At 35.3% G+C, this 57,671-nt stretch carries 57 protein-coding genes, 1 tRNA gene, 1 other RNA gene and 1 pseudogene (2 of these 60 only partly in view); 11 read left to right on the plus strand and 49 right to left on the minus strand.

Annotation, left to right across the window (positions count from 1 at the left end):
* The 9 genes from DM447_RS13940 to DM447_RS18710 form a co-directional block, all read right to left on the minus strand.
* Positions 1-346: the beginning of a FecCD family ABC transporter permease gene (locus DM447_RS13940; RefSeq protein WP_112181796.1), read on the minus strand. It extends 650 nt beyond the left edge of the window; 346 of the gene's 996 nt are visible here — the first part of the coding sequence; its start codon is at positions 344-346; its stop codon lies beyond the left edge, outside the window.
* A 5-nt stretch (positions 347-351) separates the two neighbouring features.
* Positions 352-1,290 carry an ABC transporter substrate-binding protein gene (locus DM447_RS13945; RefSeq protein ID WP_232824118.1) on the minus strand — a complete coding sequence of 313 codons (939 nt, stop codon included), beginning with the start codon at positions 1,288-1,290 and terminating at the stop codon, positions 352-354.
* Positions 1,287-2,060: a class B sortase gene (gene srtB, locus DM447_RS13950; RefSeq protein ID WP_112181797.1), complete on the minus strand. Its 774-nt coding sequence runs from the start codon at positions 2,058-2,060 to the stop codon at positions 1,287-1,289. Before srtB ends, DM447_RS13945 begins: the two co-directional genes overlap by 4 nt.
* A gap of 22 nt (positions 2,061-2,082) precedes the next feature.
* A complete protein-coding gene (locus DM447_RS13955; RefSeq protein WP_112181798.1) occupies positions 2,083-2,853 on the minus strand; it encodes an ABC transporter ATP-binding protein in 771 nt (256 codons plus the stop codon).
* Positions 2,843-3,826, minus strand: a complete 984-nt coding sequence (locus tag DM447_RS13960; protein WP_112181799.1) for a FecCD family ABC transporter permease — start codon at positions 3,824-3,826, stop codon at positions 2,843-2,845. Before DM447_RS13960 ends, DM447_RS13955 begins: the two co-directional genes overlap by 11 nt.
* Before the next feature lie 27 nt (positions 3,827-3,853).
* Positions 3,854-4,786, minus strand: a complete 933-nt coding sequence (gene isdE / locus DM447_RS13965; protein ID WP_232824119.1) for a heme ABC transporter substrate-binding protein IsdE — start codon at positions 4,784-4,786, stop codon at positions 3,854-3,856.
* A 111-nt stretch (positions 4,787-4,897) separates the two neighbouring features.
* A complete protein-coding gene (locus DM447_RS13970) occupies positions 4,898-7,591 on the minus strand; it encodes an NEAT domain-containing protein (RefSeq protein ID WP_112181800.1) in 2,694 nt (897 codons plus the stop codon).
* A 13-nt stretch (positions 7,592-7,604) separates the two neighbouring features.
* A complete protein-coding gene (gene isdC, locus DM447_RS13975; RefSeq protein WP_112181801.1) occupies positions 7,605-8,258 on the minus strand; it encodes a heme uptake protein IsdC in 654 nt (217 codons plus the stop codon).
* 489 nt (positions 8,259-8,747) lie between these two features.
* Positions 8,748-8,870 (minus strand): hypothetical protein, encoded by a 123-nt coding sequence (locus tag DM447_RS18710; RefSeq protein WP_269813820.1) that lies wholly within the window; start codon positions 8,868-8,870, stop codon positions 8,748-8,750.
* A gap of 5 nt (positions 8,871-8,875) precedes the next feature.
* On the opposite strand from DM447_RS18710, the gene DM447_RS13980 reads away from it, so the two are divergent.
* Both DM447_RS13980 and DM447_RS13985 read left to right on the plus strand, forming a co-directional pair.
* The gene (locus tag DM447_RS13980) at positions 8,876-9,079 is read left to right on the plus strand and encodes a MerR family transcriptional regulator (protein WP_112181802.1); all 204 of its coding nucleotides are present in this window, start codon (positions 8,876-8,878) and stop codon (positions 9,077-9,079) included.
* 44 nt (positions 9,080-9,123) lie between these two features.
* Complete coding sequence (locus tag DM447_RS13985; protein ID WP_112181803.1) at positions 9,124-9,531, plus strand: LAGLIDADG family homing endonuclease; 408 nt, start codon at positions 9,124-9,126, stop codon at positions 9,529-9,531.
* A 343-nt stretch (positions 9,532-9,874) separates the two neighbouring features.
* On the opposite strand, the gene ssrA is transcribed toward DM447_RS13985, so the two are convergent.
* Together ssrA and smpB are read right to left on the minus strand one after the other, a co-directional pair.
* Positions 9,875-10,212, minus strand: a transfer-messenger RNA (tmRNA) gene (gene ssrA / locus DM447_RS13990).
* 137 nt (positions 10,213-10,349) lie between these two features.
* On the minus strand, positions 10,350-10,817 hold the full coding sequence (smpB, locus tag DM447_RS13995; protein WP_112181804.1) for an SsrA-binding protein SmpB: 468 nt from the start codon (positions 10,815-10,817) through the stop codon (positions 10,350-10,352).
* Between the two features lie 136 nt (positions 10,818-10,953).
* Here smpB and DM447_RS14000 point away from each other — a divergent pair, with 136 nt between their 5' ends.
* Positions 10,954-11,829, plus strand: coding sequence for a GNAT family protein (locus DM447_RS14000; RefSeq protein WP_112181805.1), 876 nt, complete (start codon positions 10,954-10,956; stop codon positions 11,827-11,829).
* Between the two features lie 51 nt (positions 11,830-11,880).
* Here the strand turns inward: DM447_RS14000 and rnr are convergent, their stop codons facing one another.
* From rnr to secG, 3 genes are all read right to left on the minus strand, one after another.
* On the minus strand, positions 11,881-14,178 hold the full coding sequence (rnr, locus tag DM447_RS14005) for a ribonuclease R (RefSeq protein ID WP_112181806.1): 2,298 nt from the start codon (positions 14,176-14,178) through the stop codon (positions 11,881-11,883).
* A 44-nt stretch (positions 14,179-14,222) separates the two neighbouring features.
* Positions 14,223-14,966, minus strand: coding sequence for an alpha/beta hydrolase (locus DM447_RS14010; RefSeq protein WP_112181807.1), 744 nt, complete (start codon positions 14,964-14,966; stop codon positions 14,223-14,225).
* A gap of 162 nt (positions 14,967-15,128) precedes the next feature.
* The gene (gene secG, locus DM447_RS14015; RefSeq protein WP_112181808.1) at positions 15,129-15,359 is read right to left on the minus strand and encodes a preprotein translocase subunit SecG; all 231 of its coding nucleotides are present in this window, start codon (positions 15,357-15,359) and stop codon (positions 15,129-15,131) included.
* A gap of 167 nt (positions 15,360-15,526) precedes the next feature.
* Here secG and DM447_RS14020 point away from each other — a divergent pair, with 167 nt between their 5' ends.
* The 5 genes from DM447_RS14020 (at position 15,527) to ptsP (ending at position 20,436) form a co-directional block, all read left to right on the plus strand.
* A complete protein-coding gene (locus DM447_RS14020) occupies positions 15,527-16,447 on the plus strand; it encodes an alpha/beta hydrolase (RefSeq protein ID WP_112181809.1) in 921 nt (306 codons plus the stop codon).
* Between the two features lie 109 nt (positions 16,448-16,556).
* Positions 16,557-17,312: a DeoR/GlpR family DNA-binding transcription regulator gene (locus DM447_RS14025; RefSeq protein ID WP_112181810.1), complete on the plus strand. Its 756-nt coding sequence runs from the start codon at positions 16,557-16,559 to the stop codon at positions 17,310-17,312.
* Positions 17,309-18,220 carry a 1-phosphofructokinase gene (gene pfkB, locus DM447_RS14030; RefSeq protein ID WP_112181811.1) on the plus strand — a complete coding sequence of 304 codons (912 nt, stop codon included), beginning with the start codon at positions 17,309-17,311 and terminating at the stop codon, positions 18,218-18,220. Before DM447_RS14025 ends, pfkB begins: the two co-directional genes overlap by 4 nt.
* A gap of 224 nt (positions 18,221-18,444) precedes the next feature.
* A complete protein-coding gene (locus tag DM447_RS14035) occupies positions 18,445-18,714 on the plus strand; it encodes a phosphocarrier protein HPr (protein ID WP_112181812.1) in 270 nt (89 codons plus the stop codon).
* 6 nt (positions 18,715-18,720) lie between these two features.
* On the plus strand, positions 18,721-20,436 hold the full coding sequence (ptsP, locus tag DM447_RS14040) for a phosphoenolpyruvate--protein phosphotransferase (protein WP_112181813.1): 1,716 nt from the start codon (positions 18,721-18,723) through the stop codon (positions 20,434-20,436).
* A gap of 1,196 nt (positions 20,437-21,632) precedes the next feature.
* On the opposite strand, the gene eno is transcribed toward ptsP, so the two are convergent.
* The 12 genes from eno to DM447_RS14095 form a co-directional block, all read right to left on the minus strand.
* Entirely contained in the window at positions 21,633-22,925 is a 1,293-nt protein-coding gene (gene eno / locus DM447_RS14045; RefSeq protein ID WP_112181814.1) for a phosphopyruvate hydratase, read from the minus strand.
* A 28-nt stretch (positions 22,926-22,953) separates the two neighbouring features.
* A complete protein-coding gene (gpmI, locus tag DM447_RS14050; protein ID WP_112181815.1) occupies positions 22,954-24,492 on the minus strand; it encodes a 2,3-bisphosphoglycerate-independent phosphoglycerate mutase in 1,539 nt (512 codons plus the stop codon).
* Positions 24,489-25,247, minus strand: a complete 759-nt coding sequence (gene tpiA / locus DM447_RS14055) for a triose-phosphate isomerase (RefSeq protein ID WP_112181816.1) — start codon at positions 25,245-25,247, stop codon at positions 24,489-24,491. The genes gpmI and tpiA overlap by 4 nt, the downstream gene beginning before the upstream one ends.
* A gap of 42 nt (positions 25,248-25,289) precedes the next feature.
* Positions 25,290-26,480: a phosphoglycerate kinase gene (locus tag DM447_RS14060; RefSeq protein ID WP_112181817.1), complete on the minus strand. Its 1,191-nt coding sequence runs from the start codon at positions 26,478-26,480 to the stop codon at positions 25,290-25,292.
* A gap of 189 nt (positions 26,481-26,669) precedes the next feature.
* Positions 26,670-27,671, minus strand: a complete 1,002-nt coding sequence (gap, locus tag DM447_RS14065; protein ID WP_112181818.1) for a type I glyceraldehyde-3-phosphate dehydrogenase — start codon at positions 27,669-27,671, stop codon at positions 26,670-26,672.
* A 31-nt stretch (positions 27,672-27,702) separates the two neighbouring features.
* Positions 27,703-28,731 carry a sugar-binding transcriptional regulator gene (locus tag DM447_RS14070; RefSeq protein ID WP_112181819.1) on the minus strand — a complete coding sequence of 343 codons (1,029 nt, stop codon included), beginning with the start codon at positions 28,729-28,731 and terminating at the stop codon, positions 27,703-27,705.
* A 153-nt stretch (positions 28,732-28,884) separates the two neighbouring features.
* Complete coding sequence (gene rpoN / locus DM447_RS14075; protein ID WP_112181820.1) at positions 28,885-30,177, minus strand: RNA polymerase factor sigma-54; 1,293 nt, start codon at positions 30,175-30,177, stop codon at positions 28,885-28,887.
* A gap of 72 nt (positions 30,178-30,249) precedes the next feature.
* Positions 30,250-31,206, minus strand: a complete 957-nt coding sequence (locus DM447_RS14080; protein ID WP_112181821.1) for an L-lactate dehydrogenase — start codon at positions 31,204-31,206, stop codon at positions 30,250-30,252.
* A 149-nt stretch (positions 31,207-31,355) separates the two neighbouring features.
* Positions 31,356-31,544 carry a hypothetical protein gene (locus DM447_RS14085; RefSeq protein ID WP_112181822.1) on the minus strand — a complete coding sequence of 63 codons (189 nt, stop codon included), beginning with the start codon at positions 31,542-31,544 and terminating at the stop codon, positions 31,356-31,358.
* A 133-nt stretch (positions 31,545-31,677) separates the two neighbouring features.
* Positions 31,678-31,845 carry a hypothetical protein gene (locus tag DM447_RS18385; RefSeq protein ID WP_157967325.1) on the minus strand — a complete coding sequence of 56 codons (168 nt, stop codon included), beginning with the start codon at positions 31,843-31,845 and terminating at the stop codon, positions 31,678-31,680.
* Between the two features lie 363 nt (positions 31,846-32,208).
* The gene (gene sspO, locus DM447_RS14090) at positions 32,209-32,358 is read right to left on the minus strand and encodes a small acid-soluble spore protein SspO (protein ID WP_112181823.1); all 150 of its coding nucleotides are present in this window, start codon (positions 32,356-32,358) and stop codon (positions 32,209-32,211) included.
* Between the two features lie 72 nt (positions 32,359-32,430).
* The gene (locus tag DM447_RS14095) at positions 32,431-32,943 is read right to left on the minus strand and encodes a YehS family protein (RefSeq protein ID WP_112181824.1); all 513 of its coding nucleotides are present in this window, start codon (positions 32,941-32,943) and stop codon (positions 32,431-32,433) included.
* Positions 32,944-33,218: 275 nt separating this feature from the next.
* Here DM447_RS14095 and DM447_RS14100 point away from each other — a divergent pair, with 275 nt between their 5' ends.
* Positions 33,219-34,118, plus strand: a complete 900-nt coding sequence (locus DM447_RS14100; protein WP_112181825.1) for a 3-hydroxyacyl-CoA dehydrogenase — start codon at positions 33,219-33,221, stop codon at positions 34,116-34,118.
* A gap of 68 nt (positions 34,119-34,186) precedes the next feature.
* On the opposite strand, the gene DM447_RS18390 is transcribed toward DM447_RS14100, so the two are convergent.
* Together DM447_RS18390 and DM447_RS14105 are read right to left on the minus strand one after the other, a co-directional pair.
* Positions 34,187-34,360 carry a hypothetical protein gene (locus tag DM447_RS18390; RefSeq protein ID WP_157967326.1) on the minus strand — a complete coding sequence of 58 codons (174 nt, stop codon included), beginning with the start codon at positions 34,358-34,360 and terminating at the stop codon, positions 34,187-34,189.
* A 224-nt stretch (positions 34,361-34,584) separates the two neighbouring features.
* On the minus strand, positions 34,585-35,736 hold the full coding sequence (locus DM447_RS14105) for an SH3 domain-containing protein (RefSeq protein ID WP_162632656.1): 1,152 nt from the start codon (positions 35,734-35,736) through the stop codon (positions 34,585-34,587).
* On the opposite strand from DM447_RS14105, the pseudogene DM447_RS18860 reads away from it, so the two are divergent.
* Positions 35,725-35,844 (plus strand): annotated as a pseudogene (locus DM447_RS18860) (S8 family serine peptidase); the annotation flags it as partial. The gene DM447_RS14105 and the pseudogene DM447_RS18860 overlap by 12 nt on opposite strands.
* 296 nt (positions 35,845-36,140) lie before the next feature.
* On the opposite strand, the gene DM447_RS14115 reads toward DM447_RS18860, so the two are convergent.
* Positions 36,141-36,213, minus strand: a tRNA-Arg gene (locus DM447_RS14115).
* Positions 36,214-36,573: 360 nt separating this feature from the next.
* Here DM447_RS14115 and clpP point away from each other — a divergent pair.
* Positions 36,574-37,164: an ATP-dependent Clp endopeptidase proteolytic subunit ClpP gene (gene clpP, locus DM447_RS14120; protein ID WP_112181827.1), complete on the plus strand. Its 591-nt coding sequence runs from the start codon at positions 36,574-36,576 to the stop codon at positions 37,162-37,164.
* A gap of 63 nt (positions 37,165-37,227) precedes the next feature.
* Here clpP and DM447_RS14125 read toward each other — a convergent pair whose 3' ends face one another.
* The 20 genes from DM447_RS14125 to uvrB form a co-directional block, all read right to left on the minus strand.
* Positions 37,228-37,500, minus strand: a complete 273-nt coding sequence (locus DM447_RS14125; RefSeq protein ID WP_112181828.1) for an HPr family phosphocarrier protein — start codon at positions 37,498-37,500, stop codon at positions 37,228-37,230.
* Between the two features lie 212 nt (positions 37,501-37,712).
* On the minus strand, positions 37,713-38,657 hold the full coding sequence (gene whiA, locus DM447_RS14130) for a DNA-binding protein WhiA (RefSeq protein WP_112181829.1): 945 nt from the start codon (positions 38,655-38,657) through the stop codon (positions 37,713-37,715).
* A gap of 28 nt (positions 38,658-38,685) precedes the next feature.
* Positions 38,686-39,639 carry a gluconeogenesis factor YvcK family protein gene (locus tag DM447_RS14135; RefSeq protein WP_112181830.1) on the minus strand — a complete coding sequence of 318 codons (954 nt, stop codon included), beginning with the start codon at positions 39,637-39,639 and terminating at the stop codon, positions 38,686-38,688.
* Positions 39,640-39,642: 3 nt separating this feature from the next.
* Positions 39,643-40,524 carry an RNase adapter RapZ gene (gene rapZ, locus DM447_RS14140; protein ID WP_112181831.1) on the minus strand — a complete coding sequence of 294 codons (882 nt, stop codon included), beginning with the start codon at positions 40,522-40,524 and terminating at the stop codon, positions 39,643-39,645.
* Positions 40,525-40,711: 187 nt separating this feature from the next.
* Positions 40,712-41,164, minus strand: a complete 453-nt coding sequence (locus tag DM447_RS14145) for an 8-oxo-dGTP diphosphatase (RefSeq protein WP_112181832.1) — start codon at positions 41,162-41,164, stop codon at positions 40,712-40,714.
* Positions 41,165-41,400: 236 nt separating this feature from the next.
* On the minus strand, positions 41,401-42,351 hold the full coding sequence (gene trxB, locus DM447_RS14150; protein ID WP_112181833.1) for a thioredoxin-disulfide reductase: 951 nt from the start codon (positions 42,349-42,351) through the stop codon (positions 41,401-41,403).
* 114 nt (positions 42,352-42,465) lie between these two features.
* A complete protein-coding gene (locus tag DM447_RS14155; RefSeq protein WP_112181834.1) occupies positions 42,466-43,479 on the minus strand; it encodes a tetratricopeptide repeat protein in 1,014 nt (337 codons plus the stop codon).
* 166 nt (positions 43,480-43,645) lie between these two features.
* The gene (locus tag DM447_RS14160) at positions 43,646-45,304 is read right to left on the minus strand and encodes a glycerol-3-phosphate dehydrogenase/oxidase (protein WP_112181835.1); all 1,659 of its coding nucleotides are present in this window, start codon (positions 45,302-45,304) and stop codon (positions 43,646-43,648) included.
* Between the two features lie 85 nt (positions 45,305-45,389).
* Positions 45,390-45,923, minus strand: a complete 534-nt coding sequence (locus DM447_RS14165) for an acyltransferase (protein WP_112181836.1) — start codon at positions 45,921-45,923, stop codon at positions 45,390-45,392.
* A 3-nt stretch (positions 45,924-45,926) separates the two neighbouring features.
* Entirely contained in the window at positions 45,927-46,565 is a 639-nt protein-coding gene (gene ppaX / locus DM447_RS14170; protein ID WP_112181837.1) for a pyrophosphatase PpaX, read from the minus strand.
* Positions 46,540-47,502, minus strand: a complete 963-nt coding sequence (locus tag DM447_RS14175; RefSeq protein ID WP_112181838.1) for a nucleoside recognition domain-containing protein — start codon at positions 47,500-47,502, stop codon at positions 46,540-46,542. Before DM447_RS14175 ends, ppaX begins: the two co-directional genes overlap by 26 nt.
* An 11-nt stretch (positions 47,503-47,513) precedes the next feature.
* Positions 47,514-48,344, minus strand: a complete 831-nt coding sequence (gene lgt, locus DM447_RS14180; RefSeq protein WP_112181839.1) for a prolipoprotein diacylglyceryl transferase — start codon at positions 48,342-48,344, stop codon at positions 47,514-47,516.
* Between the two features lie 23 nt (positions 48,345-48,367).
* On the minus strand, positions 48,368-49,321 hold the full coding sequence (gene hprK / locus DM447_RS14185) for an HPr(Ser) kinase/phosphatase (protein ID WP_112181840.1): 954 nt from the start codon (positions 49,319-49,321) through the stop codon (positions 48,368-48,370).
* A 110-nt stretch (positions 49,322-49,431) separates the two neighbouring features.
* Entirely contained in the window at positions 49,432-51,144 is a 1,713-nt protein-coding gene (gene pabB / locus DM447_RS14190; RefSeq protein WP_241964530.1) for an aminodeoxychorismate synthase component I, read from the minus strand.
* 762 nt (positions 51,145-51,906) lie between these two features.
* On the minus strand, positions 51,907-52,269 hold the full coding sequence (locus DM447_RS14195; RefSeq protein WP_112181842.1) for a phage holin family protein: 363 nt from the start codon (positions 52,267-52,269) through the stop codon (positions 51,907-51,909).
* A gap of 1 nt (position 52,270) precedes the next feature.
* Entirely contained in the window at positions 52,271-52,468 is a 198-nt protein-coding gene (locus DM447_RS14200; protein ID WP_112181843.1) for a PspC domain-containing protein, read from the minus strand.
* 170 nt (positions 52,469-52,638) lie between these two features.
* Entirely contained in the window at positions 52,639-53,301 is a 663-nt protein-coding gene (gene bshB2, locus DM447_RS14205) for a bacillithiol biosynthesis deacetylase BshB2 (RefSeq protein WP_112181844.1), read from the minus strand.
* Between the two features lie 40 nt (positions 53,302-53,341).
* Positions 53,342-53,695 carry a YojF family protein gene (locus DM447_RS14210; RefSeq protein WP_112181845.1) on the minus strand — a complete coding sequence of 118 codons (354 nt, stop codon included), beginning with the start codon at positions 53,693-53,695 and terminating at the stop codon, positions 53,342-53,344.
* 184 nt (positions 53,696-53,879) lie between these two features.
* Positions 53,880-56,756, minus strand: a complete 2,877-nt coding sequence (gene uvrA / locus DM447_RS14215; protein WP_112181846.1) for an excinuclease ABC subunit UvrA — start codon at positions 56,754-56,756, stop codon at positions 53,880-53,882.
* A 6-nt stretch (positions 56,757-56,762) separates the two neighbouring features.
* Positions 56,763-57,671 carry the final stretch of an excinuclease ABC subunit UvrB gene (uvrB, locus tag DM447_RS14220; RefSeq protein ID WP_112181847.1) on the minus strand. 1,074 nt of this gene lie beyond the right edge of the window, so the window shows 909 of its 1,983 coding nt (coding positions 1,075-1,983); its start codon lies beyond the right edge, outside the window — the gene reads right to left on this strand; it ends in the stop codon at positions 56,763-56,765.

The following is a 57,671-nucleotide window of genomic DNA, read 5'->3' on the forward strand; positions in this document are numbered from 1 at the left end:
ATTGCGGAAATATCAACATCGTAATAATCGCCATTAATCCACCACCTGCTGACACTCCAATAATTCCTGGATCAGCTAAGGGGTTTTTCATTACACCTTGTAATAGAGCACCAGATGTTGCCAAACATGCCCCCACCAACAAACCAATAATAATTCGAGGCAATCTTAAATCAATAATAATACTTTCATATCTATCATCAGCTTTAGCAACTAGTACCTGCCATATATCTTGCAAACTGATAGGTACCGCTCCAAAAGTTAAACCGAGATACACAGTGAAAATCAGTAAACAAAAGGTAACTAAAAATATATACTTCTTTTTCACTTTTCTTCCTATCAAACTCATACCATTCACTCCAGATCATTCAATATATCAACCATATAAGAAACAGCTTCAACTACCCTTGTTCCTGGATTTGTACCAAACAAATCTGAAGGTAAAACATTAATATTTCCTTGTTCCACTGCAGAAATATTGTTCCATGCTGCATTTTGTTCCATTTCCTTTATAAATCCTTTTTTTACTTCTTCCGTGTTTCCATGGGTGATTAATAAAACTAAATCAGGATCCGAGTCTACTACATGTTCTGTATTTATTTGTGCATACTGTGGAAACTCTTTAAGAGCAGGGTATTCAGAAGCAATATTCATTCCCCCTGCCGCTTTAAGAATGTCACCACTTAAAGAATTATCGAGTGCAGCCATGTAGGTACCTGGAGCACCATAAACTAACAGAACTCTCGGACTATTATCACTTTCTTGAAGACTTTCTAGCTCATTATCTAGCTTAGCATTGAGCTCAACTGCCTTATCTTTCTGATCTAATAGATCGCCATATAAAGTTATTTGATTCTTAATATCTTTAATTGAGTTAGCATGGGTTAAAATAACTTTTGTACCAATTGCCTCAATTGTTGGGACATCTTTATCATTCAATCCGCTGTTAGCAAGAACGACATCTGGTGCTAGCAAAGCTATTTTCTCATAATTAATCTCATGTGTGGTTCCTACTTCTTCAGCATCAATAGCTTCAGCTGATCCATCCGTTCCATTTGGTCTTCCTATAACTGCACCATCTAATGCATAAATTATGTCAATATCGCCATTTCCAAGTGCGACAATTTTTTCAGGTGTTTCAGAGAAGGTTATTGAGCGATCCGTAAAATCTGTAACTGTAACAGAACCTTCTTTATTAACAGCTTCTGTAACATTATTTGTTTGACCGCAGGCACTTATAGTGAGTAAAAAAATTGCTCCTATAGCATATTTCACTAATTTTAAATTCATCATTCACTCGCCTCTCTTTGCACTAACTTAGCATGAACAACTAACCTTCCGTTGTTATTATCCAAACTATAATCACAGGTTGATAACGTAACAATTGTATCTTCATCTGAAATAGATACATTGGATTGATAGAGTGACTTATCTCTTAATCCTTCAATAAATGTCATAAAATCATTTTCCTCATTGAAGTCTGTTTGTATGTAGTAAAAATCACTCGTTGTTTGATAGACTGAAAATACTTCCAAACTAAATCCTTCATATAAAGTATCAAGATACACTTTATTGCCACTTTCAAAAAATTCTTCACTTAAATATTTTTTTAATTGTCCAAACATAGATCCATCTTTCATTCTGTGGCCATAGAGGATAATATTTTTGTTTGTCTCTGAATTAATATCATTTCGATAATCCATAAAGATACTTCCAGCTCGAGATTCTTCTTTTTTATAGTTCCGATTCAAATAATAGTCATTGTTCTCTTCTTGAAGAATTGGGTAATCTATCTGTGTTTCTTCAATAGTTATCCAACCAATGATATCTGAATTAATTTCTCTTAGAGAATCAAATTGGTCGCGAATCTGACCGGTGCTCTCAATTGTTTCTGTACGAGTTACTTCGGAATGATAGATTTCATGTGCTTCGGCTAGCACCTGTCTATTCTCATAGTAACCATAAAGAATAATCGAGAGTGTATAACCAGAATATAAAAACACGCCAATTGCTATTATCGTTAGAATTCTTTGCAAATTTTTAATTATGTTTTCTCGATTCATAGATATCTTCCTCATTTAATGCTTATATTCCGATAGGAACAAGATACAGCCCTGCTAACTTGCTGTTGTATACAGCAACATCTACACCGTAGATTTCTTTCATCATTACATCGTTCACAATTTTATCTGGAGCACCATTTGCGTAAATTTCGCCATTCTTCATCACAATAAGTGAATCACTGTATCGAATTGCTTGATTAATATCATGAAGTACCATAACAATTGTTAATCCATATTTCTTGTTTAACGAGCGCACTAACTCAAGTATTTCCATTTGGTAATAGATGTCCAAAAATGTAGTAGGTTCATCTAAAAATAAAAATTCTGTTTTTTGAGCTAAAGATAATGCAATCCACACGCGTTGACTTTCACCACCAGATAATTGATCCAATGTTTTATGCCGCTTTTCTTCTAAACGTGTGGAAGAAATAGCCCAATCTATGACCTCTTGATCTTCCTTTAATTTCGGATGAAATAAATTTTTATATGGTACTCTTCCAAATGCAATTAATTGTTCAACAGTCAAATCTTGTGGTGCGTCATTTTGTTGATAAACCATTGCAATTGTTCTTGCTAACTCCTTTGGTTTATAGTTATTAATATCTTGATCATTTATTACAATTTGACCTGATAAAGGTTTGTTATCTTTTGAGAGTACTGATAATAATGTTGATTTACCACAACCATTTGGACCAATGATGGTTGTAACTTTACCTTTTTCTATAAGTCCTGAAATAGAATTTAACTGGTTGCTTTTTTGATTATATGAAAAAGAAATAGATTTAAATTCCATTTATTCGCTCACTCTTTCTCAATAAGTAGATTAAGAACGGTCCACCAATTACGGCCATTAAAGTAGATGCCGGAATCTCTAATGGAGAAATAATCGTTCTTCCTATTGTATCAGCTGTTAAAATCAGTAAAGCACCTGCTATTGCTGAAAAAGGAATTAAGATTCGATGATCGGTTCCTACAAGTTGACGGGCTATACTTGGAATAAGGAGACCAACAAATAGTATGACCCCAGCAACTGAAGTGGCTACTGCCGCTAATAGTACTGCAACCGCTGAAATCAATAATCGTGCAGCGGTCACGTTTAAACCTAGATTTTTTGCTTTCTTATCTTGCAGAGAAAGTAAATTACACCAGGAACTTGCAAAGAATGCTAGGACTAATCCGATCAGTCCATAAACGATAATAATATGAACATCATCCCATGTTTTCATTAATAAATTTGAAGTGTTTGATGCGCCCACCGAAATATTAAAATAACTACAAATCATCAACATAGCTTCTCTAAATCCAGTAAACATAGCACTGATTGCTATACCAGTGAGAATAAGTCGTAATGGGTGTAAGCCTGATTTCCATGAAAGCCAGTAAACCAAGAAACATGCCAAGGCCCCACCTATAAATGCAAATAGAGGACTACTAATATACAATGTAGGTAGAAAAAGGATGCCAAATAACGTAAAGAAGCTCGCACCTGAGGATATTCCTATTACACCAGCATCAGCTAGCGGATTTCTCATGACTGACTGAAGCAAAACCCCAGAGACAGACAAAGCAGCTCCTGCAAACATAGATACAAAAATTCTTGGAAAACGTAAATCTTTTATTACTTCTACTTCTTCGACACCACCATGTATAAGGCCATCTATTAATTGATTAAATGAAATAGAAATACTTCCAGAAATTGCTGAGTAGCAAAACATAATAATTATCAATAAACTGACCACTGAAAAACTTATTACTTTTTTATTCATACTAATCTTCCTTTATTTATAAATGACTTATTCATATAAGATCGTAACGAGTTCATCTAATGCCTCTATTACTTGGATATTTGCTGTGGTAGCAAATACTGGTTCCTTCAAGTCATACACGCGGTCTTGTTTAACAGCATTAAAGTGTTTCCAAATATCATTCGTATCAAATTCTTTATTAAACATTTCAACCACTTCATCAGGCATTCCATGAGATAAACGTAAAATAACATCTGGATTACCCTGTTGAAGATACTCCATATTTGCTGATAAATATTCTTCACTATGGCCTGTGATAACATTTTCTCCGCCAGCAACACTTACTAAATCTCCAACATAGGAGTGCTCAGTTGCAACGAGATAACTACCAGGAACACCAAGCAAAATTAATACTTTAGGTGGATTTTCATTTTCTGTTTTTGTTTCAATTTCATTTATTTTATCTTCAATAGATCCAATTAACTTATTTGCTTGATCTAATCGATTATATTTTGTTCCTAATGAGAGAATCGCTTCGTTCATACCAGAGACACTTTGTAGATTTAAAAAACTAGTTTCAACTCCAGCTTGTTCAAACTGTGGTTCCAAGTCGTATTTTAAAGTTGTAACAGATAAAACATCTGTTGGTTTTAAAGAACTAATAAGCTCCATATCAGGTGACATTGGATTTCCAACCTCTGTAACCTCTTCATAACGTTCAGGTACAGAATAAGATGTTGTTGGGATACCAATTAAATCAAGTTCAAGCTTATCCATTATCTGTGTAATGGCAAAAGTTGTTGCTATAATTCTTACATTCTCATCTTGTTCAACTTCTGGATTTGTACTTTCTTGTTCCACATCCTGATTAGATTCTGCATTAACAGTTGTTGAATCTTTTTGGTCTTCAGCCGAATTTACTGAACATGCACTAACTAGTAACAGCAACAATATTCCGAAACAAATTTTTAAGTTTCTCAAATTCTACTCTCCTTCCGTTAGGAAATACTTGTATAGATTTGAATAGTAAGTTGCATTAATCTGCAACTTACTATTCCTTATTCTATATACCTATTAAAATGAAAATATGAATTATTTAGTAATTAGTCTAAATTTATTACTGCGGTACCTAACAACTAAATAACTTAGTGAGCCTAGTAAAAATAATAGGTACATGCCAATTTGTACTGCATCTCCAGTTTTCGCATTATTTTCCTCAGTTTCACTATCAGATGAAACAGATTCAGTAGCATTATCTGTATCAGCATCGCGATCAAATTCAGGACCATTTTCATTACTTTCTTCATTTATTGAATTTTCAACGTTATCTACTATATTATCTGTGTTATCAGTATTAGATGTTGGGTTTTCCTCATCATTCGAACCGGTTTCTCCCTCATCCACAACATCTATTTCTAATTCAGATAGATCAAAAACAAACCTTACAGGGTAAAGATGTGGTGCTCCAATTGCTTCAATTGTCGCTGTATAGCTCGATTGTATTTCATCGATATCAAGTGTTAACACTCTTGTTTCATCATCCTTGCTCTGTTCAACCAATGTGTGTTCCACTCCATTGATTTCAAATGTTATCGCACCTAATGCCGAAAGATTATAATCATTTTGAGTTATAACAATCGTGTACTTGCCATCGACTACTTTTAATATAGCTGTCTCAGTAAAGTACTTTTCAAAAGCTGAACTTGAATCTGAATCAACAGATAAGACGCTTAACGGAAGGTCATATTCTCCATCAGCTAATTCCTGATCTTCTGTGGTATCTTCTTCTGGCGTTTCTGGAGATTCTTCCACTATTTCAAAAACACCATAAATACTAAAGTGGTTTGTTTCAGCAGTTATTATTCCATCTTGATAATTACCACCAATCGATTCCCACTCTTTCGTGCTCTCATTGTAATAACGCACTTCTATATCTTTATTACCAACAGAATTCGGGTCAACATTAAACTGCAATGTCACAGGTTGTTCAAATGTATCTTTATTACTAATGTTGAAATCAAAGATCTTACTTAATGCTTGATCAGATCCTTCTACATCTTCAATTACATCCACATTGAATTTAAATTCTCCGTCTGGTAATTCACTAGCTAAAATAGAAACAGTAGTTTCTTTGTTAACAATAATTAATTTAACGTTTTTCGTTTTTAACTGTTGAACTTGTTCGCTAGAAAGAGATAATTCTATTGTTAATTCCTGATCAACATTAACAACTAATTCACCATCTTGTTTTACTTTGTCTACTGCGTCATCTTCAATTGTAGCCATTCCATTACTCACGACTGGTTTAGCAGTAACACTTTCTTCCTGCTCTGGTGTTTCAACCACTTCTGTTATAGATTCTTGATCATAGACTAGTTGGATTTCATGTGTCATACCATAGGACATTACCAACTTCACATTTGTTTCTGTCAAATCCTCCACTTCGAATTTTAATTGACGTGTTTGATTCTCTAAGTCTTCGCTTACAATTTCCGCTTTGGTATATTCACCTGCATATTCTGTTTCAAACGATACGATTACATCACTTCTAGATGTAGTAAAACTAACGTATTGCTTGCCATCTTCAACAGTTAATATTGCTGGAGTTGAAAAATAACTACCAAAACTTGTTTCTTCACCTTGATAGAAAACATCATAATCAATCGTATAGTCTCCATCTTCTATTTCATCGCCATCATTCTGGGCTGGTGTTTCTTCTTCCTCTGGAGTCTCTGATTCTATTGGTGTCTCTGTTTCCTCTGGAGTTTCTGTTTCTACCGGAGTTTCAATGACTTCTGTTATTGATTCTTGATCATAGACCAGTTGAATTTCATGTGACATACCATAGGACATTACAATCTTCACGTTTGTTTCCGTTAAATTCTCTACTTCAAATTTCACGACACGTGTATGATTTACTGTGTCTTCACTAACAACTTCCGCCTTACTAAACTCCCCTTCGAACTCTGTTTCCAATGAGACAATTACATCACCGCTAGATACTGTAAAGCTAATGTATTGATCGCCATCCTCAACAGTTAATTCTGCTGGAGTTGAGAAGTAACTGGCATACCGTGGTGCCTCTTCTCCTTGATAGAAAATATCATAATCAATCGTATAGTCTCCGTCTTCAATTTCAATATCCTCATTTTCGACGGGAGTTTCTGTTTCCCCTGGAGTCTCCGATTCTACCGGTGTTTCTGTTTCCTCTGGAGTCTCTGATTCTACTGGTGTTTCTGTTTCCTCTGGAGTCTCTGATTCTACTGGTGTTTCTGTTTCCTCTGGAGTCTCTGATTCTACTGGTGTTTCTGTTTCCTCTGGAGTCTCAGATGTTTCTAATTCTATTTCTGTTATCGATGCTTGATCATATTTCAATTGAATGTCATGTGTCATACCATAAGACATTACTAATTTAACATTTGTTTCTGTTAAATTCTCTACTTCAAATTTTATAACTCGTGTTTCATTAACTGTGTCTTCACTGACAACCTCAGCTTCACTATATTGACCCGCGAATTCTGTTTCGAATGATAGAATTATATTACTACTAGAAGCAGTAAAGCTAATGTACTTCTTCCCATTTTCAACAGTTAATTCAGCTGGTGTTGAGAAGTACTTACCAAATACTGTTTCTGCTCCTTGATAAAAGACATCGTAATCTATCGTATACGCTCCATCAGACAATTCTTGTTCTGCAGCAACAACACTCACAGCTGGCTGAACCTGAGGCAATACTGTGAATATTACAACAAACAAAGCAATTAATATTTTAAAAGATTTCTTCAATAGTGCTCTCCCCTTATCTATTAAACTTGATTTTTTTGGAAAATAAAAATACTATAGACGAAATAAGTAGCAACGATAATAGCGTTATTGACATAGTTTCACCTGTTTCAGGATTACTGACTTGTTCACTGCTTACATCGCTATCACTTGTTTCACTACTAACTTGCTCATCTGTAGAAGCAGTCGAATTCGATTCAGTTGATTCAGTTGTATTAGTCTCTTCTGTATTTGATTCAGCTAATTGAATAACCTCTAAAGAACTCTCATCAAAAGAAAATCTAATTGTGTACCAATGGTCATAAGACTCATTAGCTATTACATGAATTTCTGACATAATTGGATTAGAAATAGTACTAACTGGGAATTTAACTGTTCTAATTTCACCGCTAGAACTTACTTCCGTTACATCCTTTGATTCAACCTGTAATTCTTTAATCATGCTACTGGTTAGATCTATTTGTACTGTAATCTCACCACCATTAATCTCTAACTGTGCTGGTTTCGCAAAATAACCATCTGCCATTGACGCTGAATCATTGTCCGCATGTAAAACAGAGTAATTAATTTGATAGGTACCATCTTCTAGTGAAGTGGCAGCAAATGCATTTGGTAAAAGCAAAAATAAGAAAGCGAACAATACAATTCCCATTGTGAATATTTTCTTCAATTTAAAGTCAACTCCTTTTTAATTTTTGATAACGATAATCATTATCAATGAATAAGTAAAAAAATAATGAGTTAAGATAACTCATTTAATAAATTATTATTGTACCTTTTTCATTTCGCAAAAAATATTTACTATAATAATTTTCCTCCTTTATCAAAGACTTTGGAATTCCTGTTGACTTAATCTACTATCTCCATAGTCATTATGTAATTAATACCATACTAATCGATAATGATTATCAATGTCAATAACTTTTTTGGAATTATTTGTTTTAAAAGTATGGAAAATGATTATGAATTTCTGCGTTTTTAATGAAAAAATTCTGGACTAGGAAGATCTAATGAAGCAAGAAATAAGGTTTCAAGCTAACGCATGAAATAGTTCGAATGCGTGTAGCACAAAACGCAGTGCGGTATACTAACCGCACTGCGTTTTCTTATTAATTTGATTTAATTAATGAAAAAAAGATATTCTATTACCTACTTGTGCTTAATATGGCTCTGCATCATGTCCCTTTTCTTCTGCTTCTTTTACAGCATCAGATGCACCTGTGCTACCAATTGGTGAACCACCATGCTTTGGAAGCTTACCATTAGTAGGAGTCTTCACCATCTTTATTGACCCAACGATATGTGTTTACACCCGATCCTCCTTCGTTTAGGTATGAAAGAGATGAGACAATTTCTCAACAAAAACAAATTCTAGAAAGTCACAAACTTAAAATAATCGAGAAACAAAAAGAATTAGATCGAGCTTTTTATACAGTTAATGCGAAAATCGAATTATTTGGCCATTTGGAAATGGAATATAAGAAAAATTAATTTAACTCCTAGAAATGGTATCTTAAGAAAGTTGGTGTATAACTTTGAATAATTGTGAAGCTGCGTATCTTGCTGGAATAATTGATGGAGAGGGTTCAATTACATTAACGAGAATGCATGAGAAGGAAAATAGGAGGCCTTGCATAAGTGTAGCATCTACAGACAAGGAACTACTTGAATACATCAAAAGTATTGCTGGTGGTGTAATAAATAACAAAAAGAACTATAATCCCAATAAGCATAAGGATTCATACACGCTATATATTAAACGAAAACATGAAGTATTTTATTTCTTAGAGAAGATTTATCCATTCTTACGTATTGAAAAGAAAAAGAATAGAGCAAAGTTTATTTTAGATAATTACACTAATGTAACTCCTAGAAATGGCAAGTATAATCAGGAACAACTTTCACAGAAACAATTATTTGAAACAGATTTTTTTCTTATTTAATGATTTTTATTTAAAAAGGGTAAAATAAAAACCACCAATTATGTATTGGTGGAGACGGTGGGACGTGCTATTCCATGCTTTCGTCATGGCACTGACTATATCTTGAACCTTGTAGTAATCCAGAGGTTCTTCGGCGTATTATGCGAAATGTAGTTTTTACCTTTTAGGTAGAATTTCGCATCCTAGTACTACCAATCACTTGGCAGTCTATAAGTCGATACACGGCTGTTGGATTACTCCACATACCGCTCGGTATTGCCGTATCACACGTTATATGTGACTTAGGTTTCACCGATAAAGCCGAATTTTCACTCATGTGTTACCACATAAGGCGACTAATTACTAATCGAACCCACGTCCAGAGATATTGGCACTCAGGCATCTACGTGCATAGTTGATAAATTATATTTCGCTCGCTATTCAGCCTATCAACAGGCTTCCTAGAAGCTAATCTGATTAGTCTCTTCTGACCGTCCTCAGATAGTGGACATCAGCGTATCCCGCTTCATTTGAGACCCTTCGATCTACCACACGGGAGATGGTAGGAAGGATCCTTTAGTGCTACTTACGCAGCTGCTAAAGAGTAATTGTTTTCTTTGCCAGTTATATTGGCTTGTAACGTTTTACGAGCCGTAACCTCGACACGCAACCTGAGCTCAATCTACCCCTGTCGAATCCGTAACGTCCCCATGTAAGAGGAACAAAACGAAATGGCTAGAAAAAGCCTATATCATATTTTGTTTGTTTAATTAAGACAATTACTAGTATATCAAATAATTGCGAAATTACAAGCATATCTCCTTGGTAACTTCTAACACCTAATTAAAATTATCTTTCAATGCGCGATCCATATCACGTTTTGCTTGTTTCTGTTTAAGGTCTTCACGTTTATCAAATTTACGCTTACCTTTACCTAGACCAATCAATACTTTCGCTACACCATTTTTAATATACATTTTTAATGGCACAATCGCATAACCTGCTTGTTGTGATTCCCCAAATAACTTATCTATTTGTTTCCGGTGCAACAATAGTTTTCTTGTTCGTGTTGGCTCGTGATTATGAATATTTCCTTGTTCATAAGTAGAGATATGCATATTATACAATAATGCTTCTCCACGTTCTATTCTAGCAAAGCTATCTTTCATATTTACTCGACCTGCACGAATAGACTTGATTTCAGTCCCTTTTAGTACTAATCCAGCTTCAAACGTTTCTTCAATTAAAAAATCATGATTTGCTTTTTTGTTTTGGGCAATAACCTTGCCGCTAGTCCCTTTTGGCATGGCGGTTTTCCTCCTCTAACTACGTGACATATATTTTAACAGGTAAATGAAACCATGACAACGCTTATCAATGGACAAGGTTCGTTTTTTTGTGCGATTATGTAAAAAGATAATAAAATGAAAGGAGTCAAAAAACATGATAGAACAAGCAACACACATTCGAAAATTAACACTTCATGACCAAACGAGCGTTCAAAATCTACAAACAAATATAGAAGATGATTATGTAGTTCATATTTTCCCCGATCTTATTGAAAACCAAACACATGCTGTTTACGGTGTTTTTGAAAATGAGACATTGATTACTATAGCTGGGTATTCGTTATTTCCTGGTGGCTATGCAATGCTCGGTCGGTTACGTAGTGATATTCGTTATATGGCAAAAGGATATGCAACGAAAATTTTAACTTTTATTATAGAAGACTTAAAGAACGATCCAAGTATCAAATGGATTGGAGCCAATACAAATATACATAACCATGCTGCGAAGCGCGTATTAGCTAAATTAGAGTTAGAACAGATCACAACGTTACACGCTTTGCCAGTTCGAGAAGCTAAACTTCTTAATGGTGTGAAAGGCGATAGATGGTTAAAAGTCGTAAATCCAGAAGAAAAACGCGCTTTATTGAGTTCTTTTGCAGATAGTCAACCACTTGTTTTCCCATATGAATGTTATTATCTTTTTCCATATACTGAAGCACTTATAACGGATAAGCACCTAGCAGAATCAACCTTTTATCAAAACCAGACGAAAGATCGCTTTATGATTATACGAAATGATCAAAAACACGAATGGTTTGCACATGTAAAATATTTTTGGGATGACGCTTTTGAACAACCAGGTTTTTGGGAAACGGTTTATCATTATGTAGAGAAAGAATCCAAGACCCTACGACCTTGGTTAGATTTTTCACAAGAAGGATTTAACTCCATTCCAAATTTAGAAGCATTTGATGTAGAAGACGGTTGGGCTCTTTACGGCAATTGGATAAATCGAACAAATAGTAACTAATGAATCTTCACATGATAAGAGGCTGTTGACATTTTCAACAGCCTCTTATCATTATTTCTTTTTACCTTTTTTCTTTTTTGAAGCTTTTGGTGGTTTTATTTTACCTTTATCGTTTCCTTTGCTCTTTCCATTGCCATTTGATTTATCTTTTTTTCTGCGATCATTTCGATTAGATTGACTCCCAGTCCCACTAGATACGCGCAATTTTCTTGGCTTCATACCAACAACCTCAAAGTCTACAGCACGTTCATCTAAATTAACAGCTGCTACTTTAATGGTAATTTCGTCACCTATACGGAAGATAGTGCCTGTTCTTTCCCCAATCATGGCATATGCTCGTTCATCAAAATGGTAGTAGTCATCCGTTAGATAACTTACGTGAACAAGGCCTTCTACCGTGTTTTCTAATTCAACAAATAATCCAAAGTTTGTAACGGAACTTATCACACCATCGAATTCTTCACCGATTTTATCTTGCATAAATTCTGCTTTCTTTAAATCATCTGTCTCACGCTCTGCATCAACAGATGCACGTTCCTTCTCTGATGCATGTTTAGCAATCTCAGGCATCCTATCTTTCCAATGATGTTGCGTTTTAGAATCCAATTGTTTGTTAACTAAATATGTTCGAATTAAACGATGTACAATTAAATCTGGATAACGTCTAATTGGCGACGTGAAGTGCGTGTAGAATTCAGTTGCTAAGCCAAAATGACCAATACTTTGCGGATCATATTTCGCTTGTTTCATGGACCGCAACATTAATTTAGAAATAATCATTTCCTCTTGTTCGCCCTCTACTCTTTTCAGAACCTTTTGCAATGCTTGAGGGTGAATTTCATTAGCAGTACCTTTGACTGCATAACCTAATGTACCTACAAACTCAAAGAATTTTTGTAATTTAGATTCATCTGGATCTTCGTGAATACGATGAATAAATGGTACGTCCATCCAGTGAAAGTGTTCAGCAATTGTTTCATTCGCTGCTAACATGAATTCTTCAATTAGTCGTTCGGCAACAGAACGTTCACGAATTGCTACATCAATAGCCTTACCTTCAGTATCGACAATTACTTGTGCTTCTTTAAAATCAAAATCGATCGCTCCACGACCAAAACGTTTTCCGCGTAAAGTCTCAGCTAATTTTTCCATATCTTCAAACATCGGAACAAGCTCCCGGTAACGCTCACGAACATCTTCATCCTTATCTGTTAAAATCTTATTAACATCGGAGTAAGTCATTCTTTCATTTGTCCGTATAACACTTTGGAAAATGTCATGTTTGACTACTTCACCTTGATTATTAATTTCCATTTCACAGCCAAGGGTAAGTCGATCTACTTGTGGGTTCAGGGAACAAATTCCATTAGATAAACGATGGGGTATCATCGGGATAACGCGATCAACTAAATAAACACTTGTTGCTCGTTCAAATGCCTCTTGATCAATTGGTGAATTTTCTTCCACATAGTAAGAAACGTCCGCAATATAAACCCCTAACTTAAAGTTACCGTTATCTAATTTCTTAACCGTTACAGCATCATCTAAGTCTTTTGCATCTGCACCATCAATTGTAACAATCATCTCGTCACGTAGATCACGTCTATTTTTTATTTCTGATTCATCTATTTCATCTGGTATCTGACTTGCATGTTCCAATACCTCATCTGGAAAATCAACTGTAATGCCATGCTTGTAGATGATTGAAATAATGTCCATACCTGGATCATTCTTGTGTCCTAATATTTCAATTACTTCACCTTCAGCACTCATTCGCTCTTCTGGAAACTTAGTAATATTCACAATTACTTTATGGCCACTAACTGCACCGCCTGATGCACTTTTCGGGATAAAGATATCATTCGGAATTCGCTTATCGTCTGCAATGACAAAACCAAAGTTCCCGTTATCATCATATGTCCCGATTACACGTGTTGTAGCACGTTCAACTATTCGAATAACAACACCTTCAGGTCGTTTTCCAAACTCATCTCTACTATCAATTCGCACAAGTACGATATCATTATTCATCGCAGATTGTAGGTCTGCATGGTTAATATAAACATCATCTTGTCCTTCTTCTTCTGGGATTAGAAAGGCAAAACCCTTCGCATGCATTTGAATGCGCCCTTTAATTAAATTCATTTTTTCAGGTAATCCATAACGATTTTTTCTAGTTTTAACTAATTCACCCTTTTCTTCTAGATGATTTAGCATTTTTACTAACACTTTAAATTGATCAACATCTTGAAGCTCCAATACTTCTTCGATCTCTTTTACAGTTAAAGGTTTCGTTGCTTTTTCTTGAAAATAGTGCATGATTGATTCTTGCATTTTTTCTTGATTCATTCTTTCACCCTCTTTCTATTGAAACGGTCTATGCTTATTATGGTTTAAGACCAATCCAATGATTCTAAAAATTGATAAATATCTTCATGAACTTCCTCTTTTTTCTTTCCTAATGTGATAGCATGTCCTGCATCTTCATACCATTTAATATCTTTTTGGTCAGATTCCACATTGTTATAAATAAAGTTTGCACTATCAGTATTGATCATTTGATCATCTTTAGCTTGCACTACAAATGTCGGTGTGTAAATTGTATCTATATTATTTTTCACATCTGTTATTAAATCACCTAATTGATTAAATAATTCTGGCGATTCATCGACAAGTTCTTTCACTTCTTGTTTTATTGTTTCCTGATCTTTACCTTCTACTTCCTTATATTGTTTTGAAAAAATTTGAAAGCCTTTTGTCAACTGTGTTTCGTTATCAAAAAACATCGGTGTACACATTGGGATAATACCTCTAATTGCTTCTGAATATGCTAGCTTTAAACCAAGCACACCACCCAATGATAATCCTGCTACTGCAATTTTTTGATAGCCCATATCTTTCAGTTCGCGAAAGGCTATTTGAACATCTTCCCACCACTCTTTAGCACTTACACCAATGAGATCCTCAGGGGCTTTTCCATGTCCTCGATATATAGGAGCGTGTGTTGTATAGCCTTTCTTTTGTAAAAATCTTCCTAGCATACGAACATCTGCAGTATGACCTGTGAAGCCATGTAATAGTAATACCGCGCGTTCTCCTTCTTCAAACGTAAAAGGCTGAGGTTTTTTTATCTGCATTATTCTTCTCCCTTTCAAATTAATTTGTATCTATTATGTATGATGGGTTAATCTTACCAAAAAGAAACATAACTTTCACAGATACTGCTTATAATAGTATTTGTAGATTAAATCAAAACCCCCTCACTATCTAATTAGTAAGGGGGTTAACCATTGTTTCGCTTATAGAATGTAAGCAACTGCAAATGTTAATACAAATAATAAAACAGCCGCTACAACAGTAGCACGATGCAAGACAGCATCAATACCACGCGCTTTTTGTTTACCGAATAATTGCTCTGCACCACCAGAAATTGCTCCTGATAATCCAGCACTTTTTCCTGACTGAAGTAATACTAAAACGATAAGTGCTATGGCAACAATAATTAATAACGTAATCGCAACTCCTTGCATGGTTGCGTACACCTCCTAAGACACACTAATACATAAACTAAATGTAGCATAAATAGGAACTACTTCGCAAGTTAATTTTTACTAGAAAGCATGGTTTGTTCTGCCACTCTATTCCAATTTACTATATACTAGTGTAAAAGTTGTAAATAAAGCGAGGTAAATTTCTAATGAAACGAACAAATTGGATCACTACAAATGATAACTATTCTATCTACTATCAACAATGGGAAAACCCTTCTATTGAGCCTAAAGCAATCATGCAAATCGCACATGGCATGGCAGAACACATCGATCGTTATGATGAATTCGCAAATTTTTTAGTAGAACGCGGCATATTAGTTTATGGAAATGATCATCGTGGACATGGTCAAACGGGAAAAAAATACGGAACTGGTTATTTTGACCAAGCAAACGGATTTGACAAAGCAACAAATGACTTACTAACCTTGACTGAAATGATTAAAATGAGACACCCTACTCTACCAATATTTTTATTTGGACATAGTATGGGATCTTTTTTAGTTCGCAATTATTTATTAAAAGAATCGAATCAACTTGCAGGCGTGATACTTTCAGGAACTGGTTCTGAACCAAAACTCATTACTAAAATAGGGAAAATGATTGCAAAATCACAAATAACCTCCCATGGATGGAATGAACCTTCTAACTTTTTAAATAAAGTAGTATTTGGAAAGTACGCACGTTACTTTAAACAACGAGAAACTGCATTCGATTGGCTTAGTCGAGATCAGCGAAATGTAAAGGCTTATCTTGACGACCCAGATACTGGTTTTATACCTAGTGCTTCCTTTTTCTATGATCTCTTTAATGGGATTGAAGTCATCCAAGATCAAAAGAAAATAGCTACTATTGCAAAAGATCTCCCGTTTTTCTTTATTAGCGGAACCAATGATCCTGTTGGTAAGTTTACCAAAGGTGTTAACAAAACAATTAAACAGTACCAAAGCAAAGGCATTAATAAGATAGATTTTAAATTTTATCAAGATGCTAGACATGAGTTACTTCATGAGATAAATCGTCAAGAGGTAATGGAAGACATACACAAATGGCTCTTAGAAAATAGGTAAAAAGCACAAATATGCTTGATAATGATTTATTTTGGCAGTTTTTGATTGAAAATAAAGGTAGGTTGTTTTATTATAAAGATAAAGCCCTTACAATTAGGTGGGATTAAAAATGTTAACACCGAAAAGACACAAATTAATCAGTGAAGTTATTCAAAAACAACAATTAGTTACCATTCAAGAATTAGTAGCTTTAACAGGGGCATCTGAATCAACTATAAGACGAGATCTAAGTGAATTAGAAAAGCAACATTTACTTGTTCGAATACATGGTGGCGCTACGTTAAAGCAATCAAAAAGCCAAGAATTGAGTTATCCCGAGAAATCGAGACAACATATAGATAGTAAGAAAAGGATTGCTTATTATGCATCAGCGTTAATAGAGGAAAATGATTGTATCTATCTAGATGCCGGAACGACAACATATGAGATGATACCATTCTTAGTAGATCGGAATATAACGGTCGTTACAAACGGCTTAACCCATGTAGAATTGCTCAGTCAACTTAATATTAAAACGTATTTACTTGGCGGTTTTGTGAAAAATACAACAAGAGCACTAATAGGGCAAGGTGCACAAGCAAGTCTTCTGCAATATAGATTAGATAAATGTTTCCTTGGTGTGAATGGAATCCATAGTGATTATGCTTATACAACACCAGATCCAGAAGAAGCAATAATAAAAAAAACTGCTTTAAAAATAGCCCAGAATGGTTTCGTGGTAGCAGATGCTTCAAAACTAAACCAGATTTCTTTTGCTAAAATTGATGACCTACAAGCAGCGACAATTATCATAAACAAACCAACAGAAGCTTCACTTGATTTGTTTGAAAAGAAAACTAACGTAAAGGTTGTGACAGAAGAATGATATACACATGTACATTAAATCCATCAATTGACTACATTATTCATGTCTCAGAATTTCAATTTGGTGAATTAAACCGTGGCGAACAAACTTCATACTACCCTGGTGGTAAAGGGATTAATGTTTCACGTGTTTTAAAAAGGCTCGCTATCAATAATACAGCACTTGGATTTCTTGGTGACTTTACTGGTGATTTCATTAAGAATAAGTTGCAAGCAGAAACTGTGCAAACAGACTTCATACCTGTACAAGGAACTACTAGAATTAATATGAAGATGAAGTCTAATAAGGAAACAGAAATTAATGGTCCAGGTCCTTCGATTTCCACTGATCAGTTAGAGGAACTATATACGCAAATCAGAAATTTAAAAGCAGGAGATATTTTAGTTGCAGCTGGTAGTATCCCAAATACAGTTCCTTCTAATTTCTACGTAAAAGCAGCTGCAATTTGTGAAACTAATGGCGTACAAATGGTTGCTGATACATCTAGCCAAGGATTAAAAGAACTACTTGGAACGAAACTATTATTAGTTAAACCAAATCAACAAGAACTTGGTGAATTATTTGATGTCAACATAGAGACAATAGAAGATGCCGTAACATATGGCAAAAAACTACACGAACAAGGAGCTCAAAATGTTATTGTTTCCATGGGCGGAGATGGAGCAGTTTATATCTCAGAACAAGGAAGCTTTATTGCAAAGGCACCTAAAGGAACCGTTAAAAACACAGTCGGTGCAGGGGATTCTATGGTATCCGGCTTTCTAGCTGCATATACCACAGAAAAGTCTGCTGAAGATACATTTCGATATGCAGTAGCTACAGGAAGTGCAACTGCATTTAGCGCAGATTTATGTACAAAAAGTGATGTAGAGGCTCTATTAGATAAAGTAGAAATAAAAAGAGCTTAATCAACAAGATGGTTAAGCAATGTTATTGGACTTCACCCTCATATAATGGTATTGTAGTGTAGGTATAACATAGAAAGATTGGAATATTTAATTCCCTCTTTTTTAGGAATCTTACAATTATGCGACGTTTTTGAAGAAACCCTTGAAATCACAACTAAAAACAGAGTAAAATTGTAATGTAACATACCTATAAAAATTTATAAATAATTCAGGAGGTTTTTCTCATGTCAGCAGAAAAAACAGTTAAAATTACAGATTCAACAGGTGTACACGCACGTCCAGCAACAGTGCTTGTAAATAAAGCAGGAAGTTTCGCTTCAGACGTTACAGTAGAATATAACGGTAAGTCAGTAAACTTAAAATCTATTATGGGCGTTATGTCATTAGGAATTCCAAAAGACGCTGAAATTAAAATTGTTGCGGAAGGTTCTGATGAGCAAGAAGCAGTAGATGCAATTTTTGAAGTGATCAAAAAAGAAGGACTAGGGGAGTAATTATTAATGAGTAATATCAAAGGGATCGCAGCATCAAACGGAATTGCTATTGCTAAAGTTTATAAATTGGCTGCTCCGGATCTTTCTTTTGAAAAAAAGAAAGTTGACGATGTGGAAGCTGAAGTGGAACGCTTAAGTAAAGCACTTGAGATTTCCAAAACAGAATTAGAGAAAATAAAAGAAAATGCTCGCAAAACACTTGGCGATGAACATGCTGAGATTTTCTCTGCACACTTACTCGTACTAAGTGACCCAGAAATGATTAATCCGATTAAAGATAAAATCAAAACAGATCAGGTTAATGCTGAATTTGCTTTAGACGAAACAGCTACTATGTTTATTGACATGTTTAAAGCGATGGAAAACGAATACATGCGGGAACGTGCTGCCGACATTCAAGACGTAACAAAACGTGTAATGGCTCACCTACTAAATGTATCATTTCCAGATCCAGCATTAATTGATAAAGAAGTTATTGTTGTTGCAGAGGATCTTACTCCATCTGATACAGCACAACTAAACAAGAAGTTTGTTAAAGGGTTTACCACTAATATCGGTGGACGTACATCTCACTCAGCAATTATGGCTCGTTCATTAGAAATTCCTGCTGTTGTTGGAACAAAAACAATAACAACAGATGCAATTGAAGATGAAATTGCAATTGTGGATGGGATTGACGGTGAGGTTATTATCAACCCAACTAAGGAAGAAATAGCAAAGTATGAACAAAAACACGCAGATTTCGAAAAGCAAAAAGAAATCTGGGCGCAATTAAAAGATGAACCAACTGTTTCTTCTGATGGAGAACATGTTGAACTTGTCGCAAACATTGGTACACCAGAAGACGTTGCTGGTATTATTAATAATGGTGGAGAAGGCGTTGGTCTATATCGTACGGAGTTTCTTTATATGGGTAAATCCCAGCTTCCAACCGAAGATGAACAGTTTGAAGCCTATTCATCTGTTTTAGAACAAATGGGTGATAAACCAGTTGTAGTTCGTACACTAGATATAGGTGGAGATAAAGAGCTTAGCTACTTAGATTTACCTAAGGAAATGAATCCATTTCTAGGATTCCGCGCTATTCGTTTATGCTTAGAGCGTGATGATATTTTCCGTGTACAATTACGTGCACTTCTACGTGCTAGTACATATGGGAACCTAAAAATTATGTTTCCTATGATTGCAACTTTAGATGAGTTTAGACAAGCTAAAGCACTATTAGAAGAAGAGAAAACAAACTTATTAAACGAAGGTGTCAATGTTTCCGATAAGATCGAAGTCGGTATTATGGTCGAAATCCCTTCAACTGCTGTAATTGCTCGTCAATTCGCTAAAGAAGTTGATTTCTTCAGTATTGGAACAAATGATTTGATTCAATACACAATGGCTGCCGATCGTATGAATGAACATGTCTCTTATCTATACCAACCATACCACCCTGCTATCTTAAACCTTGTTAACAATGTTATTGAAGCAGCACATGCAGAAGGCAAATGGGCTGGAATGTGTGGGGAAATGGCTGGCGACTCAATTGCAATTCCAATTCTCTTAGGTCTTGGATTAGATGAGTATAGTATGAGTGCAACTTCAATTCTTGCAGCACGTACACAAATAAAAGGATTGTCCAAGAAAGAGCTCGCTACTTTCAAAGATGAATTACTTAGCATGGGTACTGCAGATGAAGTTGAAGCATTTATTCGTGAAAAAACAAATCAATAAAGTAAAAAAGCAATCTCCAAAAGGAGATTGCTTTTTATTTACTCAACTTTCTCACCAAAAATTAAAGCTAATCGTTGACTGTTATCAGTTTGGAGTGTGTTCATTATATAGCTTGGCAATATTTAAATAGGTTGTTTATTAGTAAATAAACATAGACTGCGCAATATCATCGCTTAGCTTAAGTCGGAATTATCATCAACTGTGACGTAACATTCTGGTCTTACTCGCTACGTCAGCAAAATAGTTTCGCTTTCCGTGGGCACGAACCTCAGCTATTTGCTTCCTGCGCTAGTTTGAAGAAAAACTTTAATGTAGTATATAAACAATTGATGAGCTTGTCTGTAGTTAAAATGTAATTGATTTTTATACTCGAGCATTATACAGTACGTTTAATGCAAGTTAGCGTAATATATGAAAATGACTCCATTTCCACAGGCTATTTTCTCATATAAATAAACATCTTTGCAATACATAGTAACGATAAAGAGCTTGTCCTTCTTTCATAGTTATAATTTTAGTTCATAAAAGAAGGCATCTGTACTAGCGATAGAAATATAGGTAGACTGCAGGACATGGAATGCCTCAACAGCGACACAATGCACGAAACGTCCAGGGCTAAGCTTCTTGTAATCAACAACTATTACGAAAATAACCTCACTATTATACGAAGATAATGTTATCAAAATGTTATTTGATTTTCGAGGATGTCATTAATTTTACTTGACATGCTAATTTCCATCTCCTATCACTAACAAAGAGTAAAATCTGTACATAGAAATGAGCGGATCTTAATCAAATTTGTTAGCTAAAAACTAGCATGTAAATTATTATTTCTATCCAGTTTAATTCATCGTTTGTAATTACAAACCAGCGGATCAAGCGAAATGGGTGAGACTCCCGTCGGAACAGCACGGGCTGAAGATCCACTTGGTAAAGTGTTCTTCTTTATCAAGTTAGCTGAAGTCGTGCCCACAGGAAAGCGAGTCCATTTCTTTTGAGTAGCGGGGAAGTAACTAAGTCGTACTTTATCTCAACTTTGATTGCGAGACTTCCGATTATGCCAAGACTTAAATGCCTGTTTCACGCTGCCAAAGTTTTTTATTAAATTAAATTTTTGGACATTGTCATCTAACTTTTATTCAAACAAAAAGCTTGCCTAATGAAAGGCAAGCTTTTTGTTTTCACTTTACTATTCCTTATTTGTTGTTGTTAAGGTTATAGAAAGCTTTTTTACCAGCATAAATTGCTGTTCCAACTAATTCATCTTCAATGCGAAGAAGTTGGTTATATTTAGCTACACGGTCTGTACGAGACGGTGCACCAGTTTTAATTTGACCAGCGTTTGTTGCAACAGCGATGTCAGCAATAGTAGCATCTTCTGTTTCACCAGAACGGTGTGAGATAACTGCTGTATAACCAGCACGTTTAGCCATTTCAATTGCTTCAAACGTTTCAGTAAGTGTTCCAATTTGGTTCACTTTTACAAGAATAGAGTTTCCTACTCCCTCTTCAATTCCTCTAGCAAGGCGAACTGTATTTGTAACAAATAAGTCATCACCTACTAATTGAACGCGGTCACCAATACGTTCTTGAAGCATTTTGTGACCTTCCCAGTCGTTTTCATCTAGACCATCTTCAATAGAGATGATTGGGTATTTGTTAACCATTTCTTCGTACCAGTCAGCCATTTCTTTAGAAGTACGAACAACACCTTCACCTTTGAGGTTATACTTACCATCTTCATAAAACTCAGAAGATGCTACGTCCATTGCAAGTTGTACTTCTTCTCCTGGCTTGTAACCAGCAGCTTCAATAGCTTCAATGATTGTAGAAAGTGCTTCTTCATTTGATTTAAGGTTAGGAGCGAATCCACCTTCATCACCAACACTTGTGTTGTAACCTTTAGAAGTTAATACTTTCTTCAAGTTATGGAAAATTTCTGCGCCCATACGTAGTGCTTCACGGAAAGTTGGAGCTCCTACTGGCATGATCATAAATTCTTGAATATCAACGTTATTATCAGCGTGTTCTCCACCGTTTAAAATGTTCATCATTGGTGTAGGAAGTGTTTTCGCATTGAATCCACCTAAGTAAGTGTAAAGCGGTACACCTAAGTGGTCAGCAGCAGCGTGTGCAACAGCCATTGATACACCTAGAATAGCGTTTGCTCCTAATTTACCTTTGTTTTCTGTACCATCAAGTTCAAGTAATAATGAATCAATCACAACTTGACGTGTAACATCTAAACCAAGTAGTTCTGGTGCAAGTACTTCATTTACATTTTGTACTGCTTTTAAAACACCTTTACCTAAATAACGGTCTTTGTCTCCGTCACGTAATTCTACTGCTTCGTGTTCTCCAGTAGAAGCACCACTTGGTACTAATGCAGAACCAAATGCTCCTGATTCTGTATAAATTTCTACCTCAACTGTTGGGTTACCGCGTGAATCTAAAACTTCGCGTGCATAAACATCTGTAATAAATGGCATAATTTTTTCTCCTTTTTCTTATAGCGTTTTATTTTTTAATTAATGAAGTACCTGTCATTTCTTTTGGTTTTTCAACCTGAAGTAAATCTAACAATGTCGGTGACAAGTCACCAAGGATACCACCATCACGTAACTCCACACCATCTTTCGTAACAATTACAGGTACTGGATTAGTAGTGTGAGCTGTCATTGGTGTTCCGTCCATTGAAACAACTTCATCTGAGTTACCATGGTCAGCTGTAATAATCGCTTGACCACCTTTTTCTATGATTTTATCAACTATTTTACCAAGACACTCATCAACGGTTTCAATCGCCTTAATTGTTGGCTCTAGCATACCTGAGTGACCAACCATATCTGGATTTGCAAAGTTTAAAATGATGGCATTTTGATTACCTTCATCAAGTTCTTTAAGTAATGCATCCGTTACCTCATATGCACTCATTTCTGGCTGAAGGTCATATGTAGCAACTTTCGGTGAATCAATAAGAATACGTTTTTCACCAGGAAATTCTTTTTCACGCCCACCACTCATAAAGAATGTAACGTGTGGAAATTTCTCTGTTTCAGCAATACGTAATTGATTTAAGTTATTTTGAGATAAAACTTCACCAACAGTATTATCTAAATTAACAGGTTCATATGCAACAAAACCATCAACTGTTTCACTAAAGTTTGTTAAACATACAAAGTGTACATTCTTTGGTGCTTTCTCTCCACGATCAAAATCTCGGAAGTCTTCATTCGCAAAAGTACGAGAAATTTGAATTGCACGGTCTGGACGGAAGTTATAAAAGATAATAGAATCATCATCTTGTATTTTTCCTTTAGCATTACCATTCTCATCTGTTATAACTGACGGTAAAACGAACTCGTCATAGATCTCATTTGCATAAGAATCTTCAACAACTTCTAATGCATTTGAATACGTAGGACCATCGCCATAAACCATTGCATCATATGATTTTTTCACACGGTCCCAACGCTTGTCGCGATCCATTGAATAGTAGCGACCAGAAATAGTCGCGAATTCACCTACACCAACTTCAGCCATTTTATCTTCAGCTGCTTGAATGTATTGTTTTGCGGATTTTTGACCGACATCACGTCCATCTAAGAATCCATGTACGAATACTTTCTTAACGCCTTTTTTAGCTGCAAGTTCAAGTACCGCATATAAGTGTTCAATATGACTGTGTACTCCGCCATCCGACAATAAACCAAATACATGTAATGGTTTGTCTGCAGCTTTCGCACGTTCAACTACTTTTACGAGCACTTTGTTTTCAAAGAAGTCACCTTCACGAATCGATAAGTTAACCCGCGTTAAACTTTGATATACAACACGACCGGCACCAATATTTAAGTGCCCGACTTCCGAGTTACCCATTTGACCAGCAGGGAGACCTACTTCTTCTCCACTAGCAATTAATTGACTGTGTGGGTACTTATTGTAAAAACGATCAAAGTTAGGTGTTTTTGCTTGTTTTACTGCATTCCCTTTTTCTTCATCACGGAGTCCATATCCGTCAAGAATAATGAGAGCTGCTAATTTATCTTGACTCATTTTGCACCAGCCTCCACTAATTGCAAGAAGGAATCCGCTTCTAAACTAGCTCCTCCAACTAATGCGCCATCAATATCAGATTGTGCTAATAACTCATCAACATTTGCTGGTTTAACACTACCACCATACTGAATACGAACAGCTTCTGCTGCATCAGTTGAGAATGTTTCTGCTACAACCTTGCGAATGTGTGTACATACTTCATTTGCTTGCTCAGAAGAAGCTGTTTTACCAGTTCCAATAGCCCAAATTGGCTCATAAGCAAGAATTGTCGATTTCACTTGATCATCTGAAAGTCCAGCTAAACCTTTTTTCACTTGATCAGAAACGACATCCATTGTTTGGTTACTTTCACGGTGTTCCAGCGTTTCCCCTACACAAACAATAGGTGTTAAACCGTGTTTGAAAGCAGCATGCGCTTTTTGATTAACAGTTTCATCCGTCTCTGCAAAAAGTTCACGACGTTCAGAGTGGCCTAATACAACATAAGTTACGCCGATATCTTTAAGCATAGATGGGCTAACTTCACCTGTGAACGCACCATTTTCTTCATAATGCATGTTCTGTGCAGCGATTTTCAAATCTGTTCCTTCACTTTGCTTAACTAGTGATTGTAGATAAGGAAAAGGTGCACATACAACTGATTCAACTTTATCTGTACTTGGTACTTTGTCTTTCGTATCAGCAACAAATTTCTCTGCTTCAGCTGCTACTTTATTCATTTTCCAGTTACCTGCGATTACATTTTTGCGCATAATATGCTCCCTCTCTGTCATTTAATCCAGATTAGATAAAAATTATTTATCGTTAATTGATGCTAATCCTGGTAATTCTTTTCCTTCAAGATACTCTAATGAAGCTCCGCCACCAGTAGAGATATGCGAGAACTTATCAGCATAACCTAAGTCCATTGCGGCAGCAGCTGAGTCTCCTCCACCAATAATTGTCGTAGCATCTTCTAAAGCTGCAATTGATTCACAAACACCAATTGTACCACCAGCGAATTTCGAAAGTTCAAACACACCCATAGGTCCATTCCAAACAACCGTTTTTGCACCATCTAATTCTTTTTTAAATAACTCGATTGTTTTTGGTCCAATATCTAAACCTTCTAATTCTGGAGGAATTCCACCTGATGCTGCTACTGAGATATTAGCATCATTTGAAAAGTCATCTGCAACTAAGTTATCTACTGGTAATACAATTTTACCGTTTGCACGTTCTAGTAAGTCTTTTGCTAAATCAACTTTATCTGCTTCTAATAATGATTTACCAATTTCTTTTCCTTGTGCTTTAAAGAATGTATAAGCCATTCCACCACCAATAAGAACTTTATCAGCTTTTGTTAGTAAGTTTTCAATTACACCAATTTTATCACTAACTTTTGCACCACCTAGGATAGCTACAAAAGGACGGACCGGATTATCAACAGCTTCACCAATAAACTTGATTTCTTTCTCCATTAAGAATCCAGCAGCTGTTTCAAGATTAGATGCAATTCCTACGTTAGACGCGTGTGTACGATGTGCTGTACCAAATGCATCATTGACAAATATGTCACCTAAACTAGCCCAATATTTGCCTAATTCAGGATCATTTTTACTCTCTTTTTTACCATCAATATCTTCAAAACGTGTGTTTTCAAAAACTAAAACATTGCCATCAGATAATGCATCAATAGCTTTTTCTAATTTTTCTCCACGTGTTTCAGGTACAAATGTTACATCATTACCTAACAATTCGCCTAAACGATTTGCAACAGGTTTTAATGATTTACCTTCTTTATCTGCTTCTTCAGCTACTTTACCTAAGTGAGAGAAGACAATTACTTTTGCGCCTTGTTCAACTAAGTATTTTATTGTCGGTAATGCTTCGACAATACGATTATCATTCGTAATATTATTATTTTTCATTGGTACATTAAAGTCAGCACGTACTAATACTTTTTTGCCTTTAACGTCTAAGTCAGTGACAATTTTTTTGACCATTTTATAATCCTCCATTTTTCAAAACCAAACAGTATAATGCTAAAGTCAATATACAAATGTTTGGGTCTATTTTATTTCTAGAAAGATTTCTCTTCATTACTTTTTAAAAAATAGAAAGCGGGAAGCGCGATGGCTTCCCGCTTTCTGACCTACATAATGATAATAGGATTCGAGCTAAACTTTTAAAAATTATAATTTTGCGAAGTATTCTAGTGTACGAACTAACTGTGAAGTATAAGACATTTCGTTGTCATACCAAGCAACAGTTTTCACTAGTTGTTTACCATCAATGTCCATAACTTTTGTTTGTGTAGCATCAAAGATAGAACCGAATGTGCTTCCAACAATATCAGAAGAAACGATCATGTCTTCATTGTAACCATATGATTCATTAGCTGCTTTTTTCATAGCTGCATTTACTTCATCAACAGTAACATTTTTGTTTAGAACTGCAGTTAACTCAGTTAGTGAACCAGTTGTAACAGGAACACGTTGAGCAGCACCGTCTAATTTACCTTGTAATTCAGGAATAACTAGGCCGATTGCTTTTGCAGCACCAGTTGTGTTTGGCACAATATTAGCAGCTGCTGCACGTGCACGACGGTAATCAGCTTTAGGATGTGGTGCATCTAATGTATTTTGATCACCAGTATAAGCGTGAATAGTAGTCATTAGACCTTGGTGAATGCCATATTCATCATTCAATACTTTAGCTAAAGGAGCTAAACAGTTAGTAGTACATGAAGCTGCTGAGATAACTGTTTCGTCACCTTTTAGAATATCGTGGTTTACATTATATACAACAGTTGGAACGTCATTACCACCTGGAGCAGAAATTACAACTTTCTTAGCTCCACCTTTAAGATGTAATTCAGCTTTTTCTTTAGTAGCAAAGAAGCCTGTACATTCTAATACGATTTCAACACCTAAATCTCCCCATGGTAATTCTTCTGGGTTACGATTTGAAAGGATTTTAACATCTTTACCATTAACAGTGAAGTGATCATCTTTTACAGTTACTTCACCTTTAAAAGGTCCTTGTGTAGTATCATATTTCAATAAATGTGCTAACATATCAACATCTGTTAAATCATTGATAGCCACCACTTCAATACCTTCTACTTCTTGCATACGACGAAATGCTAAACGGCCAATACGACCAAAACCATTAATACCAACTTTTACTGTCATTCTTGTTTCCTCCTTGTATGTTTCATTATATTTAAAGGGAAAAACCCTTTATCAACTCATTTGCAGCAGCTTCATCCGTAATTAACACATTACTTTTTCCTTGTTTAAAATACGAATAAATTGCTTTTGCTTTTGATTTTCCTCCTGCAACAGCTATTACACAATTTATTTTAGACAAATCTTCTAATTGCATTCCAACTGTTCGCACTTTATGGATAACTTCACCCACATCATTTAAATAATAACCAAAAGCCTCACTTACTGCTTTACCCGCTTCAATCTTATGTAAAACATCTTCAGAAGCCTTACGTCTTTTCGCCATTGTTAAAGCATCGCCTATGCCATGCATCACGACATCAGCTTGGCGAATAACACGCAAAATCTCTTTTACAGAAGGCTCTTCAATGATCGATTGATAAGATTCCTCACTCAATGGGTCTGGCACATACAACAATCGATATTCCCCTTTTGCCTTCTTAGCCATCTCTGCACAAATTGTATTAGCTTGGTTTTCCACTCTCTCACCAAGTCCACCACGTGCTGGCACAAACATGCAGTTTTTAGCGTATGAAGATGGACTCATCATTTCTGCTACTGCAGCCATTGATGTCCCACCTGTAACAGCAATGGTTTGATTCGCTTGTATTAGCGATTGCAAGTAATCGACTGCTGCTTTGCTTAGCTCTTGCTTAACCCAATCATGTTCATCACTATCACCAGGTGTTATTATAACATGGTCTAAGTGTAATGTATCCTTAATCTGCTGTTCTATTACACTAAATCCTGAAAGTTCACTCATAAAGTTTGCTAATTGATATAGCACATCTTTACCCACTTTAGTTATACACATACCTTTTGGTGTTACGTCAATAAGAACATGCTTGCTCAGAAAATCAATTTCACTTCGTACAACTCTTTCTTTCATTTCAATATGCTCAGCCAAACTGCGACGCCCAATCGGCTCCATCAATTGAATATAATGTAGAATTTTATATCTTCGCTGCATAACATCGAGTAAATCAGGAAATAATTTCTTTTGAAGATCAAGTAATGCTCTCATGATTTAACTCCTTTTCTGATATGGTTAGGGATAAAAATGTCCCTGCTAGCCATATCGCGTCCCGCATACAGCAAAAAAATTCCTTTACAACCATTATTGTAGCAGATATGTTTTCTTTACTCAACTAATTTATCTCTCTTTCGTGAAATTTATTCATCTATTTTTCCTTTCAATTGATGCTAGGATTTTCATTGAAGTCCGATACTTCGCAATTGTTCGACGAGAAATTTTAATATTATGATTTTCAGCAAGAATTTGTCGAATTGTTTCGTCTGCTAATGGCTTTTTTTTATCTTCTTCATTAATCATAGTTCTTAGTAGTTGTTTAATTGTATAAGCAGAGGATACATCGCCTTCTTTATTAACTAATCCTGTTTGCAAAAAAAAGTGGAAAGGAAAGGTTCCGTATGGAGTTTGTACATATTTATTTTTAAACATCCGACTTACTGTAGAAATATTTACATTTAATTGCGTTGCTATATCTTTTAATTTTAAGGGCTTCATCGAAAATGGGCCATTCTCGAAGAACGAAAACTGTTCAACTAATAATAATTGTAGTACTTGCTCCATTTGAAGCTTACGGTAATCGAGTGTATGAAGAAGCCATTTTACTTGTTGGTGTTTGTCACGTAAAAAAGTGTCTGTTTCTTTATCAGTATCTTTAAAATCCCTATACATGCCGTTCAAATGAATCTTCGGTGAATTCCATTTATTTATTATAATTTTCCACTCGTTCTTTTCTTTCTTAATTTCCGCATCAGGAACAATATTTACAACTGGTTCTTGATTTAATAGTTGAGCTGGTTTCGGGTTGCACCTTTTAACCTTTTCTATCAAACGTTCTGCTGTCTTTCTATCTATCTCATACGTATCTGCAATTAATTCAAGCTCCTGCTGTGCAATCCACTTCAAATGATCTGTTATCAGATCAACTAAGATAGTCCCGTCTAAATTATCATCTTTCACTTGTAAGACAAGACACTCTTTTAGATTGCGTGCCCCTACTCCTTTAGGATCTAAGGATTGTATAATAGTTAAAGCATTCTCAACCATCTTTATCGAGGAAGTATATTTTCCAGCCCATTCTTCTAAGGTAATAGCTAAATAGCCATTATCATCTAAACAGTCTATTCCATACAGTACTACTTTAAGCAGTTGTTTATCTATCCTAAGTAGACCAACTTGTTGTTTTAATTGATCATACATTGACTCTATTTTTGATTCTGTAGTATCGATATCACCATTAATATGTTGTGAAACGTTGGTATTGGTTACAACGTAATCAAAAGGTGGCTCGATTTCATCGATTAAAGGATTCTCTTCCATCACTTCGTTTATGTACGCCATTAATTCCAATCCATTCAGTTGTAATAATTGAATCGATTGTGATAACGCGTGTGTCATCTTTGTGCTTTGTTGAATCGATTGTATTAATTTTTGTTCCACCTTACCATCCCCATTTTTATGATCTTTAAAATGTAAAGAAAAGTTCCTCTTCTATCAAAGAGGAACTTAATACTAATTAGGCATAACTTTTTTCGTCATATCCTTTAGGATGTCAGCCGAATCATGAAGTTGTTTTAACTCTGTATCATTTAAGTCTAACTCAAGCATTTCTCTGACTCCATATTCATTTACAACTGCTGGGACGCCAAGATAAACATCTTTAATCCCATATTCACCTTGGAATAATGTAGAAACTGTTACAATCGAATTCTCATTATAGAGCATTGCCTTTGTTAAACGAGCCAACCCTAAACCGATACCATAATAGGTAGCACCTTTTCTTTCTATAATGTGATAGGCTGCATCTCTAACATTTTCAAAGATTTTTTGCATATCTTTATCTTCATCAATAGATGAAATGTTACCATATTTCTTCAGAGGCACTCCTCCAATTTGCACATGACTCCAAACTGGTAATTCCGAATCACCGTGTTCTCCCATAATATAGGCATGCACATTTCTCGAATCCACTTGATAATACTCACTTAACAAATAGCGAAAACGAGCAGTATCTAAAATAGTTCCTGAACCGATAACTCTTTCTTTTGGTAAACCAGATACCTCCAGCGCTACATGACTTAAAACATCTACTGGATTTGTAGCAACTAACATAATCCCTGTAAATCCATTATCCATGATGTTTGTCACAATGCCTTTCATAATCTTTGCATTTTTTGTTGCTAGATCCAAGCGTGTTTCACCTGGTCCTTGGTTTGCACCGGCTGTGATAACAACCATATCTGCGTTTTTACATTCTGCATAATTTCCTGCACGAATTTTCATCGGTGAACCGAACGGCATACCGTGGTTTAAATCACGGGCTTCGCCTTCAGCTCTTTCCATATTTAAATCGATTAGGACTAGTTCATTAACGATACCTTGATTTAATAATGCATATGCATAACTTGCCCCTACAAATCCTGTACCAATAATAACGACTTTTCTTGTTTTTGATTGACCAATTGTCATTTTCATCCCTCCTTACTAACTATTCTATCATTTCTTGCTATATATTACCGTACCCTTTATTGTTATAGATTATGTCACCTTTATACTACATAAAAAAACACACATATATGATCTATGTGCGTGTTTATAGAAAGAAGTTTCCTAATTTATTATTGTAATCTTAATAATTGTGACGCTTTTCTGTATGGTATCGAAATATTTAATAGGTAAGCGAAGTATCCTACAAGTAAAATATTTGTAGTGTACTGCCATATAACCGAAAAAGCATAAATATCCTGCAACGCATTTGTTTCCCAAAAAATAAGTAGTGAAATTAATACCCAATACATGTATTTCATTCACACACCTCCATCTTAGTTATTCAACTGAACTAAATTTACATAAACTTTACTTTGTAACTACATTATTATAAACGATAATACTTAAAATAAAAACAAGTAATTTAAAATCAATGCATGACGCACAAGACCGTTAGCATGAAGACGTTTTTAAATGGTCAAAATTATTTAATTTACGCTCCATTTCTTCTAACCTGCGATTTGTTGAAGCTACAATTGTAACCAATTGAGCAATGGTTTGTTCTTGTTGGCGTAATTTAACTATTAACTCGTTATGGATAGTAAGTTTATCAATTTGCATTTGGTATATAGTCTCCTCTCAAGCATAATGAATCATTTATAATATACTTTTTTATTTAGATCAAATAGCCAAAAGTTAACATTACATATTTAACGAAAGGTACTTCTATTATTTATAGCGGTAGCTTTCTGCAAAAGAAGCTATTGATTACCTATTAAATATTAATTTTAAGTAAGTGACACGTTTGCATTTCAAGGGGAGTGTATTACCTCGGTTTTGCATCTCAATAAATTTAAACGATGTGCTTTACATAATAGTAGAAGTTCATCTTAAACATATTATATTCGCTTGTTTTATTTCGCTATTATGAAATGACTTTACGAAAAAAGCATTCCTCTATAAAGAAGAATGCTTTCTGATCTGTTATTGACGTTTTTTTGTTTTTTTATTATTTAGCTTTTCATTCGATGTTAGTGGTTCATTAGCAAACTCATGATCGAATTCTGTAGGCATTGTTCCTCTAATCGCCTGCTCATCACTAACGCCCTTTTTTTCATTATTCTTTTTGCCCATCACAATCACCTCCACATGTTATTTTGTGGATAAATGAACGAATTATCACTACCAATTTTTTGATAAGAGCCCTTATGAGCGATATCTTAATGCAAGTCCTTTCAAGAAGTTTCTAGCATATCTATCGCCACACGCTTTGTAATTTCGATGTCCTTCTTTTCGTAAGACTGCACTCAATTCACTTTTTGATATATTTACGCCTGCTTCTTCTAATATATCAAGCATATCTTCACTTGTTAGAGAAAGTGCAATTTTAACCTTTTTCAACAAAATATTGTTAACCGTTCTATCATCTAATTCGTGTTTTGACGGTTCCTCTTGTTTGCCATCTTGTTTTCCTCTTTTATAGGTAATAAGGCCGTTTAAAAATGATTCCAACATATAATCTTCACACTTCTGAAGGTATTCATTCTCCAGAAATTCACTGGATTGATCGTTATTACTATCGCTGTTTTGTTTCGTCAACATTTTTTGGATATCTTCTTTAGACGTTTGGAAACCACCTAAATCAAAAATCTCCACCATGTTAGTATCTTTTATATCGAGCGCATATCTTAGTCTCATTAATACATCGTTATTATTCATTATTAGCCTCCAAATACTTTTTACTCATTAATGAACAGTATAAAGGTTTATTCTATGTAATGCATTCATTTATATTGGCTGTTTTTTAAAAAGTGTTCTTTATGACTGGATTTCTATAAACTGCTACACAACACAATATCCCACCCCGCTTCTCAAATGATTTTCCGTAGCAGCTTAATCTACCTTTTCCAATAACAAGCAGATTACTCCATATTTAGTACTATTTATGTAATACTATATAACATACTTACTTTTTGAAAAAGGAGACTTAGTTTATGAATTATAAAAATATTACAGTAGCTGGTAGTGGGGTTTTAGGAAGTCAAATTGCCTATCAGACTGCTTTCAAAGGATTTAATGTATTTATTTACGACATTAATGATGAGGCTTTAGAACAGGCAAAAAAAAGAATCAATAAATTAAAAGTGCGTTATCAAGAAGATTTACAAGCTACAGAGGAAGAACTCAACACTGCTTATAATCGTATCTCTTTCAGCTCAGATTTATCAACTGCAGTAGCTGAGGCAGATCTTGTAATAGAAGCCATACCTGAAGTAGTTAAAATTAAAACTGAATTTTACAACGAGTTAGGTGCACTGGCTCCTAAAAAAACAATTTTCGCAACTAATTCCTCTACACTATTACCTAGTCAATTTGCGGAAGCAACAGGTAGACCAGAGAAATTTTTAGCTTTACACTTTGCTAATGAAATTTGGACAAACAATACGGCAGAAATCATGAAACATCCTGGAACAGATCAAGCTGTGTTTGATGAAGTGATTGCTTTCGCAAAAGCTATAGGGATGGTTGCTCTACCGTTACATAAAGAGCAACCGGGATACATCTTGAACTCTTTATTAGTTCCCCTACTTGACGCTGCAGAATTATTATTATCGAACGAAGTGGCTGACGTAGAAACAATCGATAAAACATGGATGATAGCAACAGGTGCACCGAAAGGCCCATTTGCAATTTTAGATGTTGTAGGAATCACTACGTCTTATAACATTGTAAATGCTAAAGCCGAAGCAACTGGTGATCCACAGTTTAAAAAGTTGGCTCAGTTATTAAAAACTTCATATATTGATAAAGGAAAACTGGGCACTGCAACTGGAGAAGGCTTTTACAAATATCCTAATCCAAGCTTCGAGAAACCTGATTTTCTAAAAAATTAAGAGTAAATGAACAACTTAGTAGTAGGCGTTATCAAGAGTGTAACACTTTTACGATAACGCCTACTTTTTTATTCTTCATCACCTTCATTCACCTCACCTGCACTATTATTGACCATCTGTCCTTTAAATCCCTGTAGCGCCTTTAACAACCTTTTGTCTGATAAATTACTGTAATAAAAATAGCTTTTTGCTGTGTGTTTTGATAATAATAGACAGATAGCTTCTTGCTCTTTCTTATTCACGACCTCACCTTCCAATAAAAGATTTATAAAATCCTCATTGCCATTATATGAAATCTATTCTTTAATGTTATTTTATAGACTTATGTCTAGTAATTATAGTAGTTATTCGTCTTATCATACAACTTTGCTTGCCTAGAATTTTAACACATGTAAAGAAAAAGATACGTAATATATAATAAAAAGGATCCCTTTTTACTGGAATCCTTTAAAGGTACATTTTAAAATCAATTTGTTTGAACATCAGAGTCATTTATATATCCGGTAGTAGCCTTTCCATTCAAATATACAATTGCTTGGTACCAATTAGTAGTATGCGTATTATACAGTAATGTACTACCTTGGGCATAAGACTTCAAAACTTTGGAACCTTCAGATGCTAACGCATAAACGTTGGTTCTATTTTTTAAACCAGTTCCCTTAAGAGCTTCTGGACTATCTGTTATTACTTCAACATCAGTTTTATTTATATAGCCACTAGTTGCTTTTCCATTTATATATACCAGTGCTTGATACCAGTCACTAGAAAATGTTTTATACAGAAGTGTTGTTCCTTGGGCATAAGATTTTAAAACTTTCGAGCCTGTGGAAGCTAATGTATAAACATTCGTTTTATTTTTTAATCCTATCCCTTGAAGTGATTCCGGATTAGTTGTTCCTTCTTCAACATCTGCTTTATTTATATAGCCATTAGTTGCTTTTCCATTTACATATACCAGTGCTTGATACCAGTCACTAGAAAATGTTTCATACAGAAGTGTTGTTCCTTGGGCATAAGATTTTAAAACTTTCGAGCCTGTGGAAGCTAATGTATAAACATTCGTTTTATTTTTTAATCCTATCCCTTTAAGCGATTCTGGATTAGTTGTTCCTTCTTCAACATCTGCTTTATTTATATAACCATTAGTTGCTCTTCCATTTACATATACCGTTGCTTGATACCAGTCACTAGAGAATGTTTTATACAATAATGTTTTTCCTTGGGCATAAGACTTTAACACTTTCGAACCTGTGGAAGCTAATGTATAAACATTGGTTTTATTTTCCAACCCTACACCTTTTAATGAAATAGGGTCAGTATCGGTATTTTCAACATCATTTGTTTTAAAATAACCTGTTGTAGACTTTCCATTTATATATACAATAGCTTCATACCAATCACCTGAAAAAGACTTATATATCACCGGTTTACCTTGGTTATACGTTTTTAACTGATTACCATAACTATCATACACATGAGTAGGACTTTTTAATGTTATCCCTGAAAGGACTTCTTGTAATCCATCTTGTTCATAAGGTGATTGTGTCAATCCATATCCAAATATGTTGTCTCTTCCTTTATCACCTAAATCCACAACATTTTCTTGAACAATGGTCATGGGACATTTGTTGCTGGAATTATAGGTGCAAAAAACAATAGTATCGGTACAGTTGGGGTTGCACCCGAATCGAGTATATATGCAGTAAAGGTTGCTAATAAAGCGGGAGATGCTTATTTTATATCCTCTTTAAATAGAATGATAACTTTTTCCGAGCCTTCTTCAGCACTTATCACTGTAGGAAATAGTAGACATACACTAGCAATAAGTATTACTTTAATAGATTGTGCTATCATGATGGATCTTCCCCTTTATTAGTAACTTTATCTTTTAATAGATTATACTATATTAATCGGAATACTATTTAAATAATGTAGTAGTTTCACTAAAATTTACTGATCATAATAAAAAATAGCAAGGATCCCTGACTAGCGGAATCCTTGCTATCACTGTGTTTACATAAGTGCGCTCGGAGGGATTTGAACCCCCGACCCTTGGTACCGGAAACCAATGCTCTATCCCCTGAGCTACGAGCGCAGGATAAATTCTGAAAATGTGGACAAGCACTATTATAACGGATGATAGAAAGTAATTCAATTACAATCATATCACTTCTTTTATATCTTAAATAACAATACACTTTATGATCATTTAAACAAAAAAGAAACATATATATTTTAAATAGCTACATCCACAAAAAATAAGTACTCTCTGTTATAATAAATAATAAGGTTTATATTGCCAACCGAATGGGTAGGATACAGTTAGGTGTATCCTAAAAATAAAGTTAAAATAGAATGTGTTTTGTTTGACCTTTATTGACCATTTAGTTACTATATACATAGGAAGTTAATTCACTAATAGAAGAATGAAGCATTATAAGGAGGAAATTTTACAATGAATTTAATACCAACAGTTATTGAACAAACAAACCGCGGAGAACGTGCATATGACATCTATTCTCGCTTACTTAAAGATCGTATTATTATGTTAGGTAGTGGCATTGATGATAATGTTGCTAACAGCATTGTTGCACAGCTTTTATTCTTAGAAGCTGAGAGTCCTGGTAAAGATATCTCTATCTACATCAACTCACCAGGTGGTTCCATTACAGCTGGAATGGCAATTTATGATACGATGCAATTTATTAAATCAGATGTTTCAACAATCTGTGTTGGTATGGCAGCATCTATGGGTGCATTCTTACTAACTGCTGGAGCGCCTGGTAAACGTTATGCACTGCCAAATAGTGAAGTAATGATTCACCAACCGCTTGGTGGTACACAAGGGCAAGCATCCGACATTCAGATCCATGCTAATCGTATTATTGAAATGCGTGCTAAACTAAATCAAATTATTGCTGATACTACAGGTCAACCAATTGAAGTTATTGAGAAAGATACAGATCGTGATAACTTTATGAGTGCACATAAAGCAAAAGAATATGGTTTAATTGACCAAGTAATGGAAAAGAAACCAACTGAATAATTAATAATTAAAGAACGGAGCAAATTTAAATTTGCTCCGTTCTTTTTATTCCAATACATTATATTAGTGCTCTACTACGTTAGTTGCGTTACTTAAATATGTTGCTAATGTTTCAATAGCAACTTCTGAATCTGCACCTTCACCAGATAATGTTATCGTTTCACCACTAGCTATTGCTAAGCTTAACAATCCCATAATACTTTTTGCGTTTACTCGTCTACTACCTTTTTCCAAAAATATTTCAGAGGCAAAATTATTTGCTTTTTGAACAAATTCCGAGGCTGGCCTTGCTTGTAACCCAGGTTCTACTGCCACCACTAACGTTTTACTTTCCATCATTTTATCTCCTCTCAAAATTAACTAAATAGAGAAAGCGTTATCATTTCAATGTGCTATAATAAAATGTATGTTATCTTCTTAACTATTATACATGTAAGCGCATGCATAAACAATAATATTATTCAAAGATAAAAAACATCGATTTACTAATATATAAAGAAGCACGTCTTTATAATTAGTAACTATCGATGTGGGTCTACATTACTTTATTACATTTGTTGTTGATTCGAACGCAAGTGTTCTGCAAACTCATCAATTTTCTTGAGTCGATGGTTAATACCTGATTTACTAATCTTACCACCAGATACTAATTCCCCTAGTTCTTTTAAAGATAAGTCTGCGTTTTGAACCCGTAATTGTGCAATTTCTTGAAGTTTGTCTGGTAAAGATTCTAATCCGGCTGTTCGTTCTATGAATTTAATATTTTCTACTTGACGAAACGCTGCACCAATTGTTTTATTCAAATTAGCTGTTTCACAATTTACTAGACGATTAACGGAATTTCTCATATCACGCATAATTCGAACATCTTCAAATTTAAATAATGCATTATGTGCACCCGTGTAATTTAAAAACTCTGTAATTTTTTCTGCCTCTTTAATGTATGAAATATATCCATTTCTTCTTTCTAAAATACGGGCGTGAAGATTAAAAGAATTCATTAATTCACATAAAGAATCATTATGCTCTTGATAAGCATTTGATATTTCTAAATGATAAGAAGATGTCTCAGGATTATTAACCGATCCTCCTGCTAAAAAGGCGCCCCTTAAATAAGCACGTTTACAACATTTCTTTTTAAGATATTTAGTAGAAATATTTCGTACAAGGGAAAATGGACCATCTAGAATATCTAATTCCGATAATATCTCTTGTGCCCCTTCTGTCATGCGAACGATATATACGTTATTTTTCTTTAATTTCATTTTCTTTCGTACAAGTAACTTTATTGGATAGTTATATAAAGATTTTATTAGGGTATAGATGCGACGGGCTATTGCAGCGTTTTCCGTTTGTACATCCAATACATATTCATGTCGAGAGAAAGAAATTGCACCGTTCATTCTTATTAAGGCAGCAAGTTCTGATTCTATACAACACGTTTTATTATCAATTTGTGTTAATTCCTTTTTAATTTCAGATGCAAAAGACATTTTTTCACCTTCCTGTCTTACTTCTCCATTATCCTACTAAGTTACTTAAAATTTTCGCCACTTTTCCAGTATCATGACGTAACATTTTTTTAGTATAATCAATGATATCAGCTTCAATAATTTCTAAACCCATTTCAATTAGGCGATCCGTATCATAGATGACTGGTTCGGCATTCTCTTTTGCATATTTTTTTTGCAAACTTTCATCAATTGGTTTGTTATGGACGAGTACAGAATGAATACAACCTTCTCCTACATGCTGTGTAATTGCTTTGACATGATCAGCAGCCGTATATCCTGTTGTTTCTCCTTCTTGTGTCATAACATTACAAACATATACTACTTTACCTCTAGCATCTCTTAACGCATCACCAATTTCCGGTACAATTAAATTCGGCATTGTACTCGTATACAAACTTCCAGGTGCAATCACTACTAAATCTGCTTCTTTAATAGCAACAATCGCTTCTGGTAATGGCAATACGATCTCCGGCTTTAAAAATACACGTTTAATTACTTTTCCAGCAAGCGGAATATTTGATTCACCTGCTATAATTTCACCGTCTTCCATTTCGGCATGCAAAAACATATTTTGATTAGCGATCGGATATATATTACCTTTTACATTCAAGACGCGGGATATTTCCTTAATTCCATCATAAAAGTCTCCTGTAACAGATGTCATTGCAGCTAATAATAAATTCCCCATTGAATGTCCAGATAATCCATTGCCATTCACAAAACGATGTTGAAACAGCTGTAATAACATAGGTTCTACTTCTGATAAAGCAGCAATGACATTTCGAATATCTCCAGGAGCAGGCATTGACATTTCCGTTCGTAATCTTCCAGAACTTCCTCCATCATCAGCAACTGTTACAATTGCTGATAAATCAATCGGATACTCTTTTAATCCACGTAATAGCACAGGCATTCCTGTTCCACCACCTATCACTACTACATTTTGCTTCCTATCCATCATATATTAATGTCCCTTTCTCTTGTCAATATCTCGATGACTCACATGTGTCACATATTGTGATGCAAAATGACTTTTTAAAAACTCAGCAAGTGCAACAGAGCGATGTTGACCACCAGTACAGCCAATTGCAATTACAAGCTGACTCTTCCCTTCTTTCTTATATTGAGGCAACATGAATGTAAGTAAATCAACTATTTTTTCTATAAATTTCTGTGTATCGGACCATTTAAATACATAGGAAGCTACTTCTTTATTCAATCCAGTTAAAGGTCGCATATTTTCTACGTAATGTGGATTAGGTAAAAAACGTACGTCGAATACTAAATCGGCATCAATTGGAAGCCCATATTTAAATCCAAAAGAGACCGCATGAACAGCAAATATCTTTTGCTCGTCTTCACCATATTTACTAACAATTTTATCGCGCAACTCTTTTGGCTTTAAGTTTGTCGTGTCAATGAAGTATTGCGCTCTTCCCCTTAATTCATCCAGCATCATACGTTCCTGTTTAATACCATCCAGTGGTAATCCATCAGGTGCAAGTGGATGAGATCGTCTTGTTTCTTTATATCTAGATACGAGCATCTTTTCTTGTGCATCTAAAAATAAAATATGCTCTTCTAGCCAATCTGCTTTACCCAAATTATCCAACGCTTCAAATAATGTATCAAAAAACTCTCGCCCTCTTAGATCCATTACTAATGCAACTTTATGAATGTTGTTACTCGCATCCTTCATTAATTCTAAAAATTTAGGAAGTAATGCTGGGGGTAAATTATCCACACAATAGTAGCCTAAGTCTTCAAAGCTTTGGACAGCAACTGTTTTACCAGCTCCAGACATGCCTGTAATAATGACTAACTTTGTTTCTTGCTCTTTGGCCATCATCCATCTCTCCCTGTTTAAAGTGTGTGTTCAAAAAGTCGGTAAATTAGAAGCAAGCAGGTCGAGGCGGCGAAGCTTCTGAGGACCGAAGTGTAGGTTTTCCCTACATGAGGACCGGAAGAACAAGCCAACGAAGAGATGCGCCGCTTATCATTTAGTGACTTTTTGAACATCCTCTTAAAGATCATTAGTCTAAGTTATACTTCAACACTTTGTAGTCTTTTGTATACTCAAAACTTCCATATACAAGCTGAGAATGATTTAATAACTGCTGATGTATATATTTATCACTTGGTGCCATCGGCTTTTCTAATACTTTATTAATTGGCACCCATTCTAATTCTCCTTCATCACAAAAGTCAACCAAGTGTCCTTCATAATGATCACAAATAAACGTAAACATCATCCATTCACTTATGACCGCTCCCTCATTGCTTTTAATCATTGAGAAAACACCTCGCAGCTGAGGAGTTTGTAATATTAGACCTGTTTCTTCACGATATTCTCTTACAACTGAATCTTTTATTGATTCTTTTAGTTCCATCTTACCGCCAGGCATTGCATACCAGCCATGGCTCGGTTTTTTTAATAATAAAATATGATCATTATGCCTTAATATACAGTTTGTTATCCGTTGCAAATCAATTCACTCTTTCTATAGCAATATATACTATTATACTATATCTCCGATCCCCTATCTAATTTAAAATTCACTTTTCGTTTGATGGCAAAAAAAATACACAGGCAATATCGCCTGTGCAAACTATATTAAAAAAGGGGGTTAATTAGTTACTTATAGTATAACCAAACTTTATTGCATCCGTATTACAGGAGAGTTAAAATGCAATGACTTTATATTATCTTTTTATGACGGATCTATTTAATGGTCTCTAATGATTCCATTAAATCTTCCACATATGCTTGTGCTGCTTGTGCTGCAATACTTCCATCGCCTGTTGCTGTAACAATCTGACGTAGTTCTTTATCACGAATATCTCCAGCCGCATAAATACCAGGGATAGCTGTTTCCATTTTTTCATTTGTTGTTACGTAACCTTCTTCATTTATAATTCCAAGTTCTTTAAATGGTTCATTTAATGGATTCATACCTATATAGATAAATGTTCCATGGGCGTCATGCTCGTATTCTGATCCTGTCTTTTTATCCAATAGGGTTAGACTACTAACTTTACCGTCTTTTCCATTAATGTTTTTAACAATAGTATCCCAAATAAAATCAATTTTATTGTTATTAAATGCGCGATCCTGAATGATTTTTTGAGCACGCAACGTGTCACGACGATGTACAATCGTAACTTTACGAGCAAAGCGTGTTAAATAGATACCTTCTTCTACGGCCGAATCTCCGCCACCAACGACGATTAAATCTTTTTCTTTAAAGAATGCCCCATCACAAACTGCACAATAAGAAACACCACGTCCTCCTAATTCTTCTTCTCCTGGAACACCTAATTTTTTAAATTGTGCACCAGTTGAAAGAATAATAGCACGAGCTTTGTATTCTTTCTTACCAGCAATAATTGTTTTATATTCTTTACCATCTATTATTTCTTTAATATCTCCATATGCATAAGTAGCACCGAAATTTTTTGAGTGCTCAAACATTTTATTAGATAAGTCTGGTCCTAGAATACTATCATAACCAGGGTAATTCTCAACGTCCTCTGTGTTAGCCATTTGTCCACCTGGAATACCACGCTCTAACATTAAGGTATCCAAATTAGCTCGGGATGTATATAAAGCAGCTGTCATACCAGCAGGTCCAGCACCAGCAATGATAACATCGTAAATACGTTCTTCAGACATATTATTCATCCTTTCTTTTGCAAATCGTAACGATTATTATACCCATTATCGTATATAAATTAGTGCGCGTCTATTATTCTGCTCAATATTAATTAAATGAGAAATACTTCTATTCTATTGTTCTATTTCCCATGGAAGTGGTTCTGATTTTAGAAGAGGATGTTGCTTACATCCCTCATTCCAAATGCGCTCAGATTGAATTCTATCTCCAACTTGATATGCTGTAATACTGAAGTATTTGTAATACCTCATATGTCCTTTTACTTTTGATTTTGCTAAGCGAATAAATCGTTGGTATGCATATTGATAATACTTTATTTGTGCAAGAGTAGTAGCTATTCGTAATTTTTGTTCTTCATGAATCGGATAAACATTCATAAGGGTACCTTGTAATCGGTCAACTTTTTCAACTTCTTGTCGTTCATAATAAAATAAGATTAAATTAGTTCGTACAAAAATAGACTGTGGATCTTTTTCTAACCACTTTTCCTCTATCCGTATTGCTTCTTCCTGATCTCCCGAATAAAAGAGTGCATAACAGTATTCATGTTTAGCAGTTTGATGGTCTGGAAACAGTGCCATCATTTCTTTTAATAGTGGCATTGCAAGTTCCCATTCTTGTCTTTCCAAATGATAAAATGCAGTTTCTTGATAAACCAATAGTTCATCTTCTTCTTCCAACCAATCATCATCTTCGTCAGCACCAATATCTAAAACAGTTAATAATTGCTCTGTTTCTTCTTTAAATTCACCAGCTGGGTCTTTTTCTAAATATAAATCCGCATATTTTTTTGCATCTTTTAATAAACCTAAATGCGCATAATTATTAGCAATTAGATAATAACATTCGAGATAGTCATCTCCATGTTCCTTAATGATGCCTGTTAATATTTGATTAGCCGTATGATAAGAGCCAATTTCAGTATATATAATTGATATTTGACAAGGGTATATTGCTTCTTCTGGATCTGCCTCTGTCGCTTTTTTGAGCCATTTTAATGCAATGTCAAATTTTCGTTTATAAAAGGCGTCTACACCTTTTGAGAAATAAAAATCACCTTCAGGAATAAATGGGATGACATTATCTTTTGTTTTATATTGCGTATCTGTATCTTCTGTTATTGTCATATGTCTCCCCCAAATTACACAAAAACAACAAAGCTTCTATGAAAATTTTTGTTACCCGAGTGAAGTATATCACATTTTCTTATTGCATTAAATGAGGAAACATTGTTTAATTTGTTTTTTTACCTAAAAAAGCTTGACAAATATCAAGTTTTTAACAAAATAGTGGTTATTTGTTCGTATGATTGGTCATTTCTTTAATTCCTTGCATTAGCTCGCGGTGATAGTAGGCTCTTTCTTCTGAATTCCAGTAAAGTTCACTTTGTAAATAATCCAACACACCGCGTGCATTTCGTTTAACAGTAGTTATATCAAACAGCAAGGCACCCGTTCGTCGAATGAAAAAGTCTTGTGGTTTGTATATGCATTCTTCTTGAAGACTATAAACAAGTTCAGAGAAAACGATAGGATCAACACCATACCTAAGAGCTTCTGCTTTAAAATTACGATAATACTCCCAAATTTTCACTACATTTGAACCATAACGATCGATATACTTTATCTTTGTTTTTTTATCTATTTCTATATCTTTTATCTCTATCAATTGTTCTTGTTTAAAAAGTGTAAAACCTTTTGAACCATTAACATCTCCACCAGAGATTGGAATCCGTTTTGTATCAGATTTGGAGTATAAGATGCCAATTTCTTGTTTGAATTGCTTTACAATTTCATCTACTACATTTTCAGCCATCTTACGATAAGCTATTAATTTACCACCAGCAATGGATATAAGTCCTGATGGCGAAACAAATATTTCATCTTTTCGTGATATTGAACTAGGATCTTTGCCATCTTTAGCAATTAGCGGTCGTAAACCAGCCCAACTAGATTCTATTTTCATTTCATCTACTTGTAATGTGGGAAAGATGTGATGAATTGCTTCCAATAAATACGTACGATCAGCCTCATCTACAGTCGGGTTAAAAATATCTCCCTTATAAACAGTATCGGTTGTTCCAACATATGTTTTTTCGTCACGTGGTATAGCGAATATCATTTTGCCATCTTTATGATCAAAGTAAATTGCTTGTTGTAATGGGAAATCTTTTTGATCAAATACGAGGTGAACACCCTTTGTTAAATGCAACGATTTTTCTTGTTTGGAATTATCCATTTCTCTAATTGTATCAACCCATGGACCCGTTGCATTCACAATTTTTTTTGCGAATACTTGGTACGTTTCTCCTGTAATTTGATCTTCTAATTCTACTCCGTTTGCTTTACCTGTTTCATCATAAAGCAAGTTAGACACTTTGATATAGTTCATTGCTTTTGTGCCTAACTCGACTGCCTTTTTGACTACCTCAATTGTTAAACGAGCATCATCTGTTTTATACTCAACATAATAGCCAGCACCTCTTAAATGTGCACGTTGTAATAGTGGCTCTTTTTCTAGTGTTTGTTTTTTGGAAAGCATTTGATGACGCTCTTGTTTTTTTACTCCAGCTAAGAAATCATATAATTGTAGTGCTAATCTTGCTTTTATTGGTGTAAGTTTACTTTTTTGGTAGAGTGGTAATAACATTGTTTCTGGTTTTGTAAGATGGGGACCGTTCTCGTAGACAATTGTTCTTTCTTTCCCAACTTCAGTGACTACTTTTGCTTCACTATGTTCCACATACCGGAGACCACCGTGAATTAGTTTTGTCGATCGACTTGATGTCCCTTCAGCGAAATCTTGCATATCGACTAGAGCTGTTCTCATGCCTCTCGACGTAGCGTCTAAAGCAATACCTGCTCCAGTGATCCCTCCACCAATAACAAATACATCATATGATTCACTTGCTAATGCTTCACACATTTCTTGACGATATATATTCGAAAACATAGCCTACCCCCTTTCTCTATTTCTCTAGAAATATAGGAAAACGCGAGAAACAATTTTGTTTCGCGCGCAGTTTATGATTATTTACTTATGCATGATCTTTAAAAAAATCATCTTGTTTTAACCTATTTTTCATTTCTTCTTCCGAGTAAATTAACCGCATCGGATTTCCACCTACAAATGTCCCACTCGTTACATCCTTATGTACAACTGTACCTGCGGCTATAACTGCGCCATCACCGATCGTAACACCAGGTAATATAATACTGTTGGCACCAATCATCACTTCATCGCCTATTGAAACATTTCCTAAACGATATTCTTTAATTAAGTATTCATGTGCGAGAATAGTTGTATTATATCCTATAACCGTGTTTTTTCCTACAGATATGCGTTCTGGAAACATAATATCTAACATAACCATTAAAGCAAAAGCTGTTTGATCGCCAACTTTCATTCTCAAAAAAGTTCGATACAACCAATTTTTTAATGATAGAACTGGCGTGTATCTTGCCAGTTGAATCACAATAAAATTTTTAATCACTTTCCAAAAAGGAACTGTTTTGTAAATATGCCATAATGAATTTGCACCTTTTACAGAATAGCGTTCCGTGTTTCGCATTATCTACACCTCGAGAATCTTTAATAGATCGCGCATCTCTTCAAGCATATAATCAGGTTTATAAGCAGCTAAAGCTTCTTTGCCTTTGATAGACCATGCCACTCCTGCCGTTTTTATTCCTGCATTTTGTCCGGCTTCTATATCATGATAGTTATCTCCTACCATAATTGCATGAAGCGGGTTTGCTTTTAATTGCGTTAATGCTTTAATAATTGGTTCAGGATGTGGTTTAGCATTTGTAACGTTATCGAGTCCGATCACAATATCAAACGCGTCTTCCATTCCTGTAAGTTTTAGACCAAGTAGAGCCGTATCACGCATTTTTGTCGTAACAATTCCAAGTTGATAGCCCTTTTCCTTTAATGTCTTAATCGTATCAACGACAGTAGGATAGGCCGTAACATATTTGTCATGATTAGCTAAATTATGTTCTCGGTATGTTGCAACCATTGTCTCGACATTATCTGGATCAACTTGCTGTAAACTATCATATAAAGGCGGACCAATAAATGATAATATTTGCTCTCTCGTATAAGGTGTTTCACTATGTTTTTCTAATGTGTGTGTAAAAGATGCAATAATTAATTCGTTTGTGTCTATCAATGTACCATCTAAATCAAACAGAATCGTACGAATGTCCATCTGCTAATTCTTCCTTTCTTTTTCTCAACTGATTTCGGTTCCAAATGAAGCCGATGCATGCTGTTAAAATAAGTGCAGTAAAGAGCCGGATCAATAATAGTGGCCAAACTGGTATACCAAGTGGGATAAAAACAAGTGTATCTTCCACAACAGCGTGACAAGACACAAGGAAAATGAAAGCCAAGTACATGTCTTTCTTTGACACTCCGTCTTCTTTTACTGCCTGAACCATTACTCCTGCCCCATATGCCAAACCAATTAATAAACCCGCGACTAAAGTCATTGAAGCATTAGTATTCATACCCATTAGTCTTGTAAATGGTTCTAAACGATCAGATATTTTCTTCATCCAGCCTATTTCACGGAATATTTGTAGTATAACCATTAATGGTATAACAATAAGTGCAAGTTGCAGTACACTAACAGTTGCCGTCTGGATACCTTCGATTCCTATAGCTAACCAACCTTCAGGAGGAGCAGGATCTGATGAAATAAATCCATACTGCGCCAGTTCCTGTCCACCTTCCCAAAAAGTATGGATCATAAATGCAGAAAATAGTGCAAGTGTAATGCGAATACCAACAACAATTGGCCATTTAATTCCGACACGTGTTGCAACAGATGACTCAATAAATAAGTTATGAGAGAAAGACAGCATAACTGCCATAATAAACACTTCTCTTACAGTAAAATCAAAAGAAACAATTGCAGCAATGCCGGCGTACAGATTTAACGTATTACCTAATACTAATGGCACTGCCGCCTCACCAGAAAGACCTATCCAACTCATCATTGGAGTCAACACGTCTACAACCCAAGGCAACACAGGTGTGAATTGTAAAATCGTAATAAGCACGGTAATGGGGAATATGACCTTACTTAGTGTCCATGTTACCTCTAATCCTTGTTTCACACCTCGAATCAGCATCTCTTTCACATTCAATCCTCCTAGACTTTTTTGCCATTATATCGTCTATTGACAGTTTTTGATTTCCGACGATATGCAATAAGAGCTATACCAACTAGGACAAGCACAATTGAAATGACTTGAGCAGTTCTTAATGTACCAATAATATAGAGGCTATCTGTACGCATTCCTTCTATGAAATAGCGTCCAATTGAATACCATATAATATAGCTAAGAAATACTTCCCCACGTAAAGGGTTATATTTTCTCAGTATAAGCAGTAGGATAATACCAATGAAACTTAATACCGATTCATATAGGAAAGTTGGATGGTATAATACACCATCTATGTACATTTGATTTTCTATAAAATCTGGCAAGAATCGAATGAAATTATCGTAAGCTGCATCTGACACTGGACCGCCATGTGCTTCTTGATTGACAAAATTACCCCAACGACCAATTGCTTGGCCTAAAAGAAGACCAGGTGCTGCGATATCTGCTAGTTGCCAAAACGACACTTTTTTAACACGAGCGAAGATTATTGCAGTGATCACGGATCCTATTAACGCACCATGTATTGCAATTCCACCTTCCCAAACTGCAAAGATGCTCCACCAAGGCCTTCCTTGGTATTGTTCCCATTCAAATATCACATAATAAATTCTGGCTGAGATAATTGCGATTGGAAGTGCAAAAATAATTAAGTCTGTAAATATATCTTTCTGCAAACCCAGTCGTTCAGATTCTCTAGTTGCCATCCACAATCCTAAAAATACGCCTGATACAATAATGACCGCATACCAATAAATGGTGAATGGTCCTACTTCTATAAAGATTCGATCAATTGGTGGTGATACAGTAAATAGCAAAACAAACTTCCCCCTTCTTCTTTCTAATCTAAGTCAAAATCCGGACCAAGATTTGTCTTCTCTTTTCCAATCATTGTTGTTAATCTTGTTGAGAATTCCTCTGCGGCATTAACACCCATTTGTTTTAAACGGAAATTCATTGCTGCAACTTCAATAATAACTGCTAAATTTCTACCTGGACGTACTGGCAAAATCGCTTTTGGCACGTCTACATCGATAATTTTCATCGTTTCTTCTTCTAATCCTAGTCGATCATACGTTTTTTTATCATCCCAAGATTCTAAATTGATCACATAAGATATTTTTTTATAGGAGCGAACGGATCCAGCACCAAACAATGTCATAACATTAATAATGCCTAAGCCTCTTATCTCCAATAAATGTTCAATTAGTGGAGGAGAAGAACCAATTAAACGATCATAATCCTCTTGTCTAATTTCGACACTATCATCTGCTACAAGACGATGTCCTCGTTTTACTAATTCTAAAGCTGTCTCACTTTTCCCGACACCACTTTGTCCCATAATTAAAACACCGACACCATAAATATCTACTAATACACCGTGCATTGCTGTGAATGGTGCAAATTTCGCTTCTAAGAAGTTAGTCAATCTACTTACAACACGTGTGGTTTTATAAGGAGAACGTAATAACGGAACGTTCGCTTCCTCACAAGCATTGATTAATTCATCTGGAACTTCCATCCCTCTTGATACGACTATTCCTGGTGTTTCATCCGTAGACATTCTTTTCGCACGATCTGTTCTTTCCGCTGAAGAAAGATCCTTATAATAAGAAAGTTCTGTTTTACCAAGTAATTGTAATCTTTTTTTCGGATAATATCTGAAGTAACCCGTCATTTCAATTCCTGGTCTAGATATATCACTCATAATTATTTCACGCTGTAAGCCTTCTTTACCAGCTAGTAATTCTAATTTAAATTGATCCAATAAATCTTGCGTGTGAACCTTTGTCATCTTAATCCCTCCATCATACCATCATCATCGCTGTGGATTTATAGTGTATACTTATTGTAGCATTTATTATATATACATTCACCAAATTAGTCGATTAGTTAAAATACTATTTACATATTATTTAATGTAACTGGAAGCCAACCTCTAACACTATTGATAAACCAAATACGATCAAAGCTTGCTAAATCATTACGGTTAATGACTTTTTCTTGAATAATACCTGTTTCTAACAAGTGTGCACGATAGGTGCCAGCTAATAAACCAGAATCTAGTGGTGGCGTATAGTATGTACCAGCTTTTTCTACTACAACATTACCAATTATAAATTCTGTTATTTCATGTTGCTTATTCCATAATAAAGTAGAGAATACGTTTGGATCGTCTAATTGGTGTTGCTTATAGTGCGTTCGATTAGTCGTTTTATGAAATAGAAAAGGATCCTGTTTATCAATTGGTAATGATGCCAATGTACACACGACATCGCCAATTATCTCTTTTACTTCTTGAACTTCTGTGGAAACCTCGCCCTGCTTAGAAACAAGGAGTCGAACTTTATATTTTTTAGATGGATGACCTTGCAATACTTGATTTAATTTTTGCTTAACGGTCGCTATGTCTATCTTAAAATTGAAATAGCTTGCTGACTCAAGCAACCGTTTCAAGTGATATTCTTGCAATGGATAATTCCCATGATCAAGTAAGATCGATTCTAGTAAATCAAAATCAGGACGCTTTTCTGTTAACATTTTTGCTTTTGTTTTCATCTCTTGATATTCATTTTCAACTGTGGAATCCCAAGTAATCCCTCCACCTACACCATAAGTAGCTGTTTGACTTTCTTTATCAATAATAACTGTGCGAATCGGTACATTAAATGTTGCTTCTTTATTAGGAGTGATAAAACCGATCGCACCACAATAAACCTCTCTAGGAGTATCTTCAAGTTCTGCTATATACTCCATCGTTTTTATTTTTGGTGCACCAGTAATCGATCCACATGGAAATAGCGCAGTAAACCAGTCTAATAAATGAGTATCTTTTTCAAGTTCTGCGGTTACCGTCGAGGTCATTTGATTAACAGTTGGATAGGACTCCACATCTAAAAGATTCGGTACAGCTACTGTGCCTTTTTTTGCGATTTTTCCTAAATCATTTCGTAAAAGATCAACAATCATCATATTTTCTGCACGCTCTTTTTCAGAGGAGGTTAATTGTTCTATTAACTGCCTATCTTCTTCACCATAACGACCACGAGGTGCCGTCCCCTTCATTGGTTTTGTTGTGATGGTACTATTGTTCACTCGAAAGAATAATTCTGGTGAGGCAGATAGTATTTTAAAATCTCCAATATCTAAATAAGCGCTGTATGGTGCTTGCTGATTTTTAATCAACTGTTTGTAAAAAGCAAAGTCATCCCCAGTAAAAGTTGCCTGTAACCGGCTCGTATAATTAACTTGATATGTATCTCCACGCGCAATAGCTTGTTTAATATTTTTAATGCCTTCTTGGTAGCTTTCCTCACTTGATGTAAATGTCCAATCGGAAACAGTGTAGTCTTGTAATAGTGGTGTTGCTTCGATTGCTGAAGGAGCTTCGTATACTCCGAACCATACAAGTGGTAGGTTGCCACTTTCTTTGACATGATAACGCGCTTCAAAAGCAGCTGCAGCTTCGTATGAAACATATCCAGCTACATAAAAGCCAGCATCGATTGCCTTTTCAGCTTTTCTAAAAATAGACGTAACCTCTGTTAATAACTTTGTTTGATATATTTTAATTGGCTCACGGAATTCAGTCTTCTGTGTACTCCCATCATGATCCATAAACTCGAAAATAAGGTCTGGATTCATTGCGATATTTTCACCTCATTTAACTTTCTAAAATCAATGCTAATTATAGCTTAAAAAGATGTTTAAATATAGTTATAAAGAAAGGGTAACTTCTAAAAGATTGTTATTTACGACTTAATTATCATAAACTACGACGTAGCGTTCATTGCGTCGGAATTATCATCAACTGCGACACAACAGAATTACCTGACCCGCTTCTCAAGTAAAATTGACTCCCTTTCCGCAGGCACGGCTTCAGCTAACTCGGAAACAAAGAACGTTTCCGAGTGGACCTTCAGCCCGCGCTGTTCCTGCAGGAGTGTCGCCAATTTCACTTGATACGCTAGTTAGGAGAAGTAAACAACAATATTCACTATGAAGAATCAGGTTATCTAGGGAATGAAGCAAGTGGGTTCCCTTTCTGTGGCTTGTGGTACTGCAATTCAATTACTCATCCCATCGAAAACTTGGGCAGTTCCCACTAGAGTGTCATTATTACATACACAATCATCATGTAGAATCTGAACTAGCTTTGGAATTATACGTAGACTCCTGTGGGAACAGCGCGGGCTGAAGATCCACTTAGTAAAGCGTTTTTTGCTTTACTAAGTTAGCTGAAGACGTGCCCACGGAAAGCGAAGTATATTTCCAAAGCGGCATGTTATGCACATTTTCTATCAACTCTGATTATTAAAAAGATACAATGTTGCGAAAAGAGCCAAAAGAAAAAAACGTAAAGGGTTATACCTTTACGCTTTATCTATTCAAAAATAGTGTATCTTTAATTAATCGATTTAATATGAGATTTAGGATAGCTAAAATAATTGCCGATAAAATCGCTATACCAAAGCCATTAATCACAAATGTATCACCAATGAACGCTTGCGTTAACATTAAAGTAATCGCATTGATTACAAATAAGAAAAAGCCAAGTGAAACAATCGTAATGGGTAATGTCAGCAAAACCAAAATAGGTTTCACAATTACATTTAAAACTGACAAAATAAGACTTGCAAGTAATGCTGTACCGAATCCTTCCAGATAAAAAGAATCAAATAGGTACGCGACAACAACTAAAGCTACAGCATTTAATAATAGCGAAACGATCCAACGGGTCATTTTATATTTCTCCATCAATTGGCATAATAAATGCTGCTGCAATATAAACAAATAACAATGGGAAAACTGCAGTGAACAACAAGGCGACAACAAAAATCAAGCGTATAATTGTTGCATCAAAATTAAAATATTCTGCTAAACCACCCAAAACACCTGACACCATTTTATTACTACTTGAACGGTATAATTTCTTATCCATCTTTTCATCCTCCTCTTATCTATCTATATTGTATGACTTTCTTAAATAAATTATCCTTTTATTCAATTAAGCAACTAAATTACATATTCTTTATATTCCACTTTTGATCATTTTTAAAACGTATAAAAAAATAAAGAAGTAGCACACTTGAATCGCGTACTACTTCTTTATTACTTATTGAAATTCCACGTATAGAATTGCTCTACAGATAAGTTCTTCTTCACAATCTCTTCCATATCCGCAGCTACTTGATTTATACTACCTAACACACCAGATGCTTGCGATGTATGAGCCATGATTGTTGCTAATTTCTTCTCGAAAAAAGGTGTAATGTCTATCGAAATATCCGCTTCACCTATGTCTTCTACTCTTGTATTTGTAATAGCTTGCGCCCACACTTTTGGTCTTTTCTCAGCGTCCATTAAACGAACTGCTTCAATCGCCGCAGCCCCAAATGCATTGTGATCGGGATGTACAGCATGATCAGGATAATGTGTAATTACAAGACTTGGCTCTATTTTTTCTAGGCGTGCTAATAAATCCTTGGCAACCTCTTCTCTTGCTTCAAATTCCAATGTTTTATCACGATAACCAAGCATATTTAATTCAATATCTAATACTTTACATGCCGCAATTAATTCTTCTTTTCTTATTTTAGGTAGCGTTTCGCGTGTTGCAAAGGTAGGGTTACCCATGTTTCTACCCATTTCTCCTAGCGTGCCACATAAATAGGTAACTGGTACACCTTCTTCACGAAATCGTGCAATTGTACCAGCAGCTCCAAATGCTTCATCATCTGGGTGTGGAAGAATAACAACAACGTGTTTTTCCATTCTATTTTCAGCTCCTTTTAAGCTTGATCTACCAATTTTGTTAATTTACAAACGGATTCTCACTAATTTCTAATGTAACTAATAATCTTCCTTCTTGATCATGTCCAGCAATAAGTAGGTGCCCTTCTTCATCTATTTCATATTCGCGAACACCTTCCGCATAGATCCAGCCGTTTTCTGTTTTTAAACCTACACGATAACTTGTTGGGTTTCCAACTATTTTCGCTTGGTTATAACGTACTTTAGCATTTCGCATAAATACACCAACATTAAAAGCTTTCTCATTATGATGACTCGCATATGCGCCATTTGTCGTCTCGATATGTATATAAACATCTTTATTTAAGAATTTTTCTAATTCATATTGCACTTTTTCTTGATCAATTACATTCATTACGAAACACCCCTTCCGACTCTTCTAACTAATTATACTCTACCCAAAAAAGGTGAAAACGTCAAAAAGCTGACTTCAGATAGCCATTTTTATTTATCTAGATGTTTGCAGACTGTTCGCTCGATTCAATTAAGCAAAAGTTAAAGAGAAGCTTGGACGCAAGAAGTGCTTCCAAGCTTTTCTTTTAAGATTGTGCTAGTTTTTCTTTTTCTTGTATATTTGTTTCCATTCGTAAACGATCTCTTTCTAAAACTGGTTTTAGATAATATCCTGTATACGATTCACTAATCTCTGAAACTTCTTCTGGCGTTCCGGTTGCGATGATTTGACCACCGCGATCTCCACCTTCTGGACCAAGGTCAATAATATGATCGGCGGTTTTAATCACATCAAGATTGTGTTCTATAATTAAAACAGTATCTCCGTTTTCGACCAAACGTTGTAATACGCCTAACAAACGGTATATATCATCAGCATGTAAACCGGTTGTCGGCTCGTCTAATATATATAGCGTTTTTCCATCTGAGCGCCGGTGTAATTCACTTGCTAACTTCACACGTTGTGCTTCTCCACCAGAAAGTGTTGTTGCAGGCTGTCCTAGACGGATATAGCCTAAACCTACGTCATAAACGGTTTGTAATTTCCTTCTGATTTTTGGAAGATTCTCAAAAAAGCCTAATGCTTCTTCTATTGTCATATCTAAAATCTCAGAAATATTTTTCCCTTTATATTTTACTTCAAGCGTTTCCCGGTTATAGCGTTTACCATGACAAACTTCACAAGATACATACACATCTGGTAAAAAGTGCATTTCAATTTTTATGATACCATCACCACGACAAGCTTCACACCGTCCGCCTTTAACATTAAAACTAAATCTTCCTTTTTTATAGCCACGAATTTTTGCTTCATTTGTTGAAGCGAAGACATCTCGAACATTATCAAATACACCTGTATAGGTGGCAGGATTAGAACGTGGTGTTCTACCAATTGGTGCTTGATTAATATCAATTACCTTTTCTAAATGTTCGCTACCTTTAATTGATTTATGTTTACCTGGTTTTTGCTTCGCACGATTTAATGTCATTGCTAAACTTTTATGAAGAATTTCATTAATAAGCGTACTTTTACCAGAACCAGATACACCGGTAACAGTTGTCATAACACCAATTGGAATCTTCGCATTAACTTTTTTAAGGTTATTTTCTTCCGCACCAATAATTTCTACAAATCTTTCATCAGCTTTACGACGGTTCGCTGGTAATGGAATAAACTTTTCACCGGATAAATATTGGCCTGTAAGTGATTTCTTCTGTTTCATCACCTGTTTTGGTGTGCCACTTGCAACAACAGTACCACCATGTTCTCCTGCACCAGGGCCAATATCAATTAACCAATCGGCTGCTAGCATTGTGTCTTCATCATGCTCGACAACAATCAACGTGTTGCCTAAATCGCGCATTTGTTTGAGTGTTGCAATTAATCGATCGTTATCACGCTGATGTAATCCGATAGACGGTTCATCTAACACGTATAAAACACCTGTCAATGCTGAGCCAATCTGTGTTGCCAAGCGAATTCGCTGTGCTTCTCCACCTGATAACGTACCAGCTGTTCGTGATAATGTTAGATAATCCAACCCAACATTAGTTAAAAAGGTTAGTCGATCTTGAATTTCCTTTACAATCATTTCAGCTATTGTTTTGTCCTTCTCAGATAAAGTAAGATTAGAAACAAAATCATTTGCTTCCGTAACGGCGAGCTCTGTTACTTTGCCAATATGTTTACCATTTATTAATACCGCTGTTGCTTCCGTTTTCAGACGATATCCTTTACATTTCGGACAGTTCTTTTGTGCCATATATTTATCCATTTGTTCACGAATGAAATCTGAAGATGTTTCACGATGGCGGCGCGCAAGGTTAGCAAGAACTCCTTCAAAAAAGATATCATTTTCACGCGTCATACCGTAATCATTTTCATAATGAAAGTGAATTTTTTCTTTTCCACTTCCATTTAGTATTTTATCTAACTGATCAGGAGGTAATTGACTGACTGGTGTATCCATATCAATACCGTAATGTTCGCAAACACTTTTAAGGAGTTGTGGATAATACTGTGAACTTGTTGGTTCCCAAGCTGCAATTGCCCCCTCATTTAAGGTTAATTCAGTATCAGGGATTACTAAGTCAACATCAACTTCCAATTTCGTCCCTAAACCATCGCAACGTTCACAAGCGCCATATGGACTATTAAAGGAAAATAAACGTGGCTCAAGTTCACCAATGGAAAAACCACAAATGGGACATGCATGTTGTTCACTAAATAACAATTCTTCTTCTCCCATTACATCAACTTTCACTTTTCCTTCACCTAAACGTAATGCTGTTTCCAACGAATCAGTAAGTCGACCAGAAATACCATCTTTAACAACAATTCGATCAACAACAACTTCAATCGAATGTTTTTTATTTTTCTCAAGCTCAATCTCTTCACTAATTTCTCGCATCTCTCCATCAATGCGTAAACGTACATAACCTTCTTGTTTTAATTTTTCTAACACTTTAACATGCTCACCTTTACGCCCAGATATTACTGGCGCAAGAATTTGAAGTTTCGTTCTTTCTGGATAAGCTAAAATTCGGTCAACCATTTGTTGCACAGTTTGTGATGAAATTTCTACACCATGCTTCGGACATACTGGATGGCCAATTCGAGCAAATAGCAAACGCATGTAATCGTAAATTTCTGTTACTGTTCCAACTGTAGAACGTGGATTTCTACTCGTTGTTTTTTGATCAATTGAAATGGCTGGAGAAAGCCCTTCAATAGCATCAACATCTGGTTTTTCCATTTGTCCTAAAAATTGACGCGCATAGGAAGATAAAGACTCAACATAGCGTCGTTGTCCCTCAGCATATATCGTATCAAAAGCTAATGATGATTTCCCAGAACCTGATAGCCCTGTAAGCACAACTAATTTTTCTTTTGGAATTTCAATATCAACATTTTTTAAATTATGTGCACGTGCACCTTTAATGGTTATTGCTTTTTTAGCCATTGATTGTCACCCCTCCGCTTTCAGCTGTATAACGATATCACGTAACTCAGCAGCTTTTTCAAAGTTCAAGTCACGCGCAGCTTGTTTCATTTCTTTTTCCATATTTTCAATCAGTTTCTCAATTTCTTTCTTCGTCATCTTACTATAACTTGGTGCATCACCTTCATACTTCGCTGAATCTTCAGCAGCCATAGTTGCGCGTATAACGTCACGAACTTCTTTTTTGATTGTCGTAGGTACAATACCATGTTTTTCGTTATATGCTTGTTGTTTTTCACGACGTCGTTCTGTTTCCTCAATTGCCCGACTCATTGAATCTGTCATCCGATCCGCGTACATAATGACACGTCCATTTTCATTACGTGCTGCTCGTCCCATTGTTTGAATCAATGCTCGATCAGACCGCAAGAAACCTTCTTTATCAGCATCAAGAATAGCAACTAAAGATACTTCTGGAATATCAATACCTTCACGTAATAAGTTAATTCCAACAATGACATCAAACTTACCGACCCGTAGATCACGAATAACCTCAATCCGCTCTAATGTTTTAATTTCAGAATGCAAATAAGCAACCTTCATTCCTATCTCTTTTAGATAGTCGGTTAAATCCTCTGACATTTTTTTAGTTAACGTTGTAATGAGTACCCGTTCATCTAGTTTTATCCGTTTATTTATCTCGCCAATCAGATCATCTATTTGACCATCAATTGGGCGAACTTCCACTGGAGGATCTAGTAAACCTGTTGGACGAATAACTTGTTCTGTCATTTGAGGCGTGTGCTCTAATTCATATGGACCGGGAGTTGCCGAAACAAAGACCATTTGTTTCGCCTTCTCTTCAAACTCCTTAAATGTCAACGGACGGTTATCCATTGCAGATGGTAATCGGAATCCATGATCAACTAAAACTTG

It is taken from the genome of Paraliobacillus zengyii (assembly GCF_003268595.1).
In the GTDB taxonomy this organism is placed as follows: Bacteria; Bacillota; Bacilli; order Bacillales; family Amphibacillaceae; genus Paraliobacillus_A; species Paraliobacillus_A zengyii.

Coding starts and splice junctions, on each gene's coding strand:
- DM447_RS14060 (WP_112181817.1), bottom strand. CDS start 26,480: ATGGTCAAAAAAATTGTCACTGACTTAGACGTTAAAGGCAAAAAAGTA.
- DM447_RS13945 (WP_232824118.1), bottom strand. CDS start 1,290: ATGATGAATTTAAAATTAGTGAAATATGCTATAGGAGCAATTTTTTTA.
- pabB (WP_241964530.1), bottom strand. CDS start 51,144: ATGGATCATGATGGGAGTACACAGAAGACTGAATTCCGTGAGCCAATT.
- DM447_RS18710 (WP_269813820.1), bottom strand. CDS start 8,870: ATGGTGAAGACTCCTACTAATGGTAAGCTTCCAAAGCATGGTGGTTCA.
- DM447_RS14080 (WP_112181821.1), bottom strand. CDS start 31,206: ATGACAATTGGTCAATCAAAAACAAGAAAAGTCGTTATTATTGGTACA.
- DM447_RS14125 (WP_112181828.1), bottom strand. CDS start 37,500: ATGGAAAGTAAAACGTTAGTGGTGGCAGTAGAACCTGGGTTACAAGCA.
- clpP (WP_112181827.1), top strand. CDS start 36,574: ATGAATTTAATACCAACAGTTATTGAACAAACAAACCGCGGAGAACGT.
- DM447_RS14160 (WP_112181835.1), bottom strand. CDS start 45,304: ATGTTTTCGAATATATATCGTCAAGAAATGTGTGAAGCATTAGCAAGT.
- DM447_RS14165 (WP_112181836.1), bottom strand. CDS start 45,923: ATGCGAAACACGGAACGCTATTCTGTAAAAGGTGCAAATTCATTATGG.
- ptsP (WP_112181813.1), top strand. CDS start 18,721: ATGAGTAATATCAAAGGGATCGCAGCATCAAACGGAATTGCTATTGCT.
- secG (WP_112181808.1), bottom strand. CDS start 15,359: ATGCAAGGAGTTGCGATTACGTTATTAATTATTGTTGCCATAGCACTT.
- DM447_RS14025 (WP_112181810.1), top strand. CDS start 16,557: ATGTTAACACCGAAAAGACACAAATTAATCAGTGAAGTTATTCAAAAA.
- smpB (WP_112181804.1), bottom strand. CDS start 10,817: ATGCCAAAAGGGACTAGCGGCAAGGTTATTGCCCAAAACAAAAAAGCA.
- DM447_RS13960 (WP_112181799.1), bottom strand. CDS start 3,826: ATGAATAAAAAAGTAATAAGTTTTTCAGTGGTCAGTTTATTGATAATT.
- DM447_RS14035 (WP_112181812.1), top strand. CDS start 18,445: ATGTCAGCAGAAAAAACAGTTAAAATTACAGATTCAACAGGTGTACAC.
- DM447_RS14020 (WP_112181809.1), top strand. CDS start 15,527: ATGAAACGAACAAATTGGATCACTACAAATGATAACTATTCTATCTAC.
- uvrA (WP_112181846.1), bottom strand. CDS start 56,756: ATGGCTAAAAAAGCAATAACCATTAAAGGTGCACGTGCACATAATTTA.
- DM447_RS14010 (WP_112181807.1), bottom strand. CDS start 14,966: ATGCAGATAAAAAAACCTCAGCCTTTTACGTTTGAAGAAGGAGAACGC.
- ppaX (WP_112181837.1), bottom strand. CDS start 46,565: ATGGACATTCGTACGATTCTGTTTGATTTAGATGGTACATTGATAGAC.
- srtB (WP_112181797.1), bottom strand. CDS start 2,060: ATGAATCGAGAAAACATAATTAAAAATTTGCAAAGAATTCTAACGATA.
- DM447_RS14105 (WP_162632656.1), bottom strand. CDS start 35,736: ATGACCATTGTTCAAGAAAATGTTGTGGATTTAGGTGATAAAGGAAGA.
- trxB (WP_112181833.1), bottom strand. CDS start 42,351: ATGTCTGAAGAACGTATTTACGATGTTATCATTGCTGGTGCTGGACCT.
- DM447_RS14200 (WP_112181843.1), bottom strand. CDS start 52,468: ATGGATAAGAAATTATACCGTTCAAGTAGTAATAAAATGGTGTCAGGT.
- DM447_RS18385 (WP_157967325.1), bottom strand. CDS start 31,845: ATGCAAATTGATAAACTTACTATCCATAACGAGTTAATAGTTAAATTA.
- DM447_RS14095 (WP_112181824.1), bottom strand. CDS start 32,943: ATGAATAATAACGATGTATTAATGAGACTAAGATATGCGCTCGATATA.
- DM447_RS14135 (WP_112181830.1), bottom strand. CDS start 39,639: ATGATGGATAGGAAGCAAAATGTAGTAGTGATAGGTGGTGGAACAGGA.
- gap (WP_112181818.1), bottom strand. CDS start 27,671: ATGACAGTAAAAGTTGGTATTAATGGTTTTGGTCGTATTGGCCGTTTA.
- eno (WP_112181814.1), bottom strand. CDS start 22,925: ATGCCATTTATTACAGATGTTTATGCACGCGAAGTTTTAGATTCACGC.
- DM447_RS14195 (WP_112181842.1), bottom strand. CDS start 52,269: ATGACCCGTTGGATCGTTTCGCTATTATTAAATGCTGTAGCTTTAGTT.
- DM447_RS14085 (WP_112181822.1), bottom strand. CDS start 31,544: ATGAAATACATGTATTGGGTATTAATTTCACTACTTATTTTTTGGGAA.
- DM447_RS14210 (WP_112181845.1), bottom strand. CDS start 53,695: ATGAATGTAATTGATCAAGAAAAAGTGCAATATGAATTAGAAAAATTC.
- DM447_RS14100 (WP_112181825.1), top strand. CDS start 33,219: ATGAATTATAAAAATATTACAGTAGCTGGTAGTGGGGTTTTAGGAAGT.
- rnr (WP_112181806.1), bottom strand. CDS start 14,178: ATGAATCAAGAAAAAATGCAAGAATCAATCATGCACTATTTTCAAGAA.
- whiA (WP_112181829.1), bottom strand. CDS start 38,657: ATGTCTTTTGCATCTGAAATTAAAAAGGAATTAACACAAATTGATAAT.
- DM447_RS13955 (WP_112181798.1), bottom strand. CDS start 2,853: ATGGAATTTAAATCTATTTCTTTTTCATATAATCAAAAAAGCAACCAG.
- gpmI (WP_112181815.1), bottom strand. CDS start 24,492: ATGAGTCAAGATAAATTAGCAGCTCTCATTATTCTTGACGGATATGGA.
- tpiA (WP_112181816.1), bottom strand. CDS start 25,247: ATGCGCAAAAATGTAATCGCAGGTAACTGGAAAATGAATAAAGTAGCA.
- DM447_RS14155 (WP_112181834.1), bottom strand. CDS start 43,479: ATGACAATAACAGAAGATACAGATACGCAATATAAAACAAAAGATAAT.
- rapZ (WP_112181831.1), bottom strand. CDS start 40,524: ATGGCCAAAGAGCAAGAAACAAAGTTAGTCATTATTACAGGCATGTCT.
- pfkB (WP_112181811.1), top strand. CDS start 17,309: ATGATATACACATGTACATTAAATCCATCAATTGACTACATTATTCAT.
- DM447_RS14000 (WP_112181805.1), top strand. CDS start 10,954: ATGATAGAACAAGCAACACACATTCGAAAATTAACACTTCATGACCAA.
- hprK (WP_112181840.1), bottom strand. CDS start 49,321: ATGACAAAGGTTCACACGCAAGATTTATTGGATCAATTTAAATTAGAA.
- sspO (WP_112181823.1), bottom strand. CDS start 32,358: ATGGGCAAAAAGAATAATGAAAAAAAGGGCGTTAGTGATGAGCAGGCG.
- DM447_RS14070 (WP_112181819.1), bottom strand. CDS start 28,731: ATGAGAGCATTACTTGATCTTCAAAAGAAATTATTTCCTGATTTACTC.
- bshB2 (WP_112181844.1), bottom strand. CDS start 53,301: ATGGAAAAACACGTTGTTGTTATTCTTCCACACCCAGATGATGAAGCA.